At 67.1% G+C, this 55905-nt stretch carries 61 protein-coding genes and 4 tRNA genes (1 of these 65 only partly in view); 39 read left to right on the top strand and 26 right to left on the bottom strand.

The window, feature by feature from the left end:
• The 4 genes in view from ACWDUN_RS09825 to ACWDUN_RS09810 are tightly spaced (at most 60 nt apart) and all read left to right on the top strand, a layout consistent with a single transcriptional unit that may run on beyond the window.
• On the top strand, positions 1-675 hold the end of the coding sequence (locus tag ACWDUN_RS09825) for a S9 family peptidase (RefSeq protein WP_449927932.1). 1470 nt of this gene lie to the left of the window's left edge; the window shows 675 of its 2145 coding nt (coding positions 1471-2145); the start codon falls outside the window, past its left edge; it ends in the stop codon at positions 673-675.
• Positions 676-708: 33 nt separating this feature from the next.
• On the top strand, positions 709-1197 hold the full coding sequence (locus ACWDUN_RS09820) for a glutathione peroxidase (protein WP_449927930.1): 489 nt from the start codon (positions 709-711) through the stop codon (positions 1195-1197).
• A gap of 60 nt (positions 1198-1257) precedes the next feature.
• Positions 1258-1962, top strand: coding sequence for a DUF2334 domain-containing protein (locus tag ACWDUN_RS09815; protein WP_449927928.1), 705 nt, complete (start codon positions 1258-1260; stop codon positions 1960-1962).
• 16 nt (positions 1963-1978) lie between these two features.
• Positions 1979-3622 carry an FAD-binding dehydrogenase gene (locus tag ACWDUN_RS09810; protein ID WP_449927926.1) on the top strand — a complete coding sequence of 548 codons (1644 nt, stop codon included), beginning with the start codon at positions 1979-1981 and terminating at the stop codon, positions 3620-3622.
• Here the strand turns inward: ACWDUN_RS09810 and ACWDUN_RS09805 are convergent.
• Positions 3535-4116 carry a hypothetical protein gene (locus tag ACWDUN_RS09805; RefSeq protein ID WP_449927924.1) on the bottom strand — a complete coding sequence of 194 codons (582 nt, stop codon included), beginning with the start codon at positions 4114-4116 and terminating at the stop codon, positions 3535-3537. The two genes, ACWDUN_RS09810 and ACWDUN_RS09805, sit on opposite strands and share 88 nt — an antisense overlap.
• 47 nt (positions 4117-4163) lie before the next feature.
• The gene (locus ACWDUN_RS09800) at positions 4164-4817 is read right to left on the bottom strand and encodes an MBL fold metallo-hydrolase (RefSeq protein WP_449927922.1); all 654 of its coding nucleotides are present in this window, start codon (positions 4815-4817) and stop codon (positions 4164-4166) included.
• A gap of 79 nt (positions 4818-4896) precedes the next feature.
• On the opposite strand from ACWDUN_RS09800, the gene purS reads away from it, so the two are divergent.
• The 6 genes from purS (at position 4897) to ACWDUN_RS09770 (ending at position 9781) form a co-directional block, all read left to right on the top strand.
• Positions 4897-5136: a phosphoribosylformylglycinamidine synthase subunit PurS gene (gene purS, locus ACWDUN_RS09795; RefSeq protein WP_236435293.1), complete on the top strand. Its 240-nt coding sequence runs from the start codon at positions 4897-4899 to the stop codon at positions 5134-5136.
• Positions 5137-5138: 2 nt separating this feature from the next.
• The gene (purQ, locus tag ACWDUN_RS09790) at positions 5139-5813 is read left to right on the top strand and encodes a phosphoribosylformylglycinamidine synthase subunit PurQ (protein ID WP_449928795.1); all 675 of its coding nucleotides are present in this window, start codon (positions 5139-5141) and stop codon (positions 5811-5813) included.
• A gap of 323 nt (positions 5814-6136) precedes the next feature.
• The gene (locus ACWDUN_RS09785) at positions 6137-6379 is read left to right on the top strand and encodes a hypothetical protein (RefSeq protein ID WP_449927920.1); all 243 of its coding nucleotides are present in this window, start codon (positions 6137-6139) and stop codon (positions 6377-6379) included.
• A gap of 2 nt (positions 6380-6381) precedes the next feature.
• A complete protein-coding gene (locus tag ACWDUN_RS09780) occupies positions 6382-7719 on the top strand; it encodes a WXG100 family type VII secretion target (protein ID WP_449927918.1) in 1338 nt (445 codons plus the stop codon).
• Positions 7716-8453 (top strand): hypothetical protein, encoded by a 738-nt coding sequence (locus ACWDUN_RS09775; protein WP_449927916.1) that lies wholly within the window; start codon positions 7716-7718, stop codon positions 8451-8453. The genes ACWDUN_RS09780 and ACWDUN_RS09775 overlap by 4 nt, the downstream gene beginning before the upstream one ends.
• Positions 8450-9781: a hypothetical protein gene (locus tag ACWDUN_RS09770; protein WP_449927914.1), complete on the top strand. Its 1332-nt coding sequence runs from the start codon at positions 8450-8452 to the stop codon at positions 9779-9781. Before ACWDUN_RS09775 ends, ACWDUN_RS09770 begins: the two co-directional genes overlap by 4 nt.
• 80 nt (positions 9782-9861) lie before the next feature.
• Here ACWDUN_RS09770 and ACWDUN_RS09765 read toward each other — a convergent pair whose 3' ends face one another.
• Both ACWDUN_RS09765 and ACWDUN_RS09760 read right to left on the bottom strand, forming a co-directional pair.
• Positions 9862-10659 carry a family 1 encapsulin nanocompartment shell protein gene (locus tag ACWDUN_RS09765; RefSeq protein ID WP_449927912.1) on the bottom strand — a complete coding sequence of 266 codons (798 nt, stop codon included), beginning with the start codon at positions 10657-10659 and terminating at the stop codon, positions 9862-9864.
• On the bottom strand, positions 10656-11666 hold the full coding sequence (locus tag ACWDUN_RS09760; RefSeq protein ID WP_449927910.1) for a Dyp-type peroxidase: 1011 nt from the start codon (positions 11664-11666) through the stop codon (positions 10656-10658). Before ACWDUN_RS09760 ends, ACWDUN_RS09765 begins: the two co-directional genes overlap by 4 nt.
• 50 nt (positions 11667-11716) lie before the next feature.
• Between ACWDUN_RS09760 and ACWDUN_RS09755 the strand changes: the two genes are divergently transcribed.
• Complete coding sequence (locus ACWDUN_RS09755; RefSeq protein WP_449927908.1) at positions 11717-12964, top strand: M18 family aminopeptidase; 1248 nt, start codon at positions 11717-11719, stop codon at positions 12962-12964.
• Here the strand turns inward: ACWDUN_RS09755 and ACWDUN_RS09750 are convergent.
• The gene (locus ACWDUN_RS09750; RefSeq protein WP_449927906.1) at positions 12961-13614 is read right to left on the bottom strand and encodes a hypothetical protein; all 654 of its coding nucleotides are present in this window, start codon (positions 13612-13614) and stop codon (positions 12961-12963) included. The genes ACWDUN_RS09755 and ACWDUN_RS09750 overlap by 4 nt on opposite strands.
• Before the next feature lie 22 nt (positions 13615-13636).
• Here ACWDUN_RS09750 and ACWDUN_RS09745 point away from each other — a divergent pair, with 22 nt between their 5' ends.
• From ACWDUN_RS09745 to ACWDUN_RS09730, 4 genes are read left to right on the top strand one after another with little or no spacing between them, the layout of a single operon-like run.
• A complete protein-coding gene (locus tag ACWDUN_RS09745) occupies positions 13637-13984 on the top strand; it encodes a VOC family protein (protein WP_449927904.1) in 348 nt (115 codons plus the stop codon).
• A gap of 47 nt (positions 13985-14031) precedes the next feature.
• Positions 14032-15234: a cation:proton antiporter gene (locus ACWDUN_RS09740; RefSeq protein WP_449927902.1), complete on the top strand. Its 1203-nt coding sequence runs from the start codon at positions 14032-14034 to the stop codon at positions 15232-15234.
• Between the two features lie 33 nt (positions 15235-15267).
• Positions 15268-17541 (top strand): phosphoribosylformylglycinamidine synthase subunit PurL, encoded by a 2274-nt coding sequence (gene purL / locus ACWDUN_RS09735; RefSeq protein ID WP_449928793.1) that lies wholly within the window; start codon positions 15268-15270, stop codon positions 17539-17541.
• The gene (locus ACWDUN_RS09730; RefSeq protein ID WP_449927899.1) at positions 17538-19262 is read left to right on the top strand and encodes an alpha/beta hydrolase; all 1725 of its coding nucleotides are present in this window, start codon (positions 17538-17540) and stop codon (positions 19260-19262) included. Before purL ends, ACWDUN_RS09730 begins: the two co-directional genes overlap by 4 nt.
• Here the strand turns inward: ACWDUN_RS09730 and ACWDUN_RS09725 are convergent.
• A complete protein-coding gene (locus ACWDUN_RS09725) occupies positions 19259-19681 on the bottom strand; it encodes a PPOX class F420-dependent oxidoreductase (RefSeq protein WP_449927898.1) in 423 nt (140 codons plus the stop codon). The two genes, ACWDUN_RS09730 and ACWDUN_RS09725, sit on opposite strands and share 4 nt — an antisense overlap.
• A gap of 40 nt (positions 19682-19721) precedes the next feature.
• The gene (locus ACWDUN_RS09720) at positions 19722-20930 is read right to left on the bottom strand and encodes an MCE family protein (protein ID WP_449927896.1); all 1209 of its coding nucleotides are present in this window, start codon (positions 20928-20930) and stop codon (positions 19722-19724) included.
• A 17-nt stretch (positions 20931-20947) separates the two neighbouring features.
• Between ACWDUN_RS09720 and ACWDUN_RS09715 the strand changes: the two genes are divergently transcribed.
• Entirely contained in the window at positions 20948-21328 is a 381-nt protein-coding gene (locus ACWDUN_RS09715; RefSeq protein ID WP_449927894.1) for a sterol carrier family protein, read from the top strand.
• Here the strand turns inward: ACWDUN_RS09715 and ACWDUN_RS09710 are convergent.
• Positions 21325-22641 carry a DoxX family protein gene (locus ACWDUN_RS09710; RefSeq protein WP_449927892.1) on the bottom strand — a complete coding sequence of 439 codons (1317 nt, stop codon included), beginning with the start codon at positions 22639-22641 and terminating at the stop codon, positions 21325-21327. The genes ACWDUN_RS09715 and ACWDUN_RS09710 overlap by 4 nt on opposite strands.
• Positions 22642-22789: 148 nt before the next feature.
• Between ACWDUN_RS09710 and purF the strand changes: the two genes are divergently transcribed.
• Both purF and purM read left to right on the top strand, forming a co-directional pair.
• Positions 22790-24337 carry an amidophosphoribosyltransferase gene (gene purF, locus ACWDUN_RS09705; RefSeq protein ID WP_449927890.1) on the top strand — a complete coding sequence of 516 codons (1548 nt, stop codon included), beginning with the start codon at positions 22790-22792 and terminating at the stop codon, positions 24335-24337.
• A 112-nt stretch (positions 24338-24449) separates the two neighbouring features.
• The gene (gene purM, locus ACWDUN_RS09700; RefSeq protein WP_449927889.1) at positions 24450-25526 is read left to right on the top strand and encodes a phosphoribosylformylglycinamidine cyclo-ligase; all 1077 of its coding nucleotides are present in this window, start codon (positions 24450-24452) and stop codon (positions 25524-25526) included.
• Between the two features lie 28 nt (positions 25527-25554).
• Here the strand turns inward: purM and ACWDUN_RS09695 are convergent, their stop codons facing one another.
• Together ACWDUN_RS09695 and ygfZ are read right to left on the bottom strand one after the other, a co-directional pair.
• The gene (locus tag ACWDUN_RS09695; protein ID WP_449927887.1) at positions 25555-25752 is read right to left on the bottom strand and encodes a DUF3073 domain-containing protein; all 198 of its coding nucleotides are present in this window, start codon (positions 25750-25752) and stop codon (positions 25555-25557) included.
• Positions 25753-25882: 130 nt separating this feature from the next.
• Positions 25883-26956 (bottom strand): CAF17-like 4Fe-4S cluster assembly/insertion protein YgfZ, encoded by a 1074-nt coding sequence (gene ygfZ / locus ACWDUN_RS09690; RefSeq protein WP_449927885.1) that lies wholly within the window; start codon positions 26954-26956, stop codon positions 25883-25885.
• Positions 26957-26988: 32 nt separating this feature from the next.
• Between ygfZ and ACWDUN_RS09685 the strand changes: the two genes are divergently transcribed.
• Positions 26989-27786 carry an aminodeoxychorismate lyase gene (locus ACWDUN_RS09685; protein WP_449927883.1) on the top strand — a complete coding sequence of 266 codons (798 nt, stop codon included), beginning with the start codon at positions 26989-26991 and terminating at the stop codon, positions 27784-27786.
• A 279-nt stretch (positions 27787-28065) separates the two neighbouring features.
• On the opposite strand, the gene ACWDUN_RS09680 is transcribed toward ACWDUN_RS09685, so the two are convergent.
• The 7 genes from ACWDUN_RS09680 to lmeA all read right to left on the bottom strand — a co-directional run bounded on the left by ACWDUN_RS09680 (position 28066) and on the right by lmeA (position 31953).
• Positions 28066-28722, bottom strand: coding sequence for an FABP family protein (locus ACWDUN_RS09680; RefSeq protein ID WP_449927881.1), 657 nt, complete (start codon positions 28720-28722; stop codon positions 28066-28068).
• Between the two features lie 166 nt (positions 28723-28888).
• Complete coding sequence (locus ACWDUN_RS09675; protein ID WP_449927879.1) at positions 28889-29191, bottom strand: DUF1416 domain-containing protein; 303 nt, start codon at positions 29189-29191, stop codon at positions 28889-28891.
• Between the two features lie 2 nt (positions 29192-29193).
• Entirely contained in the window at positions 29194-30027 is an 834-nt protein-coding gene (locus ACWDUN_RS09670) for a sulfurtransferase (protein ID WP_449927877.1), read from the bottom strand.
• Positions 30028-30063: 36 nt separating this feature from the next.
• Entirely contained in the window at positions 30064-30513 is a 450-nt protein-coding gene (locus tag ACWDUN_RS09665; RefSeq protein ID WP_449927874.1) for a DUF4395 domain-containing protein, read from the bottom strand.
• Positions 30514-30599: 86 nt separating this feature from the next.
• Positions 30600-30689 carry an Ms5788A family Cys-rich leader peptide gene (locus tag ACWDUN_RS09660; protein ID WP_449927872.1) on the bottom strand — a complete coding sequence of 30 codons (90 nt, stop codon included), beginning with the start codon at positions 30687-30689 and terminating at the stop codon, positions 30600-30602.
• A 29-nt stretch (positions 30690-30718) separates the two neighbouring features.
• Positions 30719-31141, bottom strand: coding sequence for a thioredoxin family protein (locus tag ACWDUN_RS09655; protein WP_449927870.1), 423 nt, complete (start codon positions 31139-31141; stop codon positions 30719-30721).
• Entirely contained in the window at positions 31138-31953 is an 816-nt protein-coding gene (gene lmeA / locus ACWDUN_RS09650) for a mannan chain length control protein LmeA (protein WP_449927868.1), read from the bottom strand. Before lmeA ends, ACWDUN_RS09655 begins: the two co-directional genes overlap by 4 nt.
• A gap of 166 nt (positions 31954-32119) precedes the next feature.
• Here lmeA and ACWDUN_RS09645 point away from each other — a divergent pair, with 166 nt between their 5' ends.
• The 6 genes from ACWDUN_RS09645 to pstB all read left to right on the top strand — a co-directional run bounded on the left by ACWDUN_RS09645 (position 32120) and on the right by pstB (position 37805).
• Positions 32120-32905 (top strand): winged helix-turn-helix transcriptional regulator, encoded by a 786-nt coding sequence (locus ACWDUN_RS09645; RefSeq protein ID WP_449927866.1) that lies wholly within the window; start codon positions 32120-32122, stop codon positions 32903-32905.
• Entirely contained in the window at positions 32902-33759 is an 858-nt protein-coding gene (gene mshD / locus ACWDUN_RS09640; RefSeq protein WP_449927864.1) for a mycothiol synthase, read from the top strand. Before ACWDUN_RS09645 ends, mshD begins: the two co-directional genes overlap by 4 nt.
• Positions 33760-33878: 119 nt before the next feature.
• Positions 33879-34985, top strand: coding sequence for a phosphate ABC transporter substrate-binding protein PstS (pstS, locus tag ACWDUN_RS09635; RefSeq protein ID WP_449928791.1), 1107 nt, complete (start codon positions 33879-33881; stop codon positions 34983-34985).
• A gap of 49 nt (positions 34986-35034) precedes the next feature.
• The gene (gene pstC / locus ACWDUN_RS09630) at positions 35035-36108 is read left to right on the top strand and encodes a phosphate ABC transporter permease subunit PstC (protein WP_449927862.1); all 1074 of its coding nucleotides are present in this window, start codon (positions 35035-35037) and stop codon (positions 36106-36108) included.
• Positions 36105-37019, top strand: a complete 915-nt coding sequence (pstA, locus tag ACWDUN_RS09625; protein ID WP_449927861.1) for a phosphate ABC transporter permease PstA — start codon at positions 36105-36107, stop codon at positions 37017-37019. Before pstC ends, pstA begins: the two co-directional genes overlap by 4 nt.
• A gap of 9 nt (positions 37020-37028) precedes the next feature.
• On the top strand, positions 37029-37805 hold the full coding sequence (gene pstB / locus ACWDUN_RS09620; protein WP_449927859.1) for a phosphate ABC transporter ATP-binding protein PstB: 777 nt from the start codon (positions 37029-37031) through the stop codon (positions 37803-37805).
• Positions 37806-37956: 151 nt separating this feature from the next.
• Here pstB and phoU read toward each other — a convergent pair whose 3' ends face one another.
• From phoU to ACWDUN_RS09595, 5 genes are all read right to left on the bottom strand, one after another.
• Positions 37957-38622 (bottom strand): phosphate signaling complex protein PhoU, encoded by a 666-nt coding sequence (gene phoU, locus ACWDUN_RS09615; protein WP_449927857.1) that lies wholly within the window; start codon positions 38620-38622, stop codon positions 37957-37959.
• 86 nt (positions 38623-38708) lie between these two features.
• Entirely contained in the window at positions 38709-40721 is a 2013-nt protein-coding gene (locus tag ACWDUN_RS09610; RefSeq protein ID WP_449927855.1) for an LCP family glycopolymer transferase, read from the bottom strand.
• A gap of 223 nt (positions 40722-40944) precedes the next feature.
• Positions 40945-42078 (bottom strand): tRNA dihydrouridine synthase DusB, encoded by a 1134-nt coding sequence (gene dusB, locus ACWDUN_RS09605; protein WP_449928789.1) that lies wholly within the window; start codon positions 42076-42078, stop codon positions 40945-40947.
• Positions 42079-42110: 32 nt separating this feature from the next.
• Positions 42111-43121, bottom strand: coding sequence for an acyl-ACP desaturase (locus ACWDUN_RS09600; RefSeq protein ID WP_449927853.1), 1011 nt, complete (start codon positions 43119-43121; stop codon positions 42111-42113).
• A gap of 124 nt (positions 43122-43245) precedes the next feature.
• Complete coding sequence (locus ACWDUN_RS09595) at positions 43246-43830, bottom strand: TetR/AcrR family transcriptional regulator (RefSeq protein ID WP_449927851.1); 585 nt, start codon at positions 43828-43830, stop codon at positions 43246-43248.
• Between the two features lie 71 nt (positions 43831-43901).
• Between ACWDUN_RS09595 and ACWDUN_RS09590 the strand changes: the two genes are divergently transcribed.
• Together ACWDUN_RS09590 and ACWDUN_RS09585 are read left to right on the top strand one after the other, a co-directional pair.
• Positions 43902-44897 (top strand): oxygenase MpaB family protein, encoded by a 996-nt coding sequence (locus tag ACWDUN_RS09590; protein WP_449927849.1) that lies wholly within the window; start codon positions 43902-43904, stop codon positions 44895-44897.
• Between the two features lie 25 nt (positions 44898-44922).
• Positions 44923-46011, top strand: coding sequence for a serine/threonine-protein kinase (locus tag ACWDUN_RS09585; protein WP_449927847.1), 1089 nt, complete (start codon positions 44923-44925; stop codon positions 46009-46011).
• A gap of 183 nt (positions 46012-46194) precedes the next feature.
• Here the strand turns inward: ACWDUN_RS09585 and ACWDUN_RS09580 are convergent.
• Positions 46195-46270, bottom strand: a tRNA-Lys gene (locus ACWDUN_RS09580).
• Between the two features lie 136 nt (positions 46271-46406).
• On the opposite strand from ACWDUN_RS09580, the gene ACWDUN_RS09575 reads away from it, so the two are divergent.
• The 6 genes from ACWDUN_RS09575 (at position 46407) to ACWDUN_RS09550 (ending at position 48320) form a co-directional block, all read left to right on the top strand.
• Positions 46407-46479: transfer RNA gene (locus ACWDUN_RS09575), tRNA-Glu, on the top strand.
• Between the two features lie 41 nt (positions 46480-46520).
• Positions 46521-46597: transfer RNA gene (locus ACWDUN_RS09570), tRNA-Asp, on the top strand.
• 39 nt (positions 46598-46636) lie between these two features.
• Positions 46637-46710 (top strand) — tRNA-Phe (locus tag ACWDUN_RS09565).
• Positions 46711-46831: 121 nt separating this feature from the next.
• Positions 46832-47359, top strand: coding sequence for a YdcF family protein (locus ACWDUN_RS09560; protein ID WP_449928787.1), 528 nt, complete (start codon positions 46832-46834; stop codon positions 47357-47359).
• An 18-nt stretch (positions 47360-47377) separates the two neighbouring features.
• Positions 47378-47731: a Fe-S protein gene (locus tag ACWDUN_RS09555; protein ID WP_449927845.1), complete on the top strand. Its 354-nt coding sequence runs from the start codon at positions 47378-47380 to the stop codon at positions 47729-47731.
• 4 nt (positions 47732-47735) lie between these two features.
• On the top strand, positions 47736-48320 hold the full coding sequence (locus tag ACWDUN_RS09550; protein WP_449927843.1) for a TetR/AcrR family transcriptional regulator: 585 nt from the start codon (positions 47736-47738) through the stop codon (positions 48318-48320).
• 5 nt (positions 48321-48325) lie between these two features.
• On the opposite strand, the gene ACWDUN_RS09545 is transcribed toward ACWDUN_RS09550, so the two are convergent.
• Positions 48326-49099, bottom strand: coding sequence for an MBL fold metallo-hydrolase (locus ACWDUN_RS09545; protein WP_449927841.1), 774 nt, complete (start codon positions 49097-49099; stop codon positions 48326-48328).
• A gap of 92 nt (positions 49100-49191) precedes the next feature.
• Here ACWDUN_RS09545 and ACWDUN_RS09540 point away from each other — a divergent pair, with 92 nt between their 5' ends.
• Together ACWDUN_RS09540 and ACWDUN_RS09535 are read left to right on the top strand one after the other, a co-directional pair.
• Entirely contained in the window at positions 49192-49797 is a 606-nt protein-coding gene (locus tag ACWDUN_RS09540) for a TetR/AcrR family transcriptional regulator (RefSeq protein WP_449927840.1), read from the top strand.
• A 46-nt stretch (positions 49798-49843) separates the two neighbouring features.
• Positions 49844-51409, top strand: a complete 1566-nt coding sequence (locus tag ACWDUN_RS09535) for a phytoene desaturase family protein (protein WP_449927838.1) — start codon at positions 49844-49846, stop codon at positions 51407-51409.
• Here the strand turns inward: ACWDUN_RS09535 and ACWDUN_RS09530 are convergent.
• A complete protein-coding gene (locus ACWDUN_RS09530) occupies positions 51406-51552 on the bottom strand; it encodes a hypothetical protein (protein WP_449927837.1) in 147 nt (48 codons plus the stop codon). The two genes, ACWDUN_RS09535 and ACWDUN_RS09530, sit on opposite strands and share 4 nt — an antisense overlap.
• Positions 51553-51711: 159 nt before the next feature.
• Between ACWDUN_RS09530 and ACWDUN_RS09525 the strand changes: the two genes are divergently transcribed.
• The 4 genes from ACWDUN_RS09525 (at position 51712) to ACWDUN_RS09510 (ending at position 55396) form a co-directional block, all read left to right on the top strand.
• Complete coding sequence (locus tag ACWDUN_RS09525; protein ID WP_449927835.1) at positions 51712-52152, top strand: SRPBCC family protein; 441 nt, start codon at positions 51712-51714, stop codon at positions 52150-52152.
• Positions 52149-53222 carry a CaiB/BaiF CoA transferase family protein gene (locus ACWDUN_RS09520; RefSeq protein ID WP_449927833.1) on the top strand — a complete coding sequence of 358 codons (1074 nt, stop codon included), beginning with the start codon at positions 52149-52151 and terminating at the stop codon, positions 53220-53222. The genes ACWDUN_RS09525 and ACWDUN_RS09520 overlap by 4 nt, the downstream gene beginning before the upstream one ends.
• Before the next feature lie 90 nt (positions 53223-53312).
• Positions 53313-53750 (top strand): SRPBCC family protein, encoded by a 438-nt coding sequence (locus ACWDUN_RS09515; protein WP_449927831.1) that lies wholly within the window; start codon positions 53313-53315, stop codon positions 53748-53750.
• A 98-nt stretch (positions 53751-53848) separates the two neighbouring features.
• Positions 53849-55396 (top strand): NCS1 family nucleobase:cation symporter-1, encoded by a 1548-nt coding sequence (locus ACWDUN_RS09510; RefSeq protein ID WP_449927829.1) that lies wholly within the window; start codon positions 53849-53851, stop codon positions 55394-55396.
• Between the two features lie 246 nt (positions 55397-55642).
• Here the strand turns inward: ACWDUN_RS09510 and ACWDUN_RS09505 are convergent, their stop codons facing one another.
• Entirely contained in the window at positions 55643-55825 is a 183-nt protein-coding gene (locus tag ACWDUN_RS09505; protein ID WP_449927827.1) for a hypothetical protein, read from the bottom strand.
• Between the last annotated feature and the right edge of the window lie 80 nt (positions 55826-55905).

Below are 55905 nucleotides of genomic sequence, written 5' to 3'. Positions count from 1 at the left end.
ATGGTGTTCGCGGTCGCCCACGTCCGTGGCGGCGGCGAACTGGGCCGGCCCTGGTACGAGGACGGCAAGCTGCTGCGCAAGCGCAACACGTTCACCGACTTCGTCGCGGTGGCAGAGCATCTGGTGCTCACCGACCTGACGCGGCCGGCCAACATGGTGGCCCTCGGCGGCAGCGCCGGCGGACTGCTGGTGGGCGCGGTGCTCAACCTGGCGCCGCACCTGTTCTCCGGGGTGCTCGCCCAGGTGCCGTTCGTCGACCCGCTGACCACGATCCTGGACCCGTCGCTGCCGTTGACGGTCACCGAATGGGACGAGTGGGGAAACCCGCTGGAAGACAAGGACGTCTACGAGTACATGAAGTCGTACTCGCCGTATGAGAACGTGCAATCCCTGGAATACCCCGCCGTGCTGGCGATGACCTCGCTCAACGACACCCGGGTGTACTACGTGGAACCGGCGAAATGGGTCGCGGCATTGCGGTACGCGCAGGTCGAACCGGACAGCGCCAGGATCCTGCTCAAGACCGAGATGGTGGCCGGTCACGGCGGCATCAGCGGTCGCTACGAGCGGTGGAAGGAGGCCGCGTTCCAGTACGCCTGGATCCTGGCCACCGCCGACAGCGCCAACCACGGCGAGGGCCAAGTGGACAGCCTGTTCGGCGGGCCGAGACTCTAGCGTCGAGCGAGTGTGGCGGCTAGCGTCGAGACGGTGAGCCTGCACACGATACCGCTGACCACACTCGAGGGCAGATCCACCACGTTGGGCGAATTGTCCGATGGCGCAACCCTGGTGGTGAACGTCGCCTCCAAATGCGGCCTGACGCCGCAGTATGCCGCGTTGGAGAAGCTGGCCCGCGACTACGCCGCCCGCGGCCTGACCGTCGTCGGGGTGCCCTGCAACCAATTCATGGGCCAGGAACCGGGCAGCGCCGAGGAGATCCGGACCTTCTGCTCCAGCACCTATGGCGTCACCTTCCCGCTGCTGGCCAAGACCGACGTCAACGGTGACGGAAGGCACCCGCTGTACACCGAGCTGACCAGGACCGCCGATGCCGATGGCACCGCCGGTGACATCCAGTGGAACTTCGAGAAGTTCCTGCTCGCGCCCGACGGGACCGTCGTCAATCGGTTCCGCCCGCGCACCGAACCGGATGCTCCCGAGGTGGTCAGCGCCATCGAGGCCGTCCTGCCCAGATAGCCACCTGCTGTCCGGGTGTTCGCAACCGTCGCGACACTTGACGTTGCGACACTGGCGAACGTGACTGCCGAACTGATCGTCTCGATCTCCGGGATCCGCGACCGCACCCTGAGCGATGTCGACGCGTTCTGCGAGGACCTCGACGCGCGCGGTATCCCGGTGTCGCTGCTGGTCGCACCCCGGCTCAAGGGTGACTACCGGCTGGAACGCGATCCGCGCACCGTCGGCTGGCTGGCCGAGCGCCGCGCCGCGGGTGATGCCGTCGTCCTGCACGGGTTCGACGAGGCCGCCACCAAGCAGCGGCGCAGCGAATTCGCCACGCTGCAGGCACACGAGGCCAACCTGCGGCTGATGGGCGCCGACCGGGTGATGGAACACCTCGGCTTGCGCACCCGGTTGTTCGCCACCCCGGGCTGGACGGTGTCAGAAGGGACGGTGAGGGCGCTGCCGCGCAACGGTTTCCGGCTGCTCATCGGCATGTCCGCGGTGACCGATCTGGTGCGTGACAGCACCGAGCGATCCCGTGTGCTCGGCATCGGCGCCGGATTCCTGACCGAACAGTGGTGGTGCCGGACCCTGGTGCTGTCGGCCGAGCGCACGGCACGCCGCGGCGGCGACGTCCGGCTGGCCATCTCGGCGCGTCAGCTGGGCAAGATCGGTCCGCGTCAGGCCATCTTCGATGCCATCGACCTGGCGCTCATGCACGGGTGTACCCCCGACATCTACCGGTGGGAGTCTGATCCCGCCCTCAGCGACGCCGCCTGAAGATAAGTTGGTCGGCATGGCAGATGCCGACGTCATCGTGGTGGGTGCGGGACTGGCCGGGCTGGTCGCCGCCGCGGAACTGATCGAACGCGGCCGCCGCGTGCTGATCGTCGACCAGGAGAACGCCGCCAACATCGGCGGCCAGGCCTTCTGGTCCTTCGGTGGGCTGTTCCTGGTCGACAGCCCCGAACAGCGCCGCCTGGGCATCCGGGACAGCCACGAACTTGCCCTGCAGGATTGGCTGGGCAGCGCCGGGTTCGACCGCGACGAGGACCACTGGCCGCGGCAGTGGGCGCACGCCTACGTCGATTTCGCGGCGGGGGAGAAGCGCAGCTGGTTACGGGAGCGCGGCCTGCAGACCTTCGCGATGGTCGGCTGGGCCGAACGCGGCGGCTACGGCGCCCTGGGACACGGCAATTCCGTGCCGCGGTTCCACATCACCTGGGGCACCGGCCCGGCGCTGGTGGACCTCTTCGCCCGTCGGCTGCACGGTCAACCGCGCGCCAAGTTCGCCCACCGGCACCGCGTCGACGAGCTGATCGTCGAGGGCGGGTCGGTCACCGGTGCGCGCGGCGCCGTCCTGGAACCCTCCGATGCCGCGCGCGGTGTCGCGTCGTCACGGAACACCGTGGGTGAGTTCGAGTTCCGGGCGCAGGCCGTCATCGTGGCCAGCGGCGGTATCGGTGGCAACCATGACCTGGTACGCAAGAACTGGCCGGCCCGGATGGGCCGGGTGCCCGAGCAACTGCTGTCCGGGGTACCCGCGCACGTGGACGGCCGGATGATGCAGATCAGCCAGTCCGCGGGCGCCAACATCATCAACAGCGACCGGATGTGGCATTACACCGAGGGCATCACCAACTACGACCCGGTGTGGCCGGATCACGGCATCCGGATCCTGCCTGGGCCGTCGTCGCTGTGGCTGGATGCGACCGGCAAGCGGCTGCCGGTGCCGCTGTATCCGGGATTCGACACCCTGGGCACGCTGGAGTACATCGCGACCACCGGACATGACTACACCTGGTTCGTGCTCAACGCGCGCATCATCGCCAAGGAGTTCGGGCTGTCGGGCCAGGAGCAGAATCCCGACCTCACCGGCCGCAGCGTGCGCGACGTGCTGGGGCGGGGCCGCGGTGGCGGTCCGGCCCCGGTGCGCGCCTTCGTCGACCGCGGCGTCGACTTCGTCAGCGCAGACTCGTTGCGTGAGTTGGTGGCCGCGATGAACGCCGTCCCCGATGTCGTGCCGCTGGACTTCGCCACCGTCGAGGCCGAGGTCACCGCCCGGGACCGGGAGGTGGTCAACAAGTTCAGCAAGGACGGCCAGATCACCGCGATCCGCGGCGCCCGCGAGTATCTACCCGACCGGATCGCCCGGGTCGTCGCGCCGCACCGGCTCACCGATCCCAAGGCCGGGCCGCTGATCGCGGTGAAGCTGCACATCCTGACCCGAAAGTCGTTGGGCGGATTGGAGACCGACCTGGACGCCCGGGTGCTCAAGGGCGACGGGACGGTGTTCGACGGGCTGTACGCCGCCGGTGAGGCGGCCGGGTTCGGCGGCGGCGGGGTGCACGGCTACCGGTCGCTGGAGGGCACATTCCTCGGAGGGTGCGTGTTCTCCGGGCGGGCGGCGGGCCGCGCTGCCGCCGGCGCCATCGCCTGAGGTCCCGCGGCCAGGATCGCCAGGCACACCATTGCCGAGGCGAAGAACATCGAGCCGATGTTGTCGGTCAGGTAGTGCAGATCGGTGGTCGCCATGCTGAGCGCGCCGATGACCGTGACGATCCCGGCCGCGATCATCAGCCACAGGGAGTATCCGGCCGCGAGCACCAGCATCGCCATCACCGTGATGACGACGGTGGTGTGGCCACTGGGATAGGCCAGTGCATCACCCTTGTACCGACCGAACAGCGGCTTGAAGATGCGCGTCAACACCACCGAGATCACCGGGGTCGACGCCACCACCAACGCCAGTCGCACGCGCCGCCGGATCAGCGCGATGATCACCGCCACGGCGAGCGTGATCATCATCGGCAACGCCCAGCTGAAGTACAGCATCCACACCGGGTCGGGACCGAAGAGCTTCTGCATCACCGACAGCGCCCGGTCGTCGAAGCGGGTGGGGCCGTCGCCCACTACCAGGCCGAGCAGCACCATCACCGTGATGCCGATCGGTGGCCACCACAGCAGGAACGGATGGCGTCTCAGAATGCGGTCCCGTTCTCCGGATCGAGCACCTGGAAATCGGTGTCGGTCATCTCCGAGAGCCGGCCGTAGAAGATCCCGCGCGCGGACGGATCGATGATGCCCTGATGGATGGGCACCGCCCTGGCCGGTGCGACGGCGCGCAGATAGTCGACGGCCTCGGACACCTTCATCCACGGAGCCGCGGCCGGGGTGGCCAGCACATCGACCGGCTCGCCGGGCACGAACAGGGCATCGCCGGGATGCATGAGACGGGCGGGGTGATCAGCATCGCCGATGACATAGGACGTGTTGTCGATCACCGGGATCTCGGGGTGGATGACCGCGTGGGTTCCGCCCACGCCGCGCACCGTCAGATGCCCGAGGGCGAAGCTGTCCCCGGCGTGCACGGCCTGCCATTCCCCACCGAGCTGCGCCGCGGTCTGCGGGTCGGCGTACAGCTTGGCCTGCGGGTTCGCCTCCAGCAGGGCGGGCAGCCGGGCGGTGTCGGCGTGGTCGGGATGCTGGTGGGTGATCATGATCGCGTCCAGGCCGTCGATGCCCTCGAAACCGTGCGAGAACGTGCCCGGATCGAACAGCACCGTTGTTTCGTTTCCGGTCCCGTCCGGGAAGCTCGCGAGCAGGCACGAGTGGCCGAAGTGCGTCAGTTGCATGGCTCCATTGTGGCCCTACGGTGCGCCGGTAGAGTTATGACCGATCAAGTCCGGTTATCAACCCTTTGAAGGAGCGCCCGTGGCCCGCGTCGTAGTGCACGTGATGCCCAAGGCCGAGATCCTCGATCCGCAGGGACAGGCCATCGTCGGCGCGCTGGGCCGGCTCGGCCACGGCGGTGTGGCCGATGTGCGCCAGGGCAAGCGGTTCGAGCTCGAGGTCGACGATTCGGTGTCCGATGAGGCGCTCAACGAGATCGCCGAGTCGCTGCTGGCCAACACCGTCATCGAGGAGTTCTCGGTGAGCCGGGAGGATTCGTGAGCATCACCGGCAAGATCGGTGTCGTCACCTTCCCCGGCACCCTCGACGATGTCGACGCCGCCCGCGCGGTCAAGCTGGCCGGCGGCGAGGCCGTCAGCCTGTGGCATGCCGATGCCGACCTCAAGGGTGTCGACGCGGTCGTGGTGCCCGGCGGCTTCTCCTACGGTGACTACCTGCGCGCCGGTGCCATCGCCAGCTTCGCCCCGGTGATGCGGTCGGTGGTCGATGCGGCCCGCGGTGGTCTCCCGGTCCTGGGGATCTGCAACGGTTTTCAGGTGCTGTGCGAATCCGGGCTGCTGCCGGGCGCGTTGACCCGTAACGAGGGTCTGCACTTCATCTGCCGCGATGTGTGGCTGCAGGTGGCATCGACCTCGACGGCGTGGACCACCCGCTACGAGCAGGACGCAGATCTGTTGGTGCCGTTGAAGTCCGGTGAGGGCCGCTACGTGGCATCCGAAGAGGTGCTCGACGAACTCGAGGCCGAGGGCCGGGTGGTCTTCCGGTATCGCGAGAACCTCAACGGGTCGATGCGCGGTATCGCCGGGGTCAGTTCGGCCGACGGTCGCGTCGTCGGGTTGATGCCGCACCCCGAGCATGCCACCGAACCGCTGACCGGGCCGTCCGATGACGGGCTCGGATTGTTCTACTCCGCGCTGGATGCGGTGCTGACGGCCTAGTGCTGTTCCCGGCGAGCGTGCGTGTCTGCAGCGCGGCACGCCGAGATCGTCGGCAGTTTGCGCACGCTCGCAGACTTGATGACCTGACACTCGAATACCGGTCACGGTCGGTGCAGTGATATCGACACCATGTAACCGGATACGAGGCGGTCAATCCACCGCGGCGCCGGGTGGCGGCTCGCGGAATAAGCGGACTTGACTCCATGCACGCGGTGCTAGGTTCGATATGACACGCGTTGCTCACTGAACGCTGCCGCCGTGAGGCTGTTTTAGGGGGAACAGTGTTAGTAGATCCCGAGGTCTTGAAGGCCTTCGCTGCTCAGGTGGACGCTGCTGCCGAAGCGCTCCAGGGACTGGATGTAGCAGGTGCAGCAACGACGTCGGCAGACGGGCTGCCGGGCTCGACCACCCAGTGGGCAGCTCGCCAGGTCGGTCATCATCTGGGGTTATCCGCCAAAGATATCGTCAACGACATAGGCGCGATGGCTGGCGCGGTACGCGGTGCGGGCGATCGATATCAAGTCGAAGACTCTGACTTGGCAGGCACGTTCAAGCATCTCTTCTGAGCATGCTGCCTTCGCGTTCACGCCTGGTGAGTTGGAATCCCGACTCGTTGATTCCTGCGGCGACCACCATTCGAGATGCGGGCGGCTCAATCTACGAAACGGTCCGCAGTCTCGATGACCGGATCGATGCCATGCCCGAATCTCGCGAATGGGCGGGTCAAGCTCAGGTCGCCGCGCAGTCCATGTTCACGCGTGCGACCGACAGGGCATCGTCGTTCAAGAACTATGCCGAGTCGTTTGCGGATGCACTGCGAAGCGGAGGAGCAGCGATCGGTGCTGCTCGAACCGCGCTGCTGGCGGAAGCCGACGCAATCGATGCAGGGGAATTGAACGTCACTGACCAATGGGTGGTGATGATAGACCCTGCGGGTATGTCTGCTGAGAAGGCCGCCGCTCTACAACAGCAAGCGCAGACCGCGCAAGCTGAGATCAACGAGCTGCTACTCGCCGTCGGACAAGCGGACGATCAGGCGTCGACGAAGTTGATGCTGGCACGCCAACACGGCGCTCCCTTTCAGAATCTGGAGTACGGCCCACCAAGTCCAGTTCCGGCGGTGCCCGGCGACGACGTTCCGGATCCGTCGACTCCGGAGGGAAAGCAGTTCCAGGACATCGCAAGCGCGCAAGATATGGCGACGACTATTCGTGATATCGACGAGTCGACGGACCGAAATGGGAACCGAATAACCACCTACACGATGCTTGACGGCAGCAAGCAGATCGCCACGGAATACATCGATCAAGGGCTGCCGAGCGCGCAAGTTTATCCTGCAGGAACTGTGCGGGTTCTGCACGTTGACAAGAACAACAAGTGGATATCGGACACGATGACGACGCCGCGGGAGGACGGTGGCAAGCTCACGGAGATATCGTGGGGCGACGGAACTCACATGTCCATTTCGCAGAATCCGGACGGCACGCAAACGGGAAGTTGTACGACCGCAGAGGATTACGTGGTATTGCCTGATTCGTTTTTCCAAGATCCGATTCCGACGCTGGCCGGCGGTGCGCTTTCGGGACTTGAGGTCCAGGCGGGTAAGGGCATTCAGGGGCTAAGTCCTGCGGCCCTCGATGGCCTCAAAGCGGGTGCAAAGTTTGGTGGTCCCGCAATGGGAGTCGCCCAGACCGTGTTGGGCATGTACACAGCAGACACAGTGTACGAACGTTGTGTCGCGGCATGGTCGGGTGGAGTCGGGCTGGCAGGTGGTCTCGCTACATCAGTTGCAGTGGGTGCGATACCCGGGGTCGGCCCCTTCGCCGCCATGGGCGGAAACGTAGCTGGTGGTTTCGTGTTCGGATACGTCGGAAAGTTGGTCGGCAACGTGTTGTGTGGGCCATGAAGACGACGATCGCGAAGATCTTCCTGCTGCTCCTGTTTGCGCCCTTGGGCGTGTTCTGTCTTGTGTGGACAGCGCTGTATCTCAGCCGCGCGGAGTTGGCCTCGGCGATCGTGTCGTTTGGCTTCGGATCATTCACTCTTGGTCTAGTCGCTCTGTTGATCGTCATCGCGCGGCGAGCGGTCAGGCCGAGAGCCGCGATCGACCGGGGCGGTCTACTGATCCGACCTGACGTGCGGGTGGATGGCCTACTTGTCGGTGCGACGGCGGGCGCATTCTTGGCGATGCTCACCTATGCGGTCTGCGCACCGATGGGTCTGATCAAGATTGCAGTACCGAGAGACGACGAAAAGTATTATGTAATCGCCTGCGTCGTAGCAGTTGTGGTAGGAGCGTCCTCGTTGAGGCAAATCGTTCTCAGGCGAGGGGCGAACTACCTCAGATTGACGGAGGACGGACTTGAGATGGGCAATACGATGACGTCCGTCGTGCGTGCTTGGACTGCGGTGACGGACATCTCGGATAAGCCCGAGAAGGCCCGACAAGCTACGGGTACGACGTACATCAAGACTTCCGATGGCCAAACACGGGATATTCCGTCTGATTGGTACACACCAAATGGTCAGGCACTCCGTGAATTGCTTCGGTTCTACTGGCAGCATCCCGGTGCGCGCGGCGAGTTAGCAGATCGCCGCGCGGTCGATCGCCTGTCGGCGCAGTCGCAGGGATCTTCATGAAGCCGAAGGTTCCGGATAGATGGCAGAGCTTGATCGCCGCCCTGTTGCTGATCACCCTCGTCGGATGCACGAGCGAGACGACCGGCGGTCGAGTGGCCGTGGACGAGTCGACGCCCGAACTTCCGGAGACGGAACTGCTGGAGTCGTCCATGAGGCAACAACCGGTGCCGGGTTGGTCCACTGACATCCATTCGCTCGGATTGCCCGACGGGTCCGGGGTGCTCCCTCTGGTCAATACCGATGATCGGGCGATCATGCTGGGGGTCACGGACAAGGACTGGCGGCTCGTCGGGTTGGATATGGCCGACGGTAAGCAGTTCCTGCAACCGCTGGAACTCGGGCCGGCCGCGGATGCGGATGTTCGTTGCTCGGTCAATCGCCCGCCGGACGTGCTATGTGTCTGGATCCCAACCGATTCCGCCGCGCCGTCGCGCGCCGTGGTGATCGATACAGACACCGGTCAAGTCAACTTCGACGGTCCAACCGAACTGCGCGCTTCGTCGAGCTCAGATGGTCCTCGTCTTGAACAAATCGGCGATTACGCAGTCGCGACGGTCACCGACAAGGGCGTGTACGGGATCGGCCCTCGCGCCGAATTGACGTGGTTCGTCCCAGGTGATGGCATTCTTCCGACGCAGTTCACCGAACCTCAACGCGATACCGCGGCGCCCGTCCTCGCGATCCAGGGTGACGGCGCGACGGGTGACGTGGTTTTCTCCGTTGCCGATGGCAAGGTCATCAATCCCGAGGTTGCCGGCGACGTCGACCTCGGTCAGGCGATGGTTTACCCGAACGGGTTTGCGTACGAATTCACTCCAAAGGCAGACATCACGAAGGAACGTGTGGCCTTCTTCGATAACGCCGGCAGGAAACTGCGGGAATTCAACTCCGATGGAATCCTCGAGATCGGGTCGCCCGATCTACCTGTTGTCCTGACTCCGCGACACGAGTTTGTTACCACTGTCGATGGAGAAGAGTTACTGGAACTGCCCAGGACACTTCCGAGCTCTGAGGCACGTCTGATTGCCTCGCGCTTCTTCATCTCCAGTGATTCGGGTCACGAGTGGGATCAGTTCGACCTTCGGAGCGGCGATCCTGGCAAGTCTTGTCAGGGCGACTATCTCGGTGCTTACTACCTGGGGTCGGACGGTGACGTGGCAGTTTCTGTAGGTGAATTAACTGTCCTGCAGGGTGTTGACCTCGCCACCTGCGAGACGCTGTGGGCGCTGGACGGGACGCCAGAAGAAGTTGTCCGTGTCTGGCGAGTCCACAACACTCTCGTGCAGCGGAGCGGCGACAAGCTGTTCTCGCTTGTCGCTGCGGCGTAGTGCTGCCCCGCGAGCGTGCGCATTCTCTCGTTCCACGCCGCGTGTCGGGCTGCAGACACGCACGCTCGGCGGGAAGGTGGCTAGCTGCTCAGCGCGACGACGGCCTCGGCGGTGTACGCGAGGAACGTGAACGTCTCCTGCAGGTACAACTGCACGGTCTCGGCGTCATGCGACAGATAACCGATCGACACGTCGGTGCCCAGCTGCAGATCGAAATCGCCGCCGCGGGTGGACAATACGAACGCACCGTCGATCGCCGGCGCCCAGATGATCTCACCGTCGACCAGCCGGTTCAGATGCTCACGGATCGGATAGCCGTGCGCGGTCGTCTCGCTGACCTTGGTGTACACATCGGCCGACAGCAGCACGCTGTAGGGCCCGTCGACACCGGCCAGTCGCAGCTCCGAGAGCGCCTGGCTGATGACATCGGGGATCTCACGCGGATCCTCGGGCAGCGCCAGATTCGGGCATGAGCTGGCCCTGCGGATACCGTCGATGGACGCCGCGGCATAGCCCTCGAAGATCGCGCGGTCCTCGGCGAAGGCCAGCTTCTTGGCCGCATCCTTGACCGCATCCCAGTCCGAATCCTGCGATCCGCGTTCGACATCGTCGATATCGCGGCGGGCGATGGTGAACGGCACCCGCAGCCGCACCAGGGGACGGGCCTCGCGCAGATGTGCGATCACGCCGTCACCGGGTGAGGCCACATCCAGCAGGTGGCCGGTGCTGACCGCCGCGGTCACCGGGCCGCCGGGCTCGCTGACATCGACCACCCGTCGGCCGGCGATGTGCCGCTTGAAGGTTCGGCTGGCCTCCAATTCGATCTCGGCCCAAGCCGATTCGGTGATGGGGGCCAGTTCGCGGTACAGGTTGTTCATTGGCGGGTTCCTTTCAGGCTGCCGATCGCAAGCGAGTAGTCGGTGCGCACAACCTCCGCTGTGGTTTCCGGGATCGGCAGCGGCGGTGGGTCATCGAGGAAATCGATGGTGGGCACGAAGAACATTGCGCCGGTGACGGCGGTGGAGAAGTCCAGGATCCGATCGGTGTTGCCCGGCGGGTCACCGATGAACATGTTGGTCAGCATCTGCTCGGTGACCGCGGGCGTGCGCGAGTACCCGATGAAGTACGTGCCGAATTCGCCCGTGCCGACGGTGCCGTAGGGCATGTTGCGCCGCACGATCTTCAGCTCGTTACCGTTGGCGTCGGTGATGACGTTCAGCGCGATATGCGAGTTCGACGGCTTCACGTCATCGTCCATCTCGATATCGTCGAACTTGGTGCGCCCGATCACCTTCTGCTGCTCGTCGACCGGCAGCGCCCGCCACGCCGTCATGTCGTGCACATACCGCTGGATGTGCACATAGCAGCCGCCGGCGAAGTCCGGGTCCTCGGCGCCGATGCGAGTGGCGTTCTCGGCGGTCGTTCCGGTGGGATTCTCGGTGCCGTCGACGAATCCGAGCAGATCCCGGTTGTCGAAATAGTTGAACCCGTGCACCTCGTCGACCACCGTCACCGCCCCGTCGAGCGCCTCGACCAGCCGGCCGGCCAGTTCGAAGGCGACGTCCATGGTTTCGGCGCGGATATGGAACAACAGGTCGCCGGGCGTGGCCGGGGCGTGATGGCGCGCACCGGTCAGCGCGATGAACGGGTGCAGATCGGCCGGGCGCGGCCCGGCGAACAGCCGGTCCCAGGCGTGCGACCCGATCCCGGTCACCACCGACAGATTCTTCGAGGGGTCACGGAATCCGATGGCGCCGACCATCCCGGCGATCTCGGGTAGCAGATCGTGCACCGCCTGCTCGCCGCCGTCGTCGATGGTGGCGACCAGGAAGATGGCCGCCGACGTCAACGGATTGACCACCTCTTGGGGCAGCGGCTCAGGCACATTGCGACCCTAGCGTCACCCGGTGCGACCGCGCGGGCCAAGATACAAAGATGGCAGCTAGCCCCCAGAGCCTGTGCGCGTTCATCGATGCCTCGCCGTCGCCGTTCCACGTATGCGCCACCGCCGCGCAGCAACTCGGCGCCGCGGGCTACACCGAACTGTCCGAGGCCGACGCCTGGCCCGCCCGCGGGAAGCACTTCGTGGTGCGGGCCGGTTCCCTGGTGGCCTGGGACTCCGGTGTCGGGGACAGGCCGTTCCGAATCGTCGGCGGGCACACCGACAGCCCGAATCTGCGGGTCAAGCAGCATCCCGACCGGGTGATCGCCGGCTGGCGGGTGGTGGCGCTGCAGCCCTATGGCGGCGCCTGGCTCAACTCGTGGCTGGACCGGGATCTCGGCATCAGCGGGCGACTGTCGGTGCGAACGGGCAATCGGATCGAGCATCGGCTGGTCCGGATCGATGACCCGATCCTGCGCGTCCCGCAACTGGCGATCCATTTGTCCGAGGACCGCAAGGGCGTCAGCCTGGACCCGCAACGCCACGTCAACGCCATCTGGGGCGTCGGTGAGCGCCGCTCGTTCCTCGGCTATGTCGCCGAGCGGGCCGGTGTCGCCGAACACCATGTGCTCGGCTTCGACCTGATGACCCACGACCTGATGCCGTCGGCGGTCACCGGTGTGGACGGCGATTTCGTCAGCGCCCCCCGGCTGGACAACCAGGCCACCTGCCACGCCGGGCTGGAGGCGCTGCTGGCCGCGTCACCGACCGACCATGTGCCGGTGCTGGCGCTGTTCGACCACGAGGAGGTCGGCTCGCAGTCCGATCACGGTGCCCAGTCCGATCTGCTGCTCACGGTGCTGGAGCGCATCACCCTGGCCGCCGGCGGCACGCGCGAGGACTTCTTGCGGCGGTTGTCGCAGTCGATGGTGGCGTCGGGGGACATGGCCCATGCCACCCACCCGAACTACCCGGAGCGGCACGAGCCCGGGCACCTGATCGAGGTGAACGGCGGCCCGGTGCTCAAGGTGCAGCCCAATCTGCGGTATGCGACCGACGGGCGCACCGCGGCGGCGTTCGCACTGGCCTGCGCGCAGGCCGGGGTGCCGCTGCAGCGCTACGAACACCGCGCCGACCTGCCCTGCGGATCCACCATCGGCCCCATGACATCGGCGGGCACCGGTATCCCGACCGTCGACGTGGGCGCCGCGCAGCTGGCCATGCACTCGGCGCGCGAGGTGATGGGCGCCCGCGATGTCGCCGACTACTCCGCGGCGCTGCAGGCCTTCCTGACGCCTTAAGGAAGGTCGATCGTGGTGGTGACCGTCACCACCTGAGGATTTGTCGGCGCCGAGGAGAACCCGAAGCCCACCGGCGGGTGCAGGTCAGCGGTCCCGCCCAGCGCTGTTCCGTCGAACGTCCCGGATACCGACTCGACATGCCGGGTGCGACGCACCCCGTAGTACTCGCGGCGACCGTTCCCGGCGGTGCCCGCGGTGTGCACACCGGGCACGAGCACCCCGGCGATCGGGCTGATCATCCGCAACCACCACGGCGCGCGCGCCAACGGTGCGGGCACCAGGCGCAGCAGCCTGTCGAACCGGGCGGGACCGCCGAGAATCACCGTGGCAGCGAGGTCGGCCGTGCCGACGGTCAGCCGGTCCGAACCCACCGCGGCCTCGACGGGTCCGATCCGGACACGGTCGAACGAGTATGTGGCCGAGACGAACTCGGCGATCTGGTCATCGGGTGCGAGCAGGATGCGTACATCGTCGGCGGTCTGCACCATCACATCGGCGAAAGCGCCGAACGGGGAGGACCGCCATACCCCGACCACGAACCGGATACCGGCCTCGGTGCCGAATCCGGCAATGTGGCCGTCGAACACCAACCGCTGCATCCTCCGATAGTGCCCACCGGTGGCGTCGGCCAATCCCGCCGAGGTTGTCACACGTGTGTCCTAGGGTCGAGACATGACCCTTAGCGTTGAGATGATCACGTTCGACTGTGTGGATCCCGACGGCCTGGCCGACTGGTGGTCCAAGGCCGCCGGCGGTGATGTGAACGCCGTCGCACCAGGCGAATTCGTCATGGTGACCCAACAAGGCCGTCCCGCGCTGGGCTTCCAGCGCGTGCCCGACCCCACGCCTGGCAAGAACAAGGTGCACCTGGACTTCCACTCGGGTGACAAGGAGGCCGAGGTCGCCCGGCTGGTCGGTCTCGGGGCCACCGAAACGGGGCGAAACAGCTTCGGCGAGGAGTTCCAGTGGGTGACGCTGGCAGACCCGGAGGGCAACGCGTTCTGCGTCTCGGGGACCTGATCCCGGTTCCGGAGTGAACGCCGGCACCCGCTGGCAAGATCGCACGCGTGCTGCTGTCGTTCGTCATCGTCTCGTCCGTGCTGGCCGCATGGGCGCTGTCGGCCGGGCGACTGCAGCGCTGGCGAATCACCGCACCGCTGTTCCTCGTCGTCGCCGGCGCCCTGGTGGAGTACTTCACCCACGGCTCGCTGGCAGACACGCTGAACTCCGAAACGGCTCAGCATGCGGCCGAGATCATCCTGGCCGTCCTGCTGTTCGTCGACGCCAACGCCATCCGCGACGGCATGTTCGGCGCGTACCCGCGGGCGGCGATCCGGCTGCTGTTCATCGCGCTACCGCTGAGCATGGGGCTGGCGGTGCTGCTCGGCGCCTGGCTGCTGCCCGGTCTGTCGTTGGCGACCCTGGTCGTCATCGCCTGCATCGCGGTGCCGATCGACTTCGCTCCGGCGCCGTCGATCGTGCGGGACCGCCGGATCCCGAGCCGGGTCAGGGATCTGCTCAACGTCGAGGCGGGCTACAGCGACGGCATCATCTCGCCGATCTTCGTCTTTGCGCTCATCGTCGCAGATATCGAGGCCGACGCCGGCACGGCATGGGAGGCGGTGAGCGACGCATTCCCGCACACCGCCAAGGCCATCGTGGTCGGACTGTGCGTCGGCGGGGGACTGGCGCTGGCCGCCAATCTGGCCGGGCGCTGCGGCCTGATGACCGAACAGTCCAAACGCATTCTGACCGTCGCCGCGCCGGCCCTGGCCTACACCCTGAGCCTGGGCGTGCACGCCAACGGATTCGTCGCAGCGTTCCTGTGCGGTATCGGCTATCACTACTTCCGGCGGACCGAGGACGCCGAACGTGATCTCGAACTCATCGAGGACGTCGGCTTCCTGCTGAGCGCGCTGATGTGGTTCGTGTTCGGCGGCGTGCTGCTGATCGCGTACTGGAAAGCCGGCCTGACCGTGGGCATCGTGGTGTTCTGCCTGCTCGCCCTGACGCTGGTGCGGATGGTCCCGGTGGCCATGGCGATGCTGGGGTCGCGGTTCAGCTGGCCCGAGCGTCTGCTGCTCGGCTGGCTCGGGCCGCGCGGTGCGGCGGCCATCGTGCTGGGGCTGCTGGCCTTCAATGTGCTCGACGATCCGGACGAGCACATCGTCCTGCTGACCATGGTCGTGATGGTGCTGGGCAGCGTGCTGCTGCACGGGTTCGGGGCCCCGGTGGCGGCGCGGGCGTTCGCCCGTGCGCGGAGCGAATAAACTGTCCCGGTGACATCCGCGCACCCGCAGGAAATCGATACCGTCGAGCGCGCCGCAGCGTCGCCCGACCAGCCCCAGCCCTTCCGGGAACTGGGCCTCAAGGAGGACGAGTACCAGCGGATCCGCGAGATTCTCGGCCGCCGCCCCACCGACGCCGAGCTGGCCATGTACTCGGTGATGTGGAGCGAACACTGCTCCTACAAGTCCTCCAAGGTGCATCTGCGCTATTTCGGTGAGACCACCACCGACGAGATGCGCGCAGGTATGCTGGCCGGGATCGGCGAGAATGCCGGCGTGGTCGACATCGGCGACGGCTGGGCGGTCACCTTCAAGGTCGAATCGCACAACCACCCGTCCTACGTGGAGCCCTATCAGGGTGCGGCCACCGGTGTCGGCGGCATCGTCCGCGACATCATGGCCATGGGTGCCCGCCCGGTCGCGGTGATGGACCAGTTGCGTTTCGGTGCCGCCGATGCGCCCGACACCCGCCGGGTGCTCGACGGCGTGGTGCGCGGTATCGGCGGTTACGGCAACTCCCTGGGCCTGCCCAATATCGGCGGTGAGACGGTCTTCGACCCGTCCTATGCCGGCAACCCGCTGGTGAACGCGCTGTGTGTGGGCGTGCTGCGCAAGGAGGACCTGCACCTGGCCTTCGCCTCGGGCACCGGGAACAAGATCATCCTGTTCGGCGCCCGCACCGGCCTGGACGGTATCGGCGGGGTGTCGGTGCTGGCCAGTGAGACCTTCGGCGGTGACGAAGGATCCGGTCCGGGTCGCAAGAAACTGCCCGCCGTGCAGGTCGGCGATCCCTTCATGGAGAAGGTGCTCATCGAGTGCTGCCTGGAGCTCTACGCCGCCGATCTGGTGGTTGGCATCCAGGACCTCGGTGGGGCTGGATTGTCATGTGCCACTTCTGAATTGGCCTCCGCCGGCGACGGTGGCATGCGGGTGGAGCTGGATGCGGTCCCGCAGCGCGCCGCCGATATGACCCCGGCCGAGATCCTGTCCAGCGAATCGCAGGAACGGATGTGTGCGGTCGTCACACCGGAAAACGTCGAGAAGTTCCTGGCCGTCTGCCGCAAATGGGATGTGCTGGCCAGCGTCATCGGCGAGGTCACCGATGGTGATCGCCTCGAGATCACCTGGCATGGTGAGACCGTCGTGGACGTGCCGCCGCGCACCGTTGCTCATGAGGGCCCGGTGTACCAGCGCCCGGTCGCGCGCCCGGACACCCAGGATGCGCTGATCGCCGACACCTCGGCCAAGCTGGCCCGCCCGGCCACCGGCGAGGAGCTCAAGGCGACCCTGCTGGCGTTGCTGGGCAGCCCACACCTGTGCAGCCGCGCGTTCATCACCGAGCAGTACGACCGCTATGTGCGCGGTAACACCGTGCTGGCCGAGCATGCCGACGGTGGTGTGCTGCGCATCGACGAGCAGACCGGCCGCGGTGTCGCCATTTCGACCGACGCCTCGGGCCGCTACACCCAGCTCGACCCGTACACGGGTGCGCAGCTGGCACTCGCAGAGGCCTACCGCAATGTCGCGGTGACCGGGGCCACCCCGGTCGCGGTGACCAACTGCCTGAACTTCGGCTCGCCGGAGGATCCGGGTGTCATGTGGCAGTTCTCCCAGGCGGTCCGTGGGCTGGCCGACGGCTGTGCTGCACTGGGCATCCCGGTCACGGGCGGCAACGTCAGCTTCTACAACCAGACCGGCAGCACCGCGATCCTGCCCACCCCGGTGGTGGGGGTGCTCGGCGTGATCGACGATGTCGCCCGGCGCATCCCGACCGGGCTGGGCAACGAGCCCGGCGAGACGCTGCTGCTGCTCGGTGACACCCATGACGAGTTCGACGGGTCGATCTGGGCGCAGGTCACCGGCGATCACCTCGGCGGGGTTCCCCCGAAGGTCGACCTGGCGCGCGAGAAGCTGCTCGCCGAGGTGCTGACGGCCGCATCGCGCGACGGGTTGGTCTCGGCCGCACACGATCTCAGTGAGGGTGGCCTGATCCAGGCCGTCGTCGAGGCCGCGCTGGCCGGTGAGACCGGTGCCCGGCTGGTGCTGCCCGAGGGGGTCGATCCGTTCGTCTTCCTGTTCTCCGAATCGGCCGGCCGCGTCCTGGTGGCGGTGCCCCGCACCGAGGAGAGCCGGTTCCGGTCCATGTGCGAGGCGCGCGGACTGCCGGTGGACCGGGTGGGCGTGTCCGACGAAGGCAGCAACTCGCTGGAAGTCCAGGGGCAGTTCACCATCACCCTCGACGAATTGCGAGCCACCTCCGAGGGCGTGCTGCCCGGGTTGTTCGGGTGATCGACGGGACCAGACTCCGCCACCCATTGTTGGTCTGGGCGTGGAGGCTGGTCCGTCTGGACTTCGGTGGCTTCGCCGTCGGTGCCCTGTTCTTCTGTCTGTCGCTCACGCCTTCGCTGCTGCCGCGGGACTGGTTGTTCGCCGGGTTGATCGGCGGGATCAACGCCGCCATCGGTTACGGCATCGGCGTCCTGTTGTCGAAGCTGCTGCGCCGCTTCGTGTTGCGCGGACGGTCCTGGTGGCCACCCGACAACCGGGCGCTGACCGTGCTCAAAGGGCTCGTGGTGGCCGGTGCCCTGACGGCGGCGGTGGTCATCCTGGTCCCCGCCGCTCGGTGGCAGCGGCAGGTATCGACGCTGATGGGTATCGAGGGTCCGTCGACGCCGAGTTACCTGCGCACCGCCGTGCTGGCCGTGCTGTTCGGCGCCGCCTGCATCGCCACCTGGCGAGTTCTCATCGATCTGGTCAAACTCCTTGCACGCATGCTCATCCGGCGCTGGCGCCTGCACAGTGAGGTGGCGTTCTTCATCGGCACCGCGCTGGTCGTGGTGCTGGTGGTGATGCTGGTCAACGGTGTGCTCTACCGTGGCTTCCTGGCCGGCGCCAGCCGCGTCTTCCAGCCCCAGAACGCCACCAGCGCCGCCGATGTCAGCCGTCCCACCGCGCCGGAACGCTCGGGCAGCCCGACCTCCTTCGCGTCCTGGGACTCGCTGGGCTATCAGGGGCGTAGCTTCGTCAGCGGCGGGCCGGACGCCGCCGAGTTGACCCGGCTCAACGGACGGCCGGCGGCCGAACCCATCCGGGTCTACGCGGGACTGCAGACCGCCGACACCGATGAGGGCCGGGTGGCGGTGCTGCTCAGTGAGCTCGAACGCACCGAAGCCTTCGACCGCGAGGTGCTGGTGATCATCCCGACCACCGGCACCGGATGGGTCAATCCCGTTGCCGCGCAGGCGGTGGAGTCGATGTACAACGGTGACACCGCGTTGGTCGCGATGCAGTATTCGTATCTGCCGAGTTGGATCTCGTTCCTCGGTGATCGCGAGAAATCGGTGGACTCGGCGCGCGCGATGATCGACGGGATCCATCAGCGCTGGGCCCGCCTGCCCGAGAACGACCGCCCGAAACTTCTGCTGTACGGCGAGAGTCTGGGGTCCTATGCCGGACAGGGAGCATTCGGCTGGCTACCCGATATCGCCGAGAAGGACTTCTCGGGCGTGCTGTGGGTGGGCCCGCCGCACGAGAGTTCGCTGTGGAGCGGGCTGGTGCAGCGCCGTGACCCGGGCACCCCCGAGGTGCAACCTCGATACGACAACGGCAGCACCGTGCGTTTCTCGCAGGCCGCCGATCCGGCCGACGTCCGGCGCGTCGCGGAGCCGCCATGGCAGGGCACCCGGGTGCTGTTCTTGCAGCACGCCTCCGACCCCGTCGTGTGGTGGTCGCCGAATCTGCTGTTCTCCCGACCGGATTGGCTCACCGAGCCACCCGGGCAGGACCGCACCGCATCGATGCGCTGGTACCCGATCGTCACGTTCTGGCAGGTGAGCGCCGATATGACCAATGCCTCCGGGGTGCCCGACGGGCATGGCCACAACTACGGCGACACCGTGCTCGACGGCTGGGTCGCGGTGGCACCGCCGCCGGGTTGGACACCGGCCGACACCGAGCGGATCCGCGCCGAACTGGAGCGCACATCGGACCCGGACGACAAGGGTGCCTAGACGTTACGGCTGTCGGCCACCAGGGCGTGCGGGTCGGTGTCGGTGTCGTCGATACCGAAGCTGATGATGCGGGTGGGCGTTATCCGGATGATTGCGGTATCGAGTTCGTCACCGGACTTCCCGACGGCGGGGCCGATCCATGCCTGTTCGGCGATGCCGCGGATCTCCAGGCAGCGCACCCGCCAGGGATCGCGGGAGTAGATGTCGTCAACCACGAAGGCCACCTTCGGGTTGTGCCCGATGTTGTGGAATTTCTGGCTGTCGGACATCTGGTATCCGGCGATGTCGATGGTGCCCAGTGTCGCGTTGTAGCTGAAACCGACTGGGCTGTTCTGCGGCGTGCCGTCGCGGCGCACGGTGGCCAGGCGGCCCAGATCGGTGGCTTCCAGGAAGGCGATCTCGTGTGGTTTGAAGGTCATGTCGCCACCGTAGAACCTCAATTATCGTTGAGGTCAAGGCTCACGGATTGATGGTGGGCGCACCGATCTGGCGACCCCACACGTACTCGGCGAAGATCGGTGAGCCGAGTTCGACATGGTTGTACGGCGCGATGGACAGGCCGGTGTCCATCACCAGATACGGTGCCGGCCACAGTTCGCGGGTGATCTTCTGCCAGCACCCCGGCCGCCCGCCCGGTCCGCCGCGGGCGTTCACGCGCGGCAGGTTGTCCGGGTACACATAGGGGTTGCCCACCCCGCCGAGGCCGAAGATGGTCCCTGCCGACGCCAGCGAAAAGCCGTTGTCGCCGCCGAAGACCTGTGCCATCAGCGGAGCGGCGTCGTGATAGTTGCGCAGCGTGCAGAACAGTTGCGGGCTGTAATAGTCGAACAGTGTCGCGGTGGGGATCAGGTCCTGGGCGCCGCGTATCAGATAGGGGCCCCCGCGCGCCATGATGTCGGTCCCGGTGTCGCCGACGCCGATGGCCGCCATCAGCGCTCGATCGACCGCGCCGCGTTCGGTGTGGACCGTCGCGGCGGTGGTGGCCGCGGCGGCCAGCGCATCGAACATGTCCGGTCCGGCGTCGGCGTAGGTGTCGGCCAGCGCGGCCAACCCCCGCACATCGCGGCGAAACTGCGGCATCTGTTCGTTGAGCGCCGCCAGGATGGTGTTGCCATCCGACAGGGACCGGCCGAATCCGTCGCCCATCCCGTTCAGCGCCTGCGCCGTCGCGGTGAGTGTCTGGTTCAGCAGCACCGGATCGACCCGCTCGGCGATCGCCATCACCGTCTCGAACAGCGAGTTGAACTCCGTGCTGACCCACCTGGCCGTGATCTCACCGCCGACGCCGATCCGTTGTGCGACAGGATCTTCGGGTGAGCTCAGCGCCACGTACTTATTGCCGAAGACGGTGGTGGCCTTGATCTCGGCCGCGATATTGGCCGGCAGCAACGACAGATGACGGGGGTCGACCTGCAGGGTGAGTCGGGCCTGACCGGACGGCGTCGCGGCGATGCGGCTGACGCGGCCGATCTCGACCCCGTTGAGCGTCACCTTCGATCCCGGGTCCACCACCAGGCCGGCACGCGGCGACAGCAGGGTGAGATCGACCCGGGACCGGAACTCGCCACGGAACTGCTGGTAGATCAGTACTGCGGCGAGGGTGAGCAACACCAGCGCGATCGCGCCCGCGCTCCGGTACGGCGGTGCCGACCGGTCGGTGAGGGCCACTTTGCGACACTAATCCGATGGTGGCCCGTCGCACGGTAGATCCGGCAGAGACACGCGCCGCGGTGCTGGCCGTGGCGGACTGGTTGCGCGACGACCGACACCCCGCCCCGCAGCGCGCCGAGCTGGCGGCCGCGGTACGGCTGACCGCACGCACGTTGGCCGCGCTGGCGCCGGGGGCCAGCGTCGAGGTGCGGATACCGCCGTTCGCCGCGGTGCAGTGCATCCCGGGTCCGCGGCACACCCGTGGGACGCCGCCCAATGTGGTGGAGACCGACCCGCGGACCTGGCTGCTACTGGTCACCGGGCAGGCCGGGATGGACGCCGCCGGACTGCACCTGTCGGGGTCGCGGGCGGCCGAGATCGCGCAGTGGCTCCCGCTGGTCGCCTTGGACGACTAGCGGAGGTAGGGATAGTCCTGCACCCAGTGGAAGCCGCGGTTGCGCAGCGGGAAGCTCGACAGGTCGACCGCGTCCAGCGAGATGCGGACCGGGCGTCCCTGGACTTCGCCGGTCAGTTCGAGGCGATCCGGCGCCGGCCGGTCGAAGCGGAACTCGGCGAACGGTGCCGGATCCGGGACAGGGGCGGTCATCCCGTCGGGCGGCGGTAGCGGGGTCGTCATCGCGATGCTGCCGGCCGCGGTGTCCACCTGCACCGGCGCGTCACGCAGGCTGCCGTCCATCCGTTGGATGGTGGCCACCTCTTGCTTGTCGAAAACCAGTTTGTCCCATCGAAATTCGTCGGTGGTCAGCGGTGCCGAGGGGCGCCCGTCGACCTGGAAGTCGGTGACTGCCCAGATGCCGTAGAGCTCGGGTTTGGTCCGGCCGTCGCCGTACTCGTGCCACGATTGCCAGCCGACCGCGGCGAAGCCGATCGCGATCCAGATGCCCAGGACCAGCTGCGCGGCGGTGGCCATCCGGTTCGGGCGTTCCGCGGCGAACAGCAGCGGAACCGGCGCCGGGTCGCTTCGTCGGTTCAGCACAAGCACATTCGTCAGCCGCCGCATATGCGGTGCGAGCAGGACCAGGCTGATCAGCAGCAGGTGGAACGACAGGATCTTCACCGGCACGTCGAAGGCCATGTTGAGCAGGAACACCTGCCCCATGCCCAGCAGGCTCAGCAGCGCACCCAGCACCGCGGTCCGCGGCCAGAACAGCAGCAGTCCGGCCACCACCTCCACCGCGCCCAGGGCCATCTCGTAGGGATGGGAGCTGCCCACCTGCAGCCAGAGCACCGACATCGGGCTGAACTGCCCGTAGGGCTGCAGCAGACTGGCCAGCGGTGGCGCGGGCATCTGGGTGGGAATCAATTTGGCGAAACCGTAGAGCAACATCTGCCCGCCTAGGCACAGCCGCAGGAACATGGTGAACCACACGGCAAACCGGGTGTAGTCCGTGCGTCGACGGTCCAGGACCGACCACACCGCGGTACCGGCGAGCGCGATCAGCAACAGGCACGCCAGCGCCACCCAGATTGCGGCCTGGTCCCCGCTGCCCGAATCCAGCCGCAGTGTCGTGTCGACGCCGAACAGGGTGCGGCCCACCCAACCGGTCACCGGGTCGGTCAGCTTCATCTGCCAGATCACGGCCTCCGGTGGCAGCCACAAGGCGAACACCCCGACGGACGCGTAGGTGATCTGGGCGAACCACAGACAGAACACACCGAAGTACAGGACGCAGAACCGGAATGCGACCTTCGTCACTGGATGCCACACGTCAGCTGACGGTAGTTCCCGGACACGGGCACCGACATGGGGCTGTCCCCCGTTCGCGGTGTGATGAATTCCATCCTCCGCTTGAATTTTTGGGGTTGCGGGGCCGTACACTGGGCGACGTCACCCACAGCCCCAGGGAGCAGCCATCGTGACCTTCGAGCCGGTAGAGCCGCAAGAGAAGGACCCGAAAGAAGAATGCGGCGTCTTCGGCGTCTGGGCTCCGGGCGAGGATGTGGCCAAGCTCACGTACTACGGCCTGTATGCGCTGCAGCACCGCGGCCAGGAGGCCGCGGGTATCGCAGTCGCCGACGGTTCGCAGGTGCTGGTGTTCAAGGATCTCGGCCTGGTCTCTCAGGTTTTCGACGAGCAGACGCTGGCGGCGATGCACGGCCACGTCGCCGTCGGGCACTGCCGGTATTCGACCACCGGCTCCACCACATGGGAGAACGCCCAGCCGGTCTTCCGCAACACCGCGGCCGGTACCGGGGTGGCGCTGGGACACAACGGAAATCTGGTCAACACCGCCGAACTGGCGACGCGGGCGCGTGAAGCCGGGCTGATCGACACCCGCGGCGCCCCGGCCGCCACCACCGACTCCGACATCCTGGGTGCGCTGCTGGCCCACGGTGCCGCCGACTCGTCGCTGGAACAGGCCGCCCTGGAACTGCTGCCGACCGTGCGTGGCGCGTTCTGCCTGACCTTCATGGACGAGAACACCCTCTACGCCGCCCGCGACCCGCACGGTGTGCGTCCGCTGTCGCTGGGCCGGCTGGACCGCGGCTGGGTGGTGGCGTCGGAGACCGCCGCGCTGGACATCGTCGGTGCCTCCTTCGTCCGCGATATCGAGCCCGGTGAGCTGCTGGCCATCGACGCCGACGGGGTCCGGTCCACCCGGTTCGCCAATCCGACGCCCAAGGGCTGCGTGTTCGAGTACGTGTACCTGGCCCGCCCGGACAGCGTCATCGGCGGCCGTTCGGTGCATGCCACCCGGGTGGAGATCGGTCGCCGGCTGGCCGCCGAGAACCCGGTGGATGCCGACCTGGTCATCGGTGTCCCGGAGTCGGGTATCCCGGCTGCGGTCGGGTATGCGCAGGGCTCGGGCATCCCCTACGGCCAGGGGCTGATGAAGAACGCCTACGTCGGGCGCACGTTCATCCAGCCCTCGCAGACCATCCGTCAGCTGGGAATCCGGCTCAAGCTCAACCCGCTCAAAGAGGTCATCCGCGGTAAGCGCCTGATCGTCGTCGACGATTCGATCGTGCGCGGTAACACCCAGCGCGCGCTCATCCGGATGCTGCGCGAGGCCGGCGCGGTCGAGGTGCACGTGCGTATCGCCTCACCGCCGGTGAAATGGCCGTGTTTCTACGGTATCGACTTCGCGACCCCGGCCGAGCTGATCGCCAATTCGGCGAGCGACGATGCCGACGAGACCGAGATGCTCGAAGGGGTGCGCCGTGCCATCGGTGCCGACACCCTGGGCTACATCAGCCATCACGGCATGGTGGCGGCGACCGAACAGCCCGCGTCGCGGCTGTGCTCGGCATGCTTCGACGGCGACTACCCGATCGAACTGCCGGGCGAATCGGCGCTGGGCAAGAACGTCGTGGAGCACATGCTGGCCAACGCCGCGCGCACCGGTATCCCGCTGGAGTCGGTCAAGGCTCCCGGCGGCGCCGCCGACGCCCTGCGGCCCTGACCCACCGGGACCGCACGAGGTAGGCCCCGGCGTCGACGCTGGGTGCGGTGGGCGGGCCCTGACCGGGTAGCCTTGGGCGCGATGAGCGAGCTTCAACGAGCGGGTCGCTGACATGGGTCAGGGGCACGACGAACAACACGGCATCTCGTATGCAACGGCCGGAGTGGACATCGAGGCGGGGGACCGCGCCGTCGAGCTGTTCAAGCCACTGGCGAAGAAGGCGACCCGGCCCGAGGTCCGCGGGGGACTGGGCGGCTTCGCCGGCCTGTTCGCCCTGCGTGACGGCTACCGGGAGCCGCTGCTGGCCTCCTCGACCGACGGCGTGGGCACCAAGCTGGCCATCGCCCAGGCAATGGACAAGCACGACACCGTCGGCCTGGACCTGGTCGCGATGGTTGTCGACGACCTGGTGGTGTGCGGTGCCGAACCGCTGTTCCTGCAGGACTACATCGCCGTCGGCCGTACCGTGCCCGAACGGGTCGCCGCGATCGTGTCCGGCATCGCCGACGGTTGTGTGCTCGCCGGCTGCGCGCTGCTCGGTGGCGAGACCGCCGAGCATCCGGGTCTGATGGAGCCCGACCACTACGACATCTCGGCCACCGGCGTCGGTGTCGTCGAGGCCGATGACGTGTTGGGCCCCGACCGGGTCAAGCCCGGCGATGTCATCATCGCGATGGCCTCGACGGGGCTGCACTCCAACGGTTACTCGCTGGCGCGCAAGGTGCTACTGGACATCGACCGGATGGATCTGGCCGGGCACGTCGAGGAGTTCGGCCGCACCCTCGGTGAGGAACTGCTGGAGCCGACCTACATCTACGCCAAGGACTGCCTGGCGCTGGCCGCCGAGACGCAGGTGCGCACGTTCTGCCATGTCACCGGTGGCGGACTGGCCGGCAACCTGGAACGCGTCATCCCGCCCGGCCTGACGGCCGAATTGGACCGCGGCACCTGGACGCCGGCGCCCGTCTTCGGTCTGATCGCCCAGCGCGGGCGTATCGAACGCGCCGAGATGGAGAAGACGTTCAACATGGGCGTCGGCATGGTCGCCATCGTCGCGCCGGAGGACACCGATCGCGCGTTGGCGATTCTGACCGCGCGCCACCTCGCCTGCTGGACGGTCGGGACCGTCGCCAAGGGTGACAAGGATGGGGTGCGAGCTCAGCTCGTCGGGCGGCACCCGCGGTTCTGATCGTCAGCCGCGGGGACGCCGGGGCGCGTCAGCGCCGCCAGTCGTCCTCGTCGGCATAGCGGTCGGCGAGGTCATCGGCACCGCCGTTGAAGTCGTCGACGCTGCCGTTGCTGCGACCGCTGTTGGACAGTTCGCGCTGTAGCCGCTCGAAATCAGTCTCCGGCGTGTTGTATTTCAGGTCACGAGCAACCTTGGTCTGCTTTGCCTTAGCCCGGCCGCGGCCCATAGGGGACCCCCTCGCGCAATAACGGAGCGGCCCAACGTGCAGGCGGCTCCGATCTGTGTGTGTTTATTGTCCTGCCGATACTTTACCGTGCCCCGGCGCGGGGCGCTGGTAGGCCCTGCCTGGGGCGGTTCTAGCGGCCACCGGAGCGCAGCCGCTCGACCGCCAGCCGTCCGGCACCGACGTGATCGGTGTCGGGCATGGAGTCGGCCTCGATGGCCGCCGCGACGGCCACCTCACCTCCGGTGGTGAGCTCGGTGTCGACCGGCAGGCCCCGTTTCACCAGCGCCAACGCGATCGGCCCGTCGTCGACATGCTCCACCACGGTGCCCAGCCGGCCCACGGCGCGCCCGCCGGCCAGCAGCGGGTCCCCGGTGACCGGCCGCTCGGTCGATCCGTCCAACTGCACCAGGACCAGCATCCGCGGGGGCTTGCCGAGATTGTGCACCCGAGCGACGGTCTCCTGGCCCCGATAGCAGCCCTTGTCCAGGTGCACCGCGCCCTCGCCCGGCCCGCCGATCCAGCCGACCTCATGCGGGATGGTCCGTTCGTCGGTGTCCACGCCCAACCGGGGACGTGATGCCGCCACCCGATGCGCCTCATAGGTCCACACACCGGCCGACTGCGCGCCGGCACCGCGTAGGCGGTCGAGCCAACCGTCCTTGCTCGAACGCGGTACCACCAGGTCGTACTCGTCGCCGAACACCACGCGCAGGAAGCCCCCGTCGGGCAGCGACACCGCGGTCCACGGCGCGGTGGGTATCACCAGCCCCAGGTCGGCCAGTGCCTTCGGCACGGCGGGGCCCAGCAGCGACAGCACCGCCAGCTCGGCCGGCTCCACCGCGACATCGGCCCAGAACACCATCTTGCGCAGGAAGGCCAGCAGCGGTTCACCGCGCCAGGATTCGGTGTCCAGCACGGTGACACCGTCGAGCTGGGTCTGCAGCCAGTGATCTTCCACACGGCCCTGACCGTCGAGGCTCAGATTCTCCGCGACCGCCCCGTCGGGCAGATCGCTGACGTGCTGACTGGAGATCGTGTGCAGCCAGCTGCGGCGCTCGGCGCCGGTCAACTGCAGAGTGGCCCGGTGCGAGCGGTCGACCACCACGGCGGATCCGGCGGCGGCGCGTTGCTCGCCGAGCGGATCGCCATGGTGCCAGATCGCGCCGGCGTCGGGTCCGGTGTCGGGAGCGGGAACTGCGGACATACCGCCATGCTACGGCCGCTACTCTTGCGCGAATGGCGCCCCGATCGGCGGATGTGGTGGTCACCCTCGACGGGTTGGTGCGGGCGCCCACCGAGCCGCTGATCGCGGCGGCCGACCCGATGCTGCGCCGCGGCGCCGGGGTTTTCGAGACCGTCCTGCTGCGCGGGGGCCGGCCCTGCCTGCTGGACGCCCACCTGGTGCGGCTGGGCGCCTCGGCGGCGGTGGCGGGCATGCCCGGCCCCGACGCGGACCGCTGGCGTTCGGCGGTGCGGACCGCGGTGGCGCAGTGGTCCGCCGGCGACGGTGTGCTGCGGCTGGTCCACGGCCGCGAGGTGTCGTTCGTGACGGTGTCGTCGGTGCCGCAGCGCGCGGTGGCGGCGCGCCGCGACGGACTGGCCGCGATAACGCTGGACCCGGGTCCCCGAAGCCCACTGACGGCCGCCAAATCGCTGTCCTATGCCCTGAACTCGGCGGCGCTGCGGGAGTCGCACCGGCGCGGCGCCGCCGATGCCATCTACGTCGATACGCAGGGCCGGGTGCTGGAGGGTCCGCGATCCTCGGTGCTGATCGCTATGGGCGAAACTCTGCTCAGCCCGCCCCCGACATTGCCGATATTGGCCGGTACCACGGTGGCCGCGCTGTTCGATATCGCACCGGATTGCGCCTTCCGCCCCGTGACCCTCACCGATCTGTTTGCGGCGCAAGGTGTTTGGTTGCTGTCGGCGGTGACGTTGGCGGCCCGCGTGCACACGCTCGACGGTGTCGCCCTGGCGCCGGCGCCGGCGGCCGCCGCGGTGGCGCGGCTGGTCGATATGGCGATCACACGCTAATTCGGTTGTCGGGCTCGGTATTCGGGAGTACGGTCGCTCGTACACAGGAAGGGAGGTGGTCCGACAAATTGAGTGACTTACGGACATGTGAGGTGGCTGCTAGCTAGCAGCACCAGGAGTGTGACGAGCTTCTTGGCTCTTCGCACACGCGTATCGCGCGACCTGCGAGCGCTGGCGAATACCAAGCAGCCACCCGGCCCCCGAGCCCTTGGTTGGTCCAACCAAGATCAAACGGCTCGGGGGCTGCTCCGTTCCTGGGGAGGGTTCGGGGTAAAGAGTTCAGCCGATGAAGCGGGTCAGCCGTGCAGACAGGTGCGGTACCAGGCCGCCGTCGGCGTCCACCCGCTCCTCGACATAGGCCAAATCGCCGCCCTCGACGATCCCGTACAGCCGCTTGGCACCGCCCACCAACTGGCCGGACTTGCTGCGCGCGAGCGCGTCGGTGGCCAACTCCCAGGACGCCTGGTTCAACGGCGTGCCGTAGAAGAGTTCGATGTACCCGGAGGCGTGGGCCAACAGCAGTTCGATGGCTTGGGTCTCGTCCGGGTCGGCCGGGTCGCTGACGAACCGCCAATAGCCGGTTTCCCGCAGCCCCGTGCCCATGAGTTCACCGGTCTCCGACAGCCGCCAGGACCGGGAATCCCAGATCAGATAGTCACCACCGTCATGGGAGACGATGATCTGCTGCCCGAAGTGATAATCGCCGCCGGCGTCGCGCCCCTCACCCTCGCCGCGCCACACGCCGACCAGCGGCAGCAGGGCCAGCAGCCGGGGATGCAGGTCGGCGCCCTCGCGCAGGTTCGCGGTATCGGCAGGGAACGGCAGGTCGTCGAACGCGGGGATGTTGCGGGCCGCGGTGATCTTGGCCCGTTCGGCCGCGGCGGCCACCGCCCGGTCACCCGAGCCGGGAGTCACGCCCTCGCCGTCGGCGTTCACCCCTCGTCGGTGACGAGCCGATAGACGGCGTACAGCGCGAACCAGGTGATGACGACGACGGCCACCACGAGCAGGAATTCGAAGAACAGAACCACGATGGTGATCCTAACGCCAGTGGTCACCGCGCTCGAGTCGAGGCCCGAGCGCGGTGACCGAGTGGACCTCTTTAAGCGACCTTGACGTCGATCTCGTGGATGCCGGCACCGGTCGGGCTGATGCTGACATCACCGTTGCCCGCGGGCGACAGGGCGCGCAGCGTCCAGGTCCCGGGGGCGGCGAAGAAGCGGAAGTCACCGGTGGCCGAGGCGACAACCTCGGCGGTGAACTCGTCGCTGGCGTCCAGCAGGCGCACGAAGGCACCGCCGACCGTCTGGCCGGAGCCGTCGACCACGCGACCGGTGATGACGGTTTCCTTCTCCAGGTCGACACCGGCCGGCAACGTCTGTCCTTGTTTCGGTGCAGAGCACATAATCAGCTTCCCAACTCGATCGGGGCTCCCACCAGGGAGCCGTATTCCGTCCAACTACCGTCGTAGTTCTTGACGTTCTTGTGGCCCAGCAGTTCCTGCAGCACGAACCAGGTGTGCGACGAACGCTCACCGATGCGGCAGTAGGCGATGGTCTCCTTGTCACCGTCCAGACCGGCCTCGGCGTACAGCTTGGCCAGGTCCTCGTCGGACTTGAACGTGCCGTCCTCGTTGGCCGCCTTGCTCCAGGGAACGTTGATTGCGCCGGGGATATGCCCGGGGCGCTGGCTCTGCTCCTGCGGCAGGTGCGCCGGGGCCAGGATCTTGCCGGAGAACTCGTCGGGGGAGCGCACGTCCACCAGGTTCTTGGTGTTGATCGCGGCGATGACCTCATCGCGGAAGGCGCGGATGTCGTTGTTCGGGGCCGCGGCGGTGTAGGAGGTGGAGGGACGGTCCGCGACGTCGGTCACCAGGGGGCGGCCGTCGAGTTCCCACTTCTTGCGGCCACCGTCGAGCAGCTTGACGTCCTCGTGGCCGTACAGCTTGAAGTACCAGTAGGCGTAGGCGGCGAACCAGTTGTTGTTGCCGCCGTACAGGATGACGGTGTCGTCATTGCTGATGCCCTTGTCGCTCAACAGCTTCGAGAACTGCTGCTGATCCACGAAGTCGCGCTTGACCTGATCCTGCAGCTCGGTTTTCCAGTCCAGTCGGACGGCGCCGGCGATGTGTCCGCCCTCGTAGGCGGAGGTGTCCTCGTCGACCTCGACGAAGACGGTCTTCGGCGCGTCGAGATTGCTCTCGGCCCAGTCGGTGGAGACCAGGACGTCGGAGCGTGCCATGAAGTGGTTCCTTTCGGTTGGTTGGTACTGAGAAGATCAGGCGGGGATGCGGCGGAACCGCGAGACGAGCGGGTAGAGCAAGCAGCCCAGGCAGATGCCGAAGGCCGCATTCAGAAAGGCGGCGAACAACGCGAAAGCGGTGGACACCAGGCCGACCACCGGTGCCCCCAGCGCGAACCCGAACGTGCCGACCAACGCGAACGCGAAGCCGACCAGCTGGGCGAACTTCAGTGGCGGAACCGGCTCACGGTCGGTGACCGGACCCGAACGGGGGGCGATCAGGGCTGCATACACCCGGCCGTACGGATGCCGGCGCGGTCCCAGGGTGGCGCCGAGGGCGAACACCGCGGTCTGTAGACCCAGGATCACCGCCGCGGCCGTGACGTCGAGCGCCGAGACGATCAGGGTGGCGACGAGCACGGCAGCGGTCACCCACGCGGCGAACCGCGGACCGCGGACATCGACCTGGTCGGGACTGGCTGACATGGTGAAAGCTCCTGTTGCTTGGCTGGACTGGACAGGCCACGAAGGCGCCTCGTGAGAGCGGCGCACCAAGACGAAGGCGCGGCTACTCAGCAGCTACAACAACAGCAACAACCCGCGGTGCGGCACAGATCAACTGCGCGGCGCTTGGTGAGCAGAAGCTCAAGACGGGCGGTCACGCCCGACACGATACCTGGTGGCACCGCCGTCAGGCCAATAGAGGTTTCAGCGCCGACTGCAGGTCAGCGGCCTTGGGGACGCCGGTCGTCCGGTACCTCGGATGCCCCTGCGCGTCGAAGATGATCGTCGTCGGCAGCGACAGCACCGAAAGCCGTCGCGCCGCCTCGGGATTCTCGTCCATGTCGATCTCGACGTGGGCGACCGTCGGAAGCTGCGCGCAGACCTGTTCGACGACGCGACGCACCGCGGCGCACGGGCCGCACCAGGTCGCGGTGAAATGCAGGATGGTCGGGCCGTCCGAGGAGAGGCCCAGTCCGGTGGTGTCGACGTTCGTGGCCGCGTCGGCCGCGCGCAGCATGCCCGATCGCAGGGTCAGCAGTCGCCCGACGATGTAGCCGAGCCCCAGCACGGCGATCACCACGACGATCACGATGGCCATCGAGGTGCTCATGACTGCCGGAATTCGTCGAGGCGCAGCGTCAGACCGTCGTCGATGCCCTCGATGATGAGGTCCGATCCGCGCGCGCCGGCGGCGGTCGGCTGCAGCGCGAACGGCAGCCGCAGCCCCGGGATCCGGCCGCGGAACGCGTCCAGCACCGCAGCCGTCTTGTCATCGGGCACCGGCACGCCGGCGGTCCCCGGACCGGTCAGCACCCCCGTCGGCGTGAGCACCAGGGTGGTGTCACCGGGATCGGCCAGGGTCAGGTCCACCGCGACGCTGACCCGCTCGTCGACACCCGCGACATCGGGGGTGCCGGTGAAGACCAGATCTTCGCCGCTGGAGATGCCGGACTCGGTGACACCGGTGAACCCGTCCTCGGTTTCGGAGGTGGGCGCCTCGACCAACAGGTCGGACATGCCGATATAGCGGCCCACATGGGTGGAGTCCAAGATGATGCGGCCTTCGGCCTTGCCGACCGGCAGCACGGCATCGGGGCCGATCAGCCAGCTCGACTCGGTCAGGTCGATCTGGTGCAGGGTGGCCTCCAGCGACACCCTGCCGGTCACCGGGTGCGCGACGCCGGCGGCGCGGATCTCCAGCTCGTCGTAGCGGTGCGCACGCGCCTGCGTGCTGAACGGGAAGCCCAGGATGCTGACCCACGGGTCGAAGCTGAGCTGGTTGGCGTCGCGCACGCTGCGGGCCAATCGGTACTCGGCGTAGATGGCGGCCCCGAAGTCGGTGCCGACGGCGCCGGTGATCACCGCGACGATGGTCGAGACGACACCGATCAGCACCCTACGCACCCGATCATTCTGGCGCACCGGCGCGGCCGGGACCCAGCGCCCTTGCCTTCAGGTCTGCTAAGTGCCAGGTGGCACGGTATCGTGATGCGATCGTCGGTCGTAACGGCCACGTGTCAGCCATGAATCTGCAAGATGACCTCCGACACCGATGTCCGGGAGATGATTCAGGACGCTGGAGGGCCCCTTGGAACTGTTGCTACTGACCGTCGATCCGCATCCCGACGCCGTGCTGCCGTCGTTGTCCCTGCTGGCGCACAACGTCCGGGTCGCGCCGACCGAGGTGTCCTCGCTGTTGGAGGCCGGCACCGCCGACGTGGCGATCGTCGACGCCCGTACCGACCTGGCGGCGGCGCGGGGGCTGTGCCGGCTGCTCGGCACCACCGGCACCTCCATCCCGGTGGTCGCGGTGGTCAACGAGGGCGGTCTGGTGGCCGTCAATGTCGAGTGGGGGCTCGACGAGATCCTGCTACCGGGCACCGGGCCCGCCGAGATCGATGCGCGGTTGCGGCTGCTGATCGGGCGTCGCGGCGGTGTCGCCGACCAGGAGACCGTCGGCAAGGTGACCCTCGGTGAGCTCGTCATCGACGAGGGCACCTACACCGCGCGGTTGCGTGGGCGTCCGCTCGACCTCACCTACAAGGAATTCGAACTGCTGAAGTACCTCGCGCAGCACGCCGGGCGGGTGTTCACCCGGGCGCAGCTGCTGCAGGAGGTGTGGGGTTACGACTTCTTCGGCGGCACCCGCACCGTGGATGTGCACGTGCGACGGCTGCGCGCCAAGCTCGGCCCGGAGTACGAATCGCTGATCGGGACGGTCCGCAACGTGGGCTACAAGGCGGTCCGGCCGGCGCGTGGCCGCGCACCCGCACCGGCGGCCGATGACGATCTCGACGAGGAGCTCGACGACGATCTCAATGACCCCGAATTCGGCTCGGCGGCGGAGTCCCTCGACCCGCTGCGCAGCCAGTGATCGGCTGGCGAACCGGGCTGTCGGCCGATGACCGGTCCCGGATCACCGACCTGATCGCGACGGCCGCCGCCCATGACGGCGTGGACCCGGTGGGGGATCAGGTGCGCCGCGAACTCACCCGCGACGACACCCGCCACCTGGTGGCCATCGAGGACGACGCGATCGTCGGGTATCTGAATCTCGGCACCGAGATGGCCGAGGCCGTGGTGCATCCGGACTTCCGCCGCCGCGGTATCGGCGCACGACTGATCGGCACCGGTCTGGATGCCGGCGGCCCAGGGACCCGGATCTGGGCGCACGGTGACCTACCCGCGGCGCGGGCCACCGCGGCCACCCTCGGTTTACACGCCGTTCGTGAACTGTTGCAGATGCGGCGGCCATTGGCCGATCTGCCGCCGCTCACGCCGAGACACGACATCCGCACCTACGCCGGGCCTGCCGACGACCAGGAGTTGCTGCGCGTCAATAACGCGGCCTTCTCCTGGCATCCCGAGCAGGGCGGCTGGACCGAAGCCGAGATCGCCGAACGCCGGGCCGAGTCCTGGTTCGACCCAGAGGGAATCTTCCTGGCCTTCGATGGCCCCACGTTGTTGGGTTTTCACTGGACCAAGGTGCACGACCGGACTCTCGGCGAGGTGTATGTCGTCGGCGTCGACCCGGCGGCCCAGGGCCGCGGTCTCGGCGCGGAGTTGACTTTGCTGGGCCTGCATCATCTGGCCGCCCGGCTAGGGCCTGAGGCAGATGTCACACTGTACGTCGAGGGCAACAACGCGGCGGCCGTGAAAACTTACCGCGGCCTGGGGTTTGACGTATTCAGCGCCGATATAGCGTACGCCCGCGATGCTGTGAACTAGCTGTACCTGTTCACCTTTCGTTCACTTTCCGTCCGCGGACCGTCCATCGCGGCCGAATACGTTGCCACGGAGTCTGAAGCCGTCAACTGAAAGTGGGATTCGTGAAGCTCAACATCGGCATGGCACTGTCGGCGACCGCGATCGCCGCCCTGACGCTGACCGCGTGCGGTAGCGACAACAACGCCGGCACCAGCAGTGCCACCAGCGGTTCGGAGTCCGGTTCGGCGTCGTCCGCCGACTGTGGTGGCAAGAACTCCGTGACCGCCGAGGGTTCCACCGCGCAGCAGAATGCCATCGCGCTGTTCAACCAGGTGTGGAGCCAGCAGTGCCAGGGCAAGAACCTGTCCTACAACCCCACCGGCTCCGGCGCCGGTCGCGAGCAGTTCGTCGCCGGCAACGTCGACTTCGCCGGTTCGGACTCGGCCATCAAGGACGAGCAGGCTCAGCAGGCCGCCGAGCGCTGCGGTGGCAACCCGGCGTGGAACCTGCCGCTGGTCTTCGGCCCGGTCGCCATGGCCTACAACGTCGAGGGTGTCGAGGGCCTGGTGCTCAACGCCGACCTGCTGGCCAAGATCTTCCAGGGCCAGATCACCAAGTGGAACGATCCCGCGATCGCCGCGCTGAACGAGGGCAAGACCCTGCCCGACACCGACATCACCCCGATCTTCCGCTCCGACTCCTCGGGCACCACCGACAACTTCCAGAAGTACCTGGAGGCCGCTTCCGGTGGCGCCTGGACCAAGGGTGACGGCAGCGAGTTCCAGGGCGGCGCCGGCGAGGGCGCGCAGAAGTCCGCCGGCGTCGTGCAGGCCGTGCAGGCCACCCCGGGCTCGATCGGCTACGTGGAGAAGGGCTTCGCCGATCAGGCCGGCGTCCCCTACGCCCAGATCGACAACGGCAGCGGTGCCGTCGAGCTGACCGACGAGTCCGCCGGCAAGGCCATCGACGCCGCCAAGTTCGCCGCCGAGGGCAACGATTTGACCCTGGACCTGGCCTCGCTGTACGGCACCCAGGAAGAAGGCGCCTACCCGCTGGTGCTGGCGACCTATGAGATCGTCTGCTCGGACGGCTATGACGCCGAGACCGCCGCAGCCGTCAAGTCCTTCCTGACGGTGGCCGCCAACGACGGCCAGGCCGGCCTGTCGGACGCCGGTTACGTGCCGCTGCCCGAGAAGTTCAAGGAGCGTCTGCTGACCTCCATCGAGGCCATCGGCCCGGCTGCTTAGTCCGCTGGCACAAAGGCTATTTCGAGGCGAGGATGGGTGCGGCGACCGAATGACGTACAAAGGTATCGACAAGGGTTCAGACGGGAACTCAGTGACTATTCCGAATCCAGCCGACTCGGGGTCGGGTGAGGCGCTGGCCGCACCCTTCCCCGAGCCCACCCCGATCTCGACGGACCCGGGCAAGAACGCCAAGGTCCGCCCCGGCGATCGCATCTTCAGCGGCCTGGCCACCGGTTCGGGTGTGCTGGTCATCGCGATCATCGCCGCCATCGGCTTCTTCCTGCTGTGGCGCGCGATCCCGGCGCTGCAGCGCAACGAGGAGAACTTCTTCCTCTTCGGTGGCAACTGGGTCACCACCGACACCTCGGCGATGAGCTTCGGCATCCTGGACCTGCTGCAGGTCACGGTGTTCGTCTCGGTGTTCGCCTTGGTGCTGGCCATGCCGATCGCCCTGGGCATCGCGATCTACCTGACCAACTACGCACACAAGCGGGTCAAGGGTCCGCTGGCGTACATGGTCGATCTGCTGGCGGCCGTGCCGTCGATCATCTACGGCGTGTGGGGCCTGTACGTGCTCGCTCCGGTGCTGAAGCCGGTCGCGGTGTGGCTCAACGAGAACATGAGCTGGCTGTTCCTGTTCTCCACCGGTAACGCCTCGGTGGCCGGTGGCGGCACCATCTTCACCGCGGGCATCGTGCTGGCGGTGATGATCCTGCCGATCATCACCGCGGTGACCCGTGAGGTGTTCGTCCAGACGCCGCGCGGCCAGATCGAGGCCGCGCTGGCGCTGGGTGCCACCCGCTGGGAGGTCGTGCGGACCACCGTGCTGCCGTTCGGTATGTCCGGCTACATCTCCGGCGCCATGCTGGGCCTCGGCCGCGCACTCGGTGAGACCATCGCACTGCTGATCATCCTGCGCGGCACGCAGACCGCGTTCGGTTGGTCGCTGTTCGACGGTGGGTTCACCTTCGCCAGCAAGATCGCCTCGGCGGCTTCGGAATTCAACGATCAGTACAAGGCGGGCGCCTACATCGCCGCCGGCCTGGTGCTGTTCATCCTCACGTTCGTGGTGAACTCGCTGGCCCGCGCCGCGGTTTCCGGAAAGGACAGGTCCGCATCATGACCGCAGCGCTGGACAAGCCGGTCAAGGCTCCCACCTTCCAGGGGGTCAGCGGCCGCCGGAAGTTCACCGACAACCTGGCTACCGTGCTGGTCACCGCCTCGGTCGTCATCGCCATCATCCCGCTGCTGTGGGTGCTCTACACCGTGGTCTCCAAGGGCATCGGGGTGGTCACCTCGAGCACGTGGTGGATGAACTCGCAGTCCGGTATGACGGCCTTCGCCGCCGGCGGTGGCGCCTACCACGCCATCGTGGGTTCGCTGCTGCAGGCGCTGGTCTGCGCCATCATCTCCATCCCGATCGGCATCTTCGTCGCCATCTATCTGGTCGAGTACGGCGGCGGCACCCGGCTGGGCAAGGTCACCACCTTCATGGTCGACATCCTCACCGGTGTGCCCTCGATCGTCGCGGCGCTGTTCATCTACGCGCTGTGGGTGGCCACCCTGGGCTTCCAGCGTTCGGGCTTCGCGGTGTCGCTGGCCCTGGTGCTGCTGATGATCCCGGTGATCGTGCGCTCCACCGAGGAGATGTTGCGCATCGTCCCGATGGACCTGCGCGAGGCCAGTTACGCACTGGGCGTACCGAAGTGGAAGACCATCTCGGCCATCGTGGTGCCCACCGCGCTGTCGGGCATCGTCACCGGCATCCTGCTGTCGCTGGCCCGCGTGATGGGCGAGACGGCGCCGCTGCTGATCCTGGTGGGCTACGCCCAGGCGATCAACTTCGACATGTTCAGCGGCTTCATGGGGTCGCTGCCGGGCATGATGTTCGACCAGACGTCGGCCGGTGCCGGCGCCAACCCGGTCCCCACCGATCGCCTCTGGGGTGCCGCGCTCACCCTGGTCGTGGTCATCGCCCTGCTGAACGTCGGCGCGCGGTTCATCGCCAAATTCTTTGCCCCCAAGAAGGTTTAGGAGACATCCATGGCCAAGCGCCTTGATCTGAAAGACGTCAACATCTACTACGGCGCGTTCCACGCCGTGCAGAACGTGTCGCTGTCGGTGGAACCGCGCAGCGTGACCGCGTTCATCGGCCCGTCGGGCTGCGGTAAGTCCACCGTGCTGCGCACGCTGAACCGCATGCACGAGGTCATCCCCGGTGCCTACGTCAAGGGCTCGGTGCTGCTCGACGGCGACGACATCTACGGCTCGGGTGTCGACCCGGTGGGTGTGCGCAAGACCATCGGCATGGTGTTCCAGCGCCCGAACCCGTTCCCCACCATGTCGATTCGCGACAACGTTGTGGCCGGCCTGAAGCTGCAGGGCGTGCGCAGCAAGAAGACCCTCGACGAGGTGACCGAGCGGTCCCTCAAGGGTGCCAACCTGTGGAACGAGGTCAAGGACCGCCTCGACAAGCCCGGCGGCGGCCTGTCCGGTGGTCAGCAGCAGCGCCTGTGCATCGCCCGCGCCATCGCCGTGCAGCCCGACGTGCTGCTGATGGACGAACCGTGTTCGGCCCTGGATCCGATCTCGACGCTGGCCATCGAGGATCTGATCTCGGAGCTGAAGAAGGACTTCACCATCGTGATCGTCACGCACAACATGCAGCAGGCCGCCCGCGTGTCCGATCAGACGGCGTTCTTCAACCTCGAGGCCACCGGCAAGCCCGGTCAGCTGATCGAGATCGACGACACCGAGAAGATCTTCTCCAACCCGACCCAGAAGGCCACCGAGGACTACATCTCCGGCCGGTTCGGCTAGATCGACCAATACTGCGCGGCATCGGCTACGGCCGGTGCCGCGCAGTGCTTTTCGGGCCTCGGCGGGCGGCCCGGATCGGTCTCCAGGCCCGTGCGCCGAAACGACGAGGGCCGACCCCCGCCGGGGATCGGCCCTCGTCGTACGTGCGCCGCTACTGCGGTTCGGCCAGATTGTCCTCTGGCAGCTCACCGGTGGCGGTGAAGATGACCCGGCGCGAGATCTCCACGGCATGGTCGGCGAAGCGCTCGTAGAAGCGGCTCAGCAGCGTCACATCGACCGCGGCGGTGACGCCGTGCTTCCAGTCCTTGTCCATCAGGACCGAGAACAGGTGCCGGTGCAGGTCGTCCATCGCGTCGTCTTCTTCGCGGATCTGGGCGGCCTTCTCGGGGTCCAGGGTGTCGAGCACCTCGCGGGCACTGCCGGCCAATTCGACTGCCACCCGGCCCATCTCGGCGAAGTAGCCATTGACCTCCTCGGGCAGCGCGTGCTGCGGGTGGCGGCGGCGGGCGATCTTGGCGACGTGCAGGGCCAGCGCGCCCATGCGGTCGATATCGGCGATGATCTGGATTCCGCTGACGATGGCGCGCAGGTCACCGGCGACCGGGCCCTGCAGGGCCAGCAGCATGAACGCGGACTCCTCGGCGCGGGTCCGGATCTCGCCGAGCCCGTCCTGCTCGGAGATGACCTGTTCGGCGAGCGCGAGATCGGCCTGCAGCAGGGCCTGGGTGGCACGTTCCATGGCCACACCGGCCAGACCGCACATCTCGCCGAGCTGAACAGTCAACGAGGACAGTTGTTCTTGGTACGCAGTACGCATAGGAATACCTTACGGTTGCCGAGCTTGAAGGTCACGATGCCACAGGTGAACGAAAGGTGAATGACCTTCGCGTCAACGATACCGCTTTATTCGCAGGTCGTGTCCGCTGCGTTGGTGACCGTGAGGTCCTCCGGAAGCTCGGTGGTGGTGCTGCTGGCGGTGCCCCGCACGAGTTGCACCTGCACGGTGGAGCCGCTGGGCGACGGGGGTGTCACGGAGCTGAAATCGGTTCCCAGGACCACCCGAACGACGTCGCCCATTCCCGTGGTGCGCTCGATGGTGGCGTTGTGGAACGAGGATGCGACGGTTGCTGCGGCCTGCTCGTTGCCCGGGGAAAAGAACACCGTCGTGGCGTCCAGCGGACCGGGGTAGTCGTCGGGGGTGTCGACGTTGAAGCCGTGCTGCTGCAGGACATCCGCCGCGCTGGCAGCCAGGCCGGACTGACCGGTCGAGTTGGACACCCGCACCGTCACCGCGCTCGGATCGGTGGCCACTGCATCGAGGGTCTCGGCGCCACCGTCCTCGGTGGGAGTGGTTGTGCCGTTGTGGTTCTCTGGCGCCGCCGGTGCCGGCGCGTCATCGGCCGGGCGCTCCTCGGGCAGCGGCTCGTCGTTGATGATCGCGTCGAACAACGCGGCCATGTCCTCCAGGCGCGGCTGCTCGTTACCCCACTCGTCGGCGTACCCGGTGGTGGGCACCGTGACGAAGGTGATGCGTCCGGCGTTGACGCCCTGCACCGACTGTCCGAGGTCCACCAGGTCCTTGGTCTTGATGTTGTCGACGTAGCTGTCCTCGATGAACATGTTGACGACGTTGTTGAGCTTGGAAAGACTGAAGAAGACCTCTTTGGAGATCATCGAGCGCAACAGCGAGGACAGGAACAGCTGCTGGCGCTTGATGCGGCCGTAATCGCCGTTGACCTCGGTGGTCACCTGACGGGCCCGCACGTAGTTCAGCGCGGTGTGGCCGTCGACGATCTGCCGCCCCGGCTCGGCCAACACGGTGCCCAGCTCGTAATCCTCCAGCGGTGTGGTGCTGCAGACCTCGACACCGCCGAGCGCGTCGACCATCTTGGCGAATCCGGAGAAGTCGACGGCCATGAAGCGGTTCACCGACAGGCCGGACAGCTTCTGGATGACCTTGACCAGGCACTTGGGGCCGCCGACCGCATAGGCCGAGTTCAGCTTGGTCTCGGTGTACGCCTCGTCCAGGCCGTACATCGGGGAGTTCTCGTCGGTGATGGGGCCGTAAACGCCGGTCTCGGGGTCCCACGGCTCGCACTTGATCGGCGTGATGGCCAGATCGCGCGGGAAGGATACGGCCACAACGCGTTTACGGTCGGCCGGGATGTTGACCAGCATGATGGTGTCCGAGCGGGCGCCGGCCGCGTCATCGGTGGTGCCGGCGCCGATCTCGGCGTTGGCGCCGATGCGGGTGTCGGTGCCGACGATCAGGAAGTTCTCGTCGCCGAACTGCTTGTTGGGGTCGACGATATCGCGCGAGTTGGGGTCCAGCGCCGCGACCTGGTTGAGGCTGTTGTTCTTCATCGACTGCCACTGCCACGCACCGCCGGTGAGCAGCAGTGCGCAGACCGCGGCGAGGGCGGCGGCCACCCGGCCCGCGGTGCGGGCGGTGCGATGGTCGTGCGGCCGGGGTCGGGCGGTGTGTGCCGGCGGCCGCGGGGTGGTCAGGTCGGGCAGTTCCGGCGCGTAGGCCGAGGGCACATACATGACCTCGGTGGGCGGCTCGGTCGGATCGCGCCGGGCGGGCGGCTCGAAGATGACGGCGTCCACCGGTTCGACCAGATCGGTGATCTCGGCGGCGCTCTCGGGCACCGGTGCGGCCGGTACCTGTGCGGCGGGCTCCTCGGGTTCGGCGCGGTGCCGGGATCCGCCGGTGGTGTCGGGCTTGTCGGCGGCCAGCTTGGCGATCAGGTCGGCGACGGTGACGCCGTCGGTGTGATTACCGGTGCTCGACGGTGTGCCGGCCCGTTCCCACGGCGCGGCGCCTGGTGCCGGACGCTCCGATCGGGTAAGCCAGTCGTTGTCACCGCGGGCACGGTCGGAACGGCCAGGAGTGGCGTTGTCGCCGTCACTCATGTCCTACCGGCCTTCGACTCGAGGGGACGTGCGCGCCGTTGCGCACGGATGTCGTGGGGACCGCTGTCGAAGCCGCGTGCAGACAGCAGCACTACTTCTTGTAGCAGCCCCATGCCCGGCTCCGCCACCGGAGCCTGGTCTACGTGGCCCCTCATCGTACTGAGGCAACCTGAAAATCGGCCAGCGCGGTGATGTGACGGAGCGGTCTCGGGGACATCTCGGCTCAGCCGCCCGAGTGCATGACATCGGCCGCTTCGGGGACCGTGTCGTCATCGGGATCGTCGAGCCAACCCTCGGGCAGCGATACCGACGCCGGCGATCCCTGGCGTCCGCGCGGCCCGCCCGAGACCTCTGGGAAGGGCACGTCCTGATCCAACTGGCCCAGCAGGGCGTCGAGCTCGTCGCGCGTCTTGACCAGTGCCAACGCCCGACGCAGATCGCCACCGACCGGGAAACCGTGCAGGTACCAGGCGACATGCTTGCGGATGTCGCGCATGCCCTTGTCCTCACCGAAATGCGCCGCCAGCAGCTCACCGTGGCGCCGCACGATATCGGTGACCTCACCGAGGGTGGGCGGGGTCGGGATCGGGTGGCCGTTGAACGCCGCCGACAGTTCGGCGAACAGCCACGGCCGGCCCAGGCAACCGCGGCCGATGACGACTCCGTCACATCCGGTCTGCGCGATCATCGCCGACGCATCGGCGGCGTCGAAGATGTCACCGTTGCCGAGCACCGGGATGGTGGTCACGTGTTGCTTGAGTTCGGTGATGCGCGACCAGTCCGCGGCGCCGGAATAGCGTTGGGCGGCCGTGCGGGCGTGCAGCGCGACGGCCGCGGCGCCCTCGGCCTCGGCGATGCGGCCCGCGTCCAGATGGGTGGTGTGCGCATCGTCGATGCCGACCCGGAATTTCGCCGTGACGGGGATGGACGTGCCTTGCACACCGCGGACCGCCGCGGCGACGATCTGCCCGAACAATCGCCGCTTGAACGGGATCGCGGCGCCGCCGCCGCGCTTGGTGACCTTGGGCACCGGGCAGCCGAAATTCATGTCGATGTGGTCGGCCAGGCCTTCGTCGGCAATCATCTTGGCCGCGCGATAGGTGGTCTCGGGATCCACGGTGTACAGCTGCAGCGACCGCGGCGTCTCGTCGGGGGCGAACGTCGTCATGTGCATGGTGACCGGGTGGCGCTCGACGAGTGCCCGCGCGGTCACCATCTCGCAGACGTACAGTCCGCTGATGGTGCCGGCGCGGGCCACCTCCAGCTCGCGGCACAGCGTGCGGAACGCGACATTGGTGACACCGGCCATCGGCGCGAGGACGACCGGTGAGCGCAACGCGATCGGCCCGATCCGCAGAGATCGGGCCGATCGGTCGGTGGTGCTGGGGGCTAGGAGGCTGCCGATGATGTCACCAACAGATTCTTCATCGCCTTCTTCTCGGCGACCTTGCGCTCGCGCTCCAGGCGGCGCTCCTTGGCGATCTCGAACTTGACGCAGGTCTCCTCGAGCTCGCGGACGTGCTCGCCGATCTCATCGCGCAGCTTGGCGCCCTCACCGGTGAAGTCCTCACGCTCCAGGATGCGCCACTTCTTGAGCACCGGCATGACGATGTCGTCGAGGTGGATGCGCGGGTCGTAGACACCACCGGTGGCGATGACCACGGCCTTCCGGCGGAAGTCCGGAATGGTGTAGCCGGGCATCTTGAAGTTCGTCAGCACCTTGTGCAGCGCCTTCATCGCCTGGTTCGGGGCGATGTCCAGTCCGGCCGCGGCGACGTCGCGGTAGAAGATCATGTGCAGGTTCTCGTCGGCCGAGATGCGGCCCAGCAGCTGATCGGCGATGGGCTCGTTGCAGGCCCTACCGGTGTTGCGGTGCGAGACGCGGGTGGCCAGCTCCTGGAACGTCACGTAGATGACGGAATCGAACAGACTCTGGGCGAACAGCTCATCGCCACCCTGCAGATTCTGGCCGGGGGAGAAGCCGCGGGTGACCTGCTCGACGCGCAGCTCCTCGAGCTCGATCGGGTCCACCGCGCGGGTGACCAGCAGGTAATCGCGCAGCGCGATACCGTGGCGGTTCTCCTCGGCGGTCCACCGGTTCACCCAGTAGCCCCACGGGCCGTCCATGCTGAAGTTCATCGCGATCTCGCGGTGATACGAGGGCAGGTTGTCCTCGGTCAGCAGGTTCGTGATCATCGCGATGCGTGCGACCTCGGACAGCTTCGACTGCTCGGGATCCCACTCCTGGCCGCCCAGGGCGTAGAAGTTCTTACCGTCCGACCACGGGATGTAGTCGTGCGGGTTCCAGTCCTTGCGCATGGACAGATGCCGGTTGATCTGCTTCTCGACTACTGGCTCCAGCTCGTGCAGGAGCTGGAGATCGGTCAGTTCTTGCGACACGGTCACTCCCAGTTATCTGTACCTGATGGTTGCACTCAATATATCTGTGTCTGACGGTGACATTCAAGTTCCGTCACCGTGAGTCGCATAACGGTTACCCGTCTTTTGGACATGTCGATCGTGATCAATGTGCGGCGGCGCGGGCGAGCAGTAACTTGCTGCAGTAATCGACGAACTGTTCTCGGGTCGCGCTCAGGCGTCCGTCCAGGTAAGCGGTGAACAGGGCGGTGAGCGCGCCGACCAGTCCGGTGGCCACCATCGCCTGCACCGCCGGGTCCGCGATCTGGGTGAGTTTGCGCTGCAGCAGTGCGATGAAGTTCGGCATCCACTCGGCGCCGGATTTGACCAGCACGGGTTCGCGCTCGGGGGCGAGCAGCAGCACCCGACCCCGCGTCGGATCGTCGACCATCAGCGCGACGAACTGCTCGACGGCATCGCGCGGCGTCTTCGCCGAGAGCAGGGTGGCCATCGCCGCCCCGCACACCTCGTCGTACACCGCGCGCACGAACACGTCTCGATCGGCGAAGCTCTCGTAGAAGTAGCGCTCGGTCAGCGCGGCCGCGCGGCACACCGCCCGCACCGTCAGGGCCGGCCCGGATGACTTGCCGAGCAGGGCGATGCCGGCGGTGACCAATTCGTTGCGGCGCAGCGCCTGGCGGTCCTGCAGGGGAACGCCGGACCATCGACCGCGTCGTTGACCGGACGGCACATCACTCCTAAGCTGCATGGTGACAACGGGTGTAGTCAGAATTGCTCCTGACTCGACAGGGAAGGTCGCCAGTGACTCAAGATACGTCCGAGACATGCCCGGTGACCAGCGATTCCGTCGGCGCGGCGGGGTGCCCGGTCAGCGCCGGTTACGACGCCACCCCGCTCGGACCCGACTCGCTGACGTGGAAGTACTTCGGCCAGTGGACCGGCCTGTTCCAGGGCACCTGGGCCGGTTCGATGCAGAACATGCACCCGCAACTGGGCGCCGCCGTCGAGGAGCACTCGATCTTCTTCATCGAGCGGATCCCGCGGCTGCTGCGCTCGATCTACCCGATCGGCGGCGTCGTCTTCGACGGTGACCGCGCACCGCAGACCGGTGCCGAGGTCCGCGACTATCACATCGGCATCAAGGGTGTGGACAAGCAGGGCCGCCGCTACAGTGCGCTGAATCCCGACGTCTTCTACTGGGCGCACGCGACGTTCTTCAAATCCACGCTGCTGGCCGCCGAGAAGTTCGGCGGCGGCATCTCCGAGGCCGACAAGCGCCAACTGTTCGACGAGCACGTGCAGTGGTACCGGATGTACGGCATGAGCATGCGCCCGGTGCCCGAGTCCTGGGAGGCATTCCAGCTGTACTGGGACCACATGTGCACCGACGTGCTGGAGCGCAACTGGGCCGCGGTCACCGTGATGGACCTCTCGACCATGCCGAAACATCCATCGCTGCAATGGATCCCGGCTCCGTTGTGGAAACTGAACCTCAAGGTCATGCAGCGGTTCCTGACGTTCATGACCGTCGCCCTGTACGACCAGCCGGTGCGCGATCTGATGGGCTACACCTGGACCCCGCGCCAGCAGTGGCTGCACGACCGGTTGTGCAACGTCATCACCCTGGCCACCAAGGTGCTGCCCAAGCGGATGCTGATGCATCCGCGCAAGCGCTCGGCGATGGATCGCGCCGCCGGCCGGCTGCCCGCCGATGCGCCGCTGGTGCAGACGCCGGCGCGTAACCTGCCCCCGGTCGAGTACCGCGGCAACCCCAACTTCTACTGCCCGCAGGTCTGACGTCACGCGGTCTACCGTTGACCGCATGCAGCAGCCTCTCGGTGGTCGCTACGAACTCCGGGGTCTACTCGGGCGCGGCGGTATGGCCGAGGTCCACGACGGCTGGGACACCAGGCTCGGGCGTCCCGTCGCGGTCAAACTGATGGATTCCGCCGCCGGGGACCGACGACGATTTCAGATCGAGGCGCGCGCGGCGGCCGCGCTGAACCACCCGAACATCGTCGCGGTGCACGACAGCGGTGAATGCGACGGCGTGCCCTACATCGTCATGGAACGTTTGTCCGGGCGCACCCTGGCCGACGAGATCGCGGCCGGGCCCATGCCACCGGCGCGGGTGCGGGCCCGCCTGGCCGAGGTGTTGTCCGCGTTGGCGGCCGCGCACGCCGCGGGCATCCTGCACCGCGACATCAAACCGGCCAACATCCTGCTGACCGACGCCGGCGCCGCCAAACTCGCGGATTTCGGAATCGCCAAGAGCCCGGTGTCCAGTCATACGATGACCGGCCAGATCGTCGGCACGCTGGGCTATCTCAGTCCGGAACGGCTGGCCGGCCACGCCGCGACCGCCGCCGATGACCTGTACGCCGTCGGCGTGGTGGGTTTCGAGGCGCTGATCGGCCGCGTTCCGCTGCCGTACGAGGATCTGGCGACCCTGCGCCCCGACGTCGACGCCGTGCTCGTGTCGGCGATCCAGCGCGCCATGGCGCCCGACCCGCGGACCCGTTTCACCGGTGCCGAGCACATGCTCATGGCGCTGTCGGCACGCCCGCCCACCATGGTGCTCGACAGCCCGCTGCCGGATACCGCAACGGTCGTCGTCGCGGCCCCCACGCCGCGCACGCGCCGTCGCACGCTGATCGGGGTGCTGGGGGCGGCGGCCGCCGTCGTCGTGCTCGTCGTCGCGTTCGTCGTCGACACCGCATCGCGCTCGGGCACGCCCACACCGGTGAGCACCACCGCACCGTCTCCGGTGGCGCCGGTGTCCTCGCCGCCGGTGCTTCCGACCGCGACCGTCACGCCCGCCCCTGCGCCGGCGCCAGGTCCGCCCGCCGGGCGCGGCAATGGGGAGAACCGGAAGGGCGAGAAGGGGCCCAAGCCCAAGCAGGACCGCTGAAGCGTGGGCCGGAGTTGGCGTGGTGGCACGGGAAACACGTCCACAGCTTCAGCTGCCATGGACGAGCGGCCGTCGAGACTGAACTGGTGTAGACGTTTCGACGCTGAGAGCTACCTGATCTCAGTGGCGAAGCGCATAGGGCGAGCGGACTGAAGCCAGGTAGAAACCCGCGCCGGACAAGTGTGGTGCCCCCACCAGGGCTCGAACCTGGGACCTGCGGATTAAAAGTCCGTAGCTCTACCAACTGAGCTATAGGGGCGTGGTGAAAGAGGATACTTGCCGCCCTGATCAGACGAGTGGGGGTATCCGGTTTGGGATTTCGCGCAGCTGTGTCCTAAGCTATCGAAGCTTCCAACGTCACCGGCGTTGAGAGCGGCCCGGAGAAATCCGGATAGGCCCCCATCGTTTAGCGGCCTAGGACGCCGCCCTTTCACGGCGGTAGCACGGGTTCGAATCCCGTTGGGGGTACGACGCAGAGGGTGACACCTCTGTGAGGCAGTAACGAGCAAGGCCCTGTGGCGCAGTTGGTTAGCGCGCCGCCCTGTCACGGCGGAGGTCGCGGGTTCGAGTCCCGTCAGGGTCGCCATCTCGGCGAGGTATCCCGGTCGAAAGGCCGGGGCCTTCCGGCCAGGTAGCTCAGTTGGTACGAGCGTCCGCCTGAAAAGCGGAAGGTCGCCGGTTCGATCCCGGCCCTGGCCACTCAGATCGAAATTGTCATTCCCGTAACATCCTTCTCGCGGATCACGATCAAATCTTCGTGCCGCACTCATTCGGGGATGAAAAGCGTAACCGTCTCAAGGCCGTCATCGTCGCCGTGTTCATGGCGTGCGCACTGGCCACCGCCACCGCCGCACCGGCGTCCGCGCAGCCGGCCGGCAAGGATTTCACCAAGCCCGCCATCGTGATCCTGGGTTACGGGCTCACCCCGGACGGCTGGATGCGCCCGATCCTCTACACCCGGGTGCTGACCGGGCTGGCGATCGCGCAGGCGTTTCCGCAGTCGCCGATCATCGTCACCGGTGGCAATCCCCGCAACGGTCGCACCGAAGCCGGCGAGATGCGCAATCTGCTGCAACTGCTCGGCTTCCCGCGCAACCGCATCATCGTCGAGGACAAGGCCAACAGCACGGTGCAGAACGCCCGCTTCTCGGTGCCGTTGGCGGAGAAGGCCGACACCTCGGGCATCATCCTGGTCACCTCTTCCACTCACCAGGACCGCGCCGACACCAACTTCGTCGACGCCGGCGCCAACGTCCTGGCCACCGTGAGCTTTCCCGACGGCAGCCCGCAGACCAACATCGGCCAACTCATCAAGGATGTGCTCAGCCCGCTCACGCCCATCCGGTGAGCGCGGTACGCTCCCGCCATGGAGCTACTACGCAACGTAGTTGTATTGATCCACATCATCGGGTTCGCCATCACCTTCGGCGCCTGGGTGGCTGCCGCGGCGTCCCGAGAGTTCCGGATCGCCAAGGTGATGGACTACGGCCTGCTGGTCTCGCTGCTCACCGGTATCGCGCTGGCCGCGCCATGGCCGGCCGGGGTGGTGCTCAACTACCCCAAGATCGGCATCAAGCTGGCGCTGCTGGTCATCCTGGGCGGTGTGCTCGGCATGGGCAGCGCTCGCCAGCGTCGCACCGGAGCGCCCGTCGCACGCCCGCTGTTCTATGCGGTGGGCGCGCTGTCGCTGACCGCGGCGGGGCTCGCCGTTCTATGGTGACCGGGTGACGACGGACGCTGCCGGGGGCGACTTCCGCTCCCGCCTGCTGACCGCCCTGGAAACCTCGATCGCCGAGGACGGCTACGCCAAGACGACGATCGCCGATATCGTGCGCCGCGCGCGTACCTCGCGACGCACCTTCTACGAGCACTTCTCCAGTAAGCAGGAGTGCTTCATGGCCCTGCTGAGCGAGGCCAATGCCGACCAGGTCCGCCAGATCGCCTCGGCCGTCGACCCCGACGCGCCGTGGCGCGAGCAGGCCCGCCAGGCCATCGAGGCGTGGATCGCCTCGGCCGAGTCACGCCCGGATCTGACGCTGAGCTGGATCCGTGACGGCCCCTCGCTGGGCACCGCCGGCCGTTCCCTGACCCGTGACTTCATGGAGCAGTTCATCGGCATGGTCACCGCGCTGGTCGACAGCGACCAATTCCGTGCCGCCGGTATCGGTCCGGTGTCTCGGCCGCGGTTGATCATGCTGCTCGGTGGGCTGCGCGAACTCACCGCCGTCACGGTCGAGAACGGCGGCGCGATGAGCGATATCACCGAGGACGCGGTCGACGCGACCATCGCGCTGTTCGCCCCGCACTGACGTTCTCAGGCCGTGGCGCGCGCCTGTTCCCACAGCACCGGATCGTGGGCGTTGACCAGCATCAGGTCGGGATCGGCGCGACGGGTCAGCTCGACGAGCCGAGCATGGTTGTCGCGCACCCGCTTTCGGTCCAGCGCCAGCACGAGTTCCATCGTCGACAGGATCTTGGGAATCGGTGCGCCATCGAGGATGCCGCGGTGGAAGAACGCGTCCCCGCCGTGCAGCACCCAGCGGTGACCGGCGTCCACGGCCACACACGCGTGCCCACGGGTGTGGCCGGGCAACGGGATCAGGGCGATACCGTCGAGCACCTCCTTGGCCGCGCCGAATCCGCGCCAGGTCTCGCCGTCGGCCTCGTGCTCGACGAGCTTGACGCCGTGCGACCATTGCAGACTCCGGTAGCGCATCCGCTCCCGCCACGTCGGTTCGCGCAGGGCGCCCGATGCCTCTGCCGCGGTGACGTGCACCTGCGCGTCGGGGAAGTCGGCAAGTCCGCCGATGTGGTCGCAGTCGAAATGGGTCAACACGATGTGGCGCACATCCGCGCGCGCGAAACCCAGCGCCTCGACCTGCCGCGCCGCGGTCTCGGCCGGATCGAGCACCGGGCGCGCCGCATGCCGGAACGGTCCCAACCGCCGGGCCGGTTCGGCGCAGTCGAGCAGGCCGTATCCGCTGTCGACCAGGACCAGCCCGTCGGCGGACTCGATCAGCAGCACGTGACACACCAGCGGTGCACTCGGCACCGGCATGCTGCCGCAGTTGAGATGATGAACGCGCAAGACCGGACCCCCTTGAAACGGTTGCTGCAGGTCTATGAAACCGCAGCCGCGGGCACGGCGGCACACCCGGGGCACTGCGGTACGTTGAGCCGATGGTTCGGCCCGCTCAGACCGCGCGCAGTGAGCGCACCCGCGACGCGCTGCGCCAGGCCGCCATGGTGAGGTTCCTGGCCCAGGGCGTCGACGACACCTCCGCCGAGCAGATCGCCGCCGACGCCGGTGTCTCGCTGCGAACCTTCTACCGGCACTTTTCCTCCAAACACGACCTGCTGTTCGTCGACTACGACGCCGGGCTGGAGTGGTTTCGCACCGCGCTGGCCAATCGCTCCGCCGACGAATCGATCGTCGAGGCCGTGCACGCGGCGATCCTGGAATCACCGTATGACGTCGACGCGGTGGCCAGGATCGCCGAGTTGCGCTCCGACGAACTGGACCCCGGCCGTATCGTCCGGCACATCCGGCAGGTGGAGGCGGCGTTCGCCGAGGTGGTCGAGGAACACCTGCGCCACGACCACCCGCCGGCTCCGGACATCGACGCCCAGCTGCAGATCACGGTGGCCGCCCGGTGTATCGCGGCGGCGGTGTTCGGCGCGATGGAGGTGTGGATGCTCGGCGAGCAGCGCTCGCTGCCCGAGCTGGCCCGGCTCTGCCGCACGGCGCTGGACTCGCTGGAATCGGGCGTCATCCCGACCCGCTAGTTTTGTCATTATTGACAAAACTATGTCCGGGTGCCAGCCTCGGTGAATGCCGGACAGCTTCGACGCGATCGTCATCGGGGCGGGCCACAACGGCCTGGCCGCCGCCGCTCTGCTGCAGCGCGCAGGGCTGCGCACCCTGTGTCTGGATGCCAAGCTGTACGCCGGCGGAATGGCTTCCACGGTCGAACTTTTCGACGGTTACAAGTTCGAGATCGCGGGCTCGCTGCAGTTCCCGACATCGGCCGTGGTGAGTCGCGAACTGGGCCTGGACGGGTTGCCGACCGTGGACGTCGACGTCATGTCGGTGTCATTGCGCGGTATCGGCGACGACCCGGTGATCTACTACACCGACCCGATGAAGCTGCTCACCCACCTCAACGAGGTGCACGGGGCCGAAGCCGTCAACGGGATGGCCGGGCTGATGGCCTGGAGCCAGGCGCCGACCCGTGCGCTGGGCCGGTTCGACGCCGGCCGTCCGCCGAAGACGATCGACGAGATGTACGCCTGCGCGCAGAACGAATTCGAGCGCTCCGCCATCACCGACATGCTGTTCGGTTCGGTGACCGATGTGCTCGACCGGTACCTGCCCGACGCCGAGAAGCACGGCGCGCTGCGCGGCATGTTGTCGTTCCTGGCCGTCAACACCACCTATCGCGGTCCTGCCACGCCGGGTAGTGCCGCCGCGCTGGCATTCGGTCTGGCGGTGCCCGACGAGAACGCGGTGCTGATGAAGAAGCTGCGCGGTGGTATCGGCGCGCTCACCGCGCATCTGCTCGACGTCCTGATCGGGGCCGGGGGAGAGCTTCGGTTGCGGTCCAAGGTCGAGGAGATCCTGACCGACGGCGGGCGGGTCACCGGTGTACGCCTGGAGGGCGGTACCGAACTGCGGGCGCCCGTTGTCGTCTCCGGTATCGCCCCCGACGCCACGATCACCCGGATGATCGATCCCGGTGCGCTGCCCGCCGATGTCCGCACCCGCTTCTCGCATGTCGATCATCGGGGCAGTTATCTGCAGATGCACTTCGCGCTGGACGCCGTGCCGACCTTCGCCGAACCGTACGAGATGCTCAACGATCCCGAGATGCAGGCGGCCATCGGTCTTTTCAACACCCCCGAGGAGTTGCAACAGCAGTGGGAGCAGTGCCGGCGCGGAATCGTGCCCGCCGATCCGGCCATCGCCATGCAATTGCCGTCGGTCAAGGATCCCGACCTCGCCCCGCCGGGAAAGCATGCGGTGTCGGCGTTCTCCCTGTGGTTCCCGGTCGAGAACGCCGACGCGTCCTACGGTGAGCTGAAGGCCGAGATGGGGCAGCGGGTGATCGACAAGATCACCCGGTTGGCACCGGATTTCGAGAAACTCATCATCCGGCACACGACGTTCACGCCGAAGCACATGGGCACGATGTTCGGCGCGCCCGGTGGCGACTACTGCCACGGCCTGATCCATCCGGAGCAGATGGGGCCCAACCGTCCGGGGCCCAGAGGCTATGCGGATCAGCGGCTTCCGATCGATGGGTTGTACCTGGGCAGTGCCGGCTGCCATGGCGGGCCCGGCATCACGTTCATCCCGGGCTACAACGCCGCGGCGGCCGTGTTGGCCGATGCCGGCTAGGCGTGCTCTTGGCCGGCCGGCGCTCCGCCCTCATCGGACCAGTCGGACCGGTCCTCGGCACCCTTGGCCGGATCGCTCATGACATCGTCGTCGGCGCCCTCGGGGCCGGCGTCTGATTCGGTGGTCTTCGGGTCTGTGCTCACGGTCGTCGAATTACCCGGTGCGCCGGATTCGGAAACGGTGGCACGCGACCTCGATGGCGCGCGCCCAGACCCGCGTGATGGTTGCCCGCGCGGTGTCGGGAATGACGGGTACGCGGGTTTCGGCGGTCAAGGCGTAACCCGGGTGGTTACTGTCAGCCCATGGCAACCAACGTTTCCCGTGACGTCGTCATCGAGGCCACCCCGGAGGAGATCCTCGCCGTCGTCGCCGATGTCGAGTCCACCCCGACCTGGTCACCGCAGTATCAGAAGGCCGAGGTCGTCGACCGCGACGCGCAGGGGCGCCCGCACCGGGTCATCCAGACCATCAAGACCGTCGGCATCAGCGATCAACTCACCATCGACTACACCTGGGAGGAGAACAAGGTCAGCTGGGTCCTGGTGAAGGCCAGCCAGCTGAAATCCCAGCAATGCAGCTACACGCTGACCCCGGAGGGTGACAAGACCCGGGTGCGCTTCGACATGACCATCGATCTCGCGATCCCGATGCCCGGCTTCCTGCTGAAGAAGGTGATGTCGGGCGCGATCGATGTGGCCACCGACGGGTTGCGTAAGCAGGTGCTCAAGGTCAAGAAGGGGTGACCGGGGTGCTGGCCGGTGTCCGGGTGATCGAACTCGGCGGCATCGGCCCCGGCCCGCATGCGGCGATGATGCTGGCCGACCTGGGGGCCGATGTGGTGCGCGTACGCCGGCCCGGCGGGTTGCAGATGCCGGCCGAGAACGTCGATCTGCTGCACCGCGGTAAGCGCGTCGTCGACCTGGACGTGAAACGCGAACCCGAGGTTCTGCTGGACTTGACGACGAAAGCCGATGTGCTGCTGGACTGTTTCCGCCCCGGAACCTGCGAGCGCCTCGGCATCGGCCCGGATGTGTGCGCGGCTGTGAACCCGCGGCTGATCTTCGCGCGGATCACCGGCTGGGGGCAGGACGGCCCGTTGGCGGCCACCGCCGGCCACGACATCAACTATCTGTCACAGACCGGCGCGCTGAGCGCCATCGGTCATCGAGACCGTCCGCCGGTGGCTCCGCTGAATCTGGTCGCCGACTTCGGCGGCGGTTCCATGCTGGTGCTGGCCGGGATCCTGGCCGCGCTCTACGAGCGGGAGCGCTCGGGTCTGGGGCAGGTGATCGACGCGGCCATGGTCGACGGTGTCAGCATGCTGGCGCAGATGATGTGGACCATGAAGGCGACGGGAACGCTTGCCGATCAACGTGAGTCGTTTCTGCTCGACGGCGGTGCCCCGTTCTATCGCAGCTACGAGACCTCCGATGGCGGGTACATGGCGGTCGGTGCCATCGAGCCGCAGTTCTACGCCGCGCTGCTCGCCGGGTTGGGCCTGGGTGCCGAGGGCATGCCCGGACAGTTCGAGCGTGACCGCTGGCCCGAGCTGCGGGACCTGTTCGAGGCCCGGTTTGCCGAGCGCACACGGGAGGAGTGGACGGCCGTGTTCGCCGGCACCGACGCCTGCGTCACCCCGGTTCTGAACTGGGCCGAGGCGGCCGACAGTGCGCATCTGCGCGAGCGGGGCACGCTGATCGACGCGCACGGGGTACGTCAGGCGGCCCCCGCGCCGCGGTTCTCCCGGACACCGTCCGGCGAGGTCGGTGCACCACCGCAGGCGGCGACGCCGATTGCGGAGCTCGAATGGTGACAGCTTTGCTGTCTGCTACTACGTCAATTATTAATACGCAGTTCGCCGAAATCCTTGCGGCAATCTAAGGACAGTCTTATATTTGCCCCTATGGCTGTCCGAGCGTCGAGGGAACTCCTCTTCGACGCCTCGCCGGAGGCGATCCTCGATGCGCTCGCCGATATCGACGAGGTGCCGACCTGGTCACCCGTGCACAGATCCGCCGAGGTGGTGGATCGTCATCCCGACGGAAGACCCCACCATGTCAGGGCCACCCTGAAGGTCATGGGGATCACCGACAAGGAGATGCTGGAGTATCACTGGGGTGACGACTGGGTGGTCTGGGACGCACAGGACACCTTCCAGCAGCGCGGGCAGCACGGCGAATACAAGCTCATCCGCGAGGGTGATCGCACCCGCGTGCGCTTCGACCTCATCATCGACCTGGCCGCACCGATCCCCGAGTTCCTGATGCGGCGCGCCAAGAAACTCGTCCTCGACGCGGCCGTCGACCGGTTGCGTATCCGGGTGAACCGCTTCTACGGCTAGCCTCCCTGTGCTGGCCTGACCCAGAATTATTTCGCCGCAACCGTCGGATAAGTCCGTGGAAACGGCGGGGAAACAAAGCGGTCGCATAGTCGGCAACCATGACCGAAACCGTTGTACCTCCCACCGACGCGCCACCGGCAGCCGTTGCCGGCGCCGGAGACATCGTCGAAGCCGCCGGTCACCCGGTCGGCGGCGGCGTGATGAAGCCCGGTTACGACCCCCGGCTGACCAACGAGGACCTCGCGCCGCTGGGCAAGCAGTCCTGGACGTCCTACAACATCTTCGCCTTCTGGATGTCCGATGTGCACAGCGTCGGTGGATACGTCACCGCCGGCAGCTTGTTCGCTCTCGGTCTGGCCAGCTGGCAGGTCCTGGTGGCGCTCCTGGTCGGCATCACGATCGTCTACTACTTCTGCAACCTGGTAGCGAAACCGAGCCAGGCCACCGGTGTGCCGTATCCGGTGATCTGCCGCACCGTGTTCGGTGTGCTGGGTGCCAACATCCCGGCCATCATCCGCGGGTTGATCGCGGTGGCCTGGTACGGCATCCAGACCTACCTGGCCTCGGCGGCCCTGGATGTGGTGCTGCTCAAGCTGTTCCCGGGCCTGATGCCGTACGCGCAGGTCGAGGACTACGGTTTCGCCGGGCTGTCGCTGCTGGGCTGGTGCAGCTTCCTGCTGCTGTGGGTGCTGCAGGCGTGTGTTTTCTGGCGTGGCATGGAATCCATCCGCAAGTTCATCGACTTCTGCGGTCCCGCAGTGTATGTCGTGATGTTCATCCTCTGCGGCTACCTGATCCATCGGGCCGGCTGGGGCGCCATCGACCTGAACCTCGGTGCGGTCACCCACACCGGATGGTCGGCGGTGCCGGTCATGCTGGGTGCCATCGCGCTGGTGGTGTCCTACTTCTCCGGGCCGATGCTGAACTTCGGTGACTTCTCCCGCTACGGCAAGTCCTTCGCGGCGGTCAAGAAGGGCAACTTTCTTGGGCTCCCGGTGAACTTCCTGGTGTTCTCGGTGCTGGTGGTCGTCACCGCATCGCTGACGCTGCCGGTGTTCGGTGAACTGCTGACGGACCCCGTGGAGACGGTGGCCCGCATCGACAGCACCTTCGCGATCGTATTGGGCGCACTGACATTCACCATCGCCACCATCGGTATCAACATCGTGGCCAACTTCATCTCGCCGGCCTTCGACTTCTCCAACGTCAGCCCGCAGCGCATCAGTTGGCGGGCCGGCGGAATGATCGCCGCCGTCGGCTCGGTGCTGATCACGCCGTGGAATCTGTACGCCAATCCCGAGGTCATCCATTACACGCTGGAGACGCTCGGTGCGTTCATCGGTCCGCTGTTCGGTGTGCTGATCGCCGACTACTACCTGGTGCGCAAGCAGAAGGTAATCGTCGACGAGATGTTCACCATGGATGAGGGCGGGAAGTACTGGTACACCAAGGGATACAACCGGGTCGCGGTGATCGCCACCGTCATCGGCGCGGTGCTCGCCGTGATCCCGGTGCTGCTCGGGGGCAGCGTGACCGGGATGGCGGCCGCCGCGCAGTACAGCTGGTTCATCGGCTGCGGTGTCGGCTTCGCGGTTTACTACCTGATGGGTACCCGCGACAGATTGGTCTCAGAGTCGTTGTCCTGAACCGATCTGGGTCATCGATTCGAGCGGCATGAAGAAGTCGACCACCGGGATCGGCCGCTGTGCGCGCGCAACGGCCGATCCCGGTCCGTCGTCACCTCGGTCATCTCACTGTTCGCGCGATAATCGGACGCGCCAGTCATCACAACGCCGCGACGGGCGTGCTCGGACTGCGCGAGATGATCCCCCGAGGTGACACCACGGCGGCATTTCACTGTGTAGTTGTCAAGGAACGCAATGGCTTTGGGGTTATGCGGCGGTGGGCAGGTCGGTCATGGTGCGTCGGGCGTGCGAGCGCAGGTGTGGCGGTTGTGGTCCGGTCGGGTCGTGTGGTGGGATGAACCAGGGGTGGCGGTCGGGGCCGAGGTAGACCGGCCAGCCACCGTGGTGGATCTGGGTGTGGTGGTAGCGGCACAGCAGAGGGTGTCGCACGAATCCGTGGCATGAGGTGGCCGTCGTAGTGTCGTATCGCATGAAAGATGCTGTTGGATGCGATGATTGGAGGTGTCGGT

It is taken from the genome of Mycobacterium sp. NPDC003323, from assembly GCF_053589535.1.
Note: the sequence above shows the minus strand (reverse complement) of the source record. Positions and strands in the feature narration are given on the sequence as shown.

Coding starts and splice junctions, on each gene's coding strand:
- ACWDUN_RS09810 (WP_449927926.1), top strand. CDS start 1,979: ATGGCAGATGCCGACGTCATCGTGGTGGGTGCGGGACTGGCCGGGCTG.
- ACWDUN_RS09805 (WP_449927924.1), bottom strand. CDS start 4,116: ATGGTGCTGCTCGGCCTGGTAGTGGGCGACGGCCCCACCCGCTTCGAC.
- ACWDUN_RS09800 (WP_449927922.1), bottom strand. CDS start 4,817: ATGCAACTGACGCACTTCGGCCACTCGTGCCTGCTCGCGAGCTTCCCG.
- ACWDUN_RS09780 (WP_449927918.1), top strand. CDS start 6,382: ATGCTGCCTTCGCGTTCACGCCTGGTGAGTTGGAATCCCGACTCGTTG.
- ACWDUN_RS09775 (WP_449927916.1), top strand. CDS start 7,716: ATGAAGACGACGATCGCGAAGATCTTCCTGCTGCTCCTGTTTGCGCCC.
- ACWDUN_RS09770 (WP_449927914.1), top strand. CDS start 8,450: ATGAAGCCGAAGGTTCCGGATAGATGGCAGAGCTTGATCGCCGCCCTG.
- ACWDUN_RS09765 (WP_449927912.1), bottom strand. CDS start 10,659: ATGAACAACCTGTACCGCGAACTGGCCCCCATCACCGAATCGGCTTGG.
- ACWDUN_RS09755 (WP_449927908.1), top strand. CDS start 11,717: ATGGCAGCTAGCCCCCAGAGCCTGTGCGCGTTCATCGATGCCTCGCCG.
- ACWDUN_RS09745 (WP_449927904.1), top strand. CDS start 13,637: ATGACCCTTAGCGTTGAGATGATCACGTTCGACTGTGTGGATCCCGAC.
- ACWDUN_RS09725 (WP_449927898.1), bottom strand. CDS start 19,681: ATGACCTTCAAACCACACGAGATCGCCTTCCTGGAAGCCACCGATCTG.
- ACWDUN_RS09715 (WP_449927894.1), top strand. CDS start 20,948: ATGGTGGCCCGTCGCACGGTAGATCCGGCAGAGACACGCGCCGCGGTG.
- purM (WP_449927889.1), top strand. CDS start 24,450: ATGGGTCAGGGGCACGACGAACAACACGGCATCTCGTATGCAACGGCC.
- ACWDUN_RS09695 (WP_449927887.1), bottom strand. CDS start 25,752: ATGGGCCGCGGCCGGGCTAAGGCAAAGCAGACCAAGGTTGCTCGTGAC.
- ygfZ (WP_449927885.1), bottom strand. CDS start 26,956: ATGTCCGCAGTTCCCGCTCCCGACACCGGACCCGACGCCGGCGCGATC.
- ACWDUN_RS09685 (WP_449927883.1), top strand. CDS start 26,989: ATGGCGCCCCGATCGGCGGATGTGGTGGTCACCCTCGACGGGTTGGTG.
- ACWDUN_RS09675 (WP_449927879.1), bottom strand. CDS start 29,191: ATGTGCTCTGCACCGAAACAAGGACAGACGTTGCCGGCCGGTGTCGAC.
- ACWDUN_RS09670 (WP_449927877.1), bottom strand. CDS start 30,027: ATGGCACGCTCCGACGTCCTGGTCTCCACCGACTGGGCCGAGAGCAAT.
- ACWDUN_RS09665 (WP_449927874.1), bottom strand. CDS start 30,513: ATGTCAGCCAGTCCCGACCAGGTCGATGTCCGCGGTCCGCGGTTCGCC.
- ACWDUN_RS09655 (WP_449927870.1), bottom strand. CDS start 31,141: ATGAGCACCTCGATGGCCATCGTGATCGTCGTGGTGATCGCCGTGCTG.
- pstS (WP_449928791.1), top strand. CDS start 33,879: ATGGCACTGTCGGCGACCGCGATCGCCGCCCTGACGCTGACCGCGTGC.
- pstC (WP_449927862.1), top strand. CDS start 35,035: ATGACGTACAAAGGTATCGACAAGGGTTCAGACGGGAACTCAGTGACT.
- pstA (WP_449927861.1), top strand. CDS start 36,105: ATGACCGCAGCGCTGGACAAGCCGGTCAAGGCTCCCACCTTCCAGGGG.
- pstB (WP_449927859.1), top strand. CDS start 37,029: ATGGCCAAGCGCCTTGATCTGAAAGACGTCAACATCTACTACGGCGCG.
- phoU (WP_449927857.1), bottom strand. CDS start 38,622: ATGCGTACTGCGTACCAAGAACAACTGTCCTCGTTGACTGTTCAGCTC.
- ACWDUN_RS09610 (WP_449927855.1), bottom strand. CDS start 40,721: ATGAGTGACGGCGACAACGCCACTCCTGGCCGTTCCGACCGTGCCCGC.
- ACWDUN_RS09585 (WP_449927847.1), top strand. CDS start 44,923: ATGCAGCAGCCTCTCGGTGGTCGCTACGAACTCCGGGGTCTACTCGGG.
- ACWDUN_RS09560 (WP_449928787.1), top strand. CDS start 46,832: ATGGCGTGCGCACTGGCCACCGCCACCGCCGCACCGGCGTCCGCGCAG.
- ACWDUN_RS09555 (WP_449927845.1), top strand. CDS start 47,378: ATGGAGCTACTACGCAACGTAGTTGTATTGATCCACATCATCGGGTTC.
- ACWDUN_RS09540 (WP_449927840.1), top strand. CDS start 49,192: ATGGTTCGGCCCGCTCAGACCGCGCGCAGTGAGCGCACCCGCGACGCG.
- ACWDUN_RS09535 (WP_449927838.1), top strand. CDS start 49,844: ATGCCGGACAGCTTCGACGCGATCGTCATCGGGGCGGGCCACAACGGC.
- ACWDUN_RS09525 (WP_449927835.1), top strand. CDS start 51,712: ATGGCAACCAACGTTTCCCGTGACGTCGTCATCGAGGCCACCCCGGAG.
- ACWDUN_RS09515 (WP_449927831.1), top strand. CDS start 53,313: ATGGCTGTCCGAGCGTCGAGGGAACTCCTCTTCGACGCCTCGCCGGAG.
- ACWDUN_RS09510 (WP_449927829.1), top strand. CDS start 53,849: ATGACCGAAACCGTTGTACCTCCCACCGACGCGCCACCGGCAGCCGTT.